General features: G+C 61.7%; 47 protein-coding genes (2 of these 47 running past the window's edge). 29 read left to right on the top strand and 18 right to left on the bottom strand.

From position 1 onward, the window contains the following. Window positions 1-337, top strand: partial view of a TetR/AcrR family transcriptional regulator gene (locus ACN50D_RS09570; RefSeq protein WP_030536123.1) — the 3' portion only. 299 nt of this gene lie to the left of the window's left edge; the window shows 337 of its 636 coding nt (coding positions 300-636); its start codon lies off the left edge, out of view; its stop codon occupies window positions 335-337. Here the strand turns inward: ACN50D_RS09570 and ACN50D_RS09565 are convergent, their stop codons facing one another. Next, window positions 338-1687, bottom strand: coding sequence for an MFS transporter (locus tag ACN50D_RS09565; protein ID WP_211921694.1), 1350 nt, complete (start codon window positions 1685-1687; stop codon window positions 338-340). A 375-nt stretch (window positions 1688-2062) separates the two neighbouring features. On the opposite strand from ACN50D_RS09565, the gene ACN50D_RS09560 reads away from it, so the two are divergent. From ACN50D_RS09560 to ACN50D_RS09545, 4 genes are read left to right on the top strand one after another with little or no spacing between them, the layout of a single operon-like run. After that, window positions 2063-3640: an AMP-binding protein gene (locus ACN50D_RS09560; RefSeq protein ID WP_058038360.1), complete on the top strand. Its 1578-nt coding sequence runs from the start codon at window positions 2063-2065 to the stop codon at window positions 3638-3640. 19 nt (window positions 3641-3659) lie between these two features. Then, window positions 3660-4043, top strand: coding sequence for a Zn-ribbon domain-containing OB-fold protein (locus ACN50D_RS09555; protein ID WP_020971157.1), 384 nt, complete (start codon window positions 3660-3662; stop codon window positions 4041-4043). After that, window positions 4036-5166, top strand: a complete 1131-nt coding sequence (locus ACN50D_RS09550) for a thiolase family protein (protein WP_003942932.1) — start codon at window positions 4036-4038, stop codon at window positions 5164-5166. The genes ACN50D_RS09555 and ACN50D_RS09550 overlap by 8 nt, the downstream gene beginning before the upstream one ends. 55 nt (window positions 5167-5221) lie before the next feature. Then, window positions 5222-6433, top strand: coding sequence for a PucR family transcriptional regulator (locus tag ACN50D_RS09545; RefSeq protein WP_211921692.1), 1212 nt, complete (start codon window positions 5222-5224; stop codon window positions 6431-6433). Here the strand turns inward: ACN50D_RS09545 and ACN50D_RS09540 are convergent, their stop codons facing one another. Next, the gene (locus tag ACN50D_RS09540; protein ID WP_047269379.1) at window positions 6434-7261 is read right to left on the bottom strand and encodes an SDR family oxidoreductase; all 828 of its coding nucleotides are present in this window, start codon (window positions 7259-7261) and stop codon (window positions 6434-6436) included. A 164-nt stretch (window positions 7262-7425) separates the two neighbouring features. Between ACN50D_RS09540 and ACN50D_RS09535 the strand changes: the two genes are divergently transcribed. Next, complete coding sequence (locus ACN50D_RS09535; protein ID WP_136471993.1) at window positions 7426-8658, top strand: PucR family transcriptional regulator; 1233 nt, start codon at window positions 7426-7428, stop codon at window positions 8656-8658. Window positions 8659-8662: 4 nt separating this feature from the next. Here ACN50D_RS09535 and ACN50D_RS09530 read toward each other — a convergent pair whose 3' ends face one another. Beyond that, window positions 8663-9010, bottom strand: coding sequence for a hypothetical protein (locus ACN50D_RS09530; RefSeq protein WP_003943172.1), 348 nt, complete (start codon window positions 9008-9010; stop codon window positions 8663-8665). Window positions 9011-9235: 225 nt separating this feature from the next. Here ACN50D_RS09530 and ACN50D_RS09525 point away from each other — a divergent pair, with 225 nt between their 5' ends. Beyond that, on the top strand, window positions 9236-10321 hold the full coding sequence (locus tag ACN50D_RS09525) for a TerC family protein (RefSeq protein ID WP_211921690.1): 1086 nt from the start codon (window positions 9236-9238) through the stop codon (window positions 10319-10321). A gap of 61 nt (window positions 10322-10382) precedes the next feature. On the opposite strand, the gene ACN50D_RS09520 is transcribed toward ACN50D_RS09525, so the two are convergent. Next, the gene (locus ACN50D_RS09520; RefSeq protein WP_042451682.1) at window positions 10383-11429 is read right to left on the bottom strand and encodes an NADP-dependent oxidoreductase; all 1047 of its coding nucleotides are present in this window, start codon (window positions 11427-11429) and stop codon (window positions 10383-10385) included. A 368-nt stretch (window positions 11430-11797) separates the two neighbouring features. Between ACN50D_RS09520 and ACN50D_RS09515 the strand changes: the two genes are divergently transcribed. Together ACN50D_RS09515 and ACN50D_RS09510 are read left to right on the top strand one after the other, a co-directional pair. After that, window positions 11798-13063 carry a cytochrome P450 gene (locus ACN50D_RS09515; protein ID WP_211921688.1) on the top strand — a complete coding sequence of 422 codons (1266 nt, stop codon included), beginning with the start codon at window positions 11798-11800 and terminating at the stop codon, window positions 13061-13063. Between the two features lie 138 nt (window positions 13064-13201). After that, a complete protein-coding gene (locus ACN50D_RS09510) occupies window positions 13202-13783 on the top strand; it encodes a PadR family transcriptional regulator (protein WP_050656919.1) in 582 nt (193 codons plus the stop codon). Window positions 13784-13865: 82 nt separating this feature from the next. On the opposite strand, the gene ACN50D_RS09505 is transcribed toward ACN50D_RS09510, so the two are convergent. Beyond that, on the bottom strand, window positions 13866-14588 hold the full coding sequence (locus tag ACN50D_RS09505; RefSeq protein WP_007730520.1) for an IclR family transcriptional regulator: 723 nt from the start codon (window positions 14586-14588) through the stop codon (window positions 13866-13868). Window positions 14589-14868: 280 nt separating this feature from the next. Between ACN50D_RS09505 and ACN50D_RS09500 the strand changes: the two genes are divergently transcribed. Beyond that, the gene (locus ACN50D_RS09500) at window positions 14869-15795 is read left to right on the top strand and encodes an alpha/beta hydrolase (protein ID WP_007730522.1); all 927 of its coding nucleotides are present in this window, start codon (window positions 14869-14871) and stop codon (window positions 15793-15795) included. Between the two features lie 5 nt (window positions 15796-15800). On the opposite strand, the gene ACN50D_RS09495 is transcribed toward ACN50D_RS09500, so the two are convergent. Beyond that, on the bottom strand, window positions 15801-16451 hold the full coding sequence (locus tag ACN50D_RS09495) for a Dabb family protein (RefSeq protein WP_211921687.1): 651 nt from the start codon (window positions 16449-16451) through the stop codon (window positions 15801-15803). After that, window positions 16444-16791 (bottom strand): hypothetical protein, encoded by a 348-nt coding sequence (locus ACN50D_RS09490; RefSeq protein WP_007730530.1) that lies wholly within the window; start codon window positions 16789-16791, stop codon window positions 16444-16446. Before ACN50D_RS09490 ends, ACN50D_RS09495 begins: the two co-directional genes overlap by 8 nt. Before the next feature lie 241 nt (window positions 16792-17032). On the opposite strand from ACN50D_RS09490, the gene ACN50D_RS09485 reads away from it, so the two are divergent. Next, window positions 17033-17920: an SDR family NAD(P)-dependent oxidoreductase gene (locus ACN50D_RS09485; protein ID WP_042921616.1), complete on the top strand. Its 888-nt coding sequence runs from the start codon at window positions 17033-17035 to the stop codon at window positions 17918-17920. A 47-nt stretch (window positions 17921-17967) separates the two neighbouring features. Beyond that, window positions 17968-18831: an SDR family NAD(P)-dependent oxidoreductase gene (locus ACN50D_RS09480; RefSeq protein WP_007730535.1), complete on the top strand. Its 864-nt coding sequence runs from the start codon at window positions 17968-17970 to the stop codon at window positions 18829-18831. A 27-nt stretch (window positions 18832-18858) separates the two neighbouring features. On the opposite strand, the gene ACN50D_RS09475 is transcribed toward ACN50D_RS09480, so the two are convergent. The 3 genes from ACN50D_RS09475 to ACN50D_RS09465 form a co-directional block, all read right to left on the bottom strand. After that, window positions 18859-20355: an MFS transporter gene (locus ACN50D_RS09475; RefSeq protein WP_249343022.1), complete on the bottom strand. Its 1497-nt coding sequence runs from the start codon at window positions 20353-20355 to the stop codon at window positions 18859-18861. Window positions 20356-20509: 154 nt separating this feature from the next. After that, entirely contained in the window at window positions 20510-21973 is a 1464-nt protein-coding gene (locus ACN50D_RS09470; protein ID WP_211921685.1) for an aldehyde dehydrogenase family protein, read from the bottom strand. A 93-nt stretch (window positions 21974-22066) separates the two neighbouring features. Next, window positions 22067-22957: a LysR family transcriptional regulator gene (locus tag ACN50D_RS09465; protein WP_003943104.1), complete on the bottom strand. Its 891-nt coding sequence runs from the start codon at window positions 22955-22957 to the stop codon at window positions 22067-22069. Between the two features lie 124 nt (window positions 22958-23081). Here ACN50D_RS09465 and ACN50D_RS09460 point away from each other — a divergent pair, with 124 nt between their 5' ends. From ACN50D_RS09460 to ACN50D_RS09445, 4 genes are all read left to right on the top strand, one after another. Further along, on the top strand, window positions 23082-24449 hold the full coding sequence (locus ACN50D_RS09460; protein WP_003942969.1) for an NAD(P)/FAD-dependent oxidoreductase: 1368 nt from the start codon (window positions 23082-23084) through the stop codon (window positions 24447-24449). Between the two features lie 49 nt (window positions 24450-24498). Beyond that, window positions 24499-25251 carry an IclR family transcriptional regulator gene (locus ACN50D_RS09455; RefSeq protein WP_003943227.1) on the top strand — a complete coding sequence of 251 codons (753 nt, stop codon included), beginning with the start codon at window positions 24499-24501 and terminating at the stop codon, window positions 25249-25251. Window positions 25252-25349: 98 nt separating this feature from the next. After that, window positions 25350-26540 (top strand): 4-hydroxybenzoate 3-monooxygenase, encoded by a 1191-nt coding sequence (locus ACN50D_RS09450; protein ID WP_211921683.1) that lies wholly within the window; start codon window positions 25350-25352, stop codon window positions 26538-26540. A 322-nt stretch (window positions 26541-26862) separates the two neighbouring features. Then, a complete protein-coding gene (locus tag ACN50D_RS09445; protein ID WP_007730547.1) occupies window positions 26863-27732 on the top strand; it encodes a TIGR03619 family F420-dependent LLM class oxidoreductase in 870 nt (289 codons plus the stop codon). Window positions 27733-27776: 44 nt separating this feature from the next. Here ACN50D_RS09445 and ACN50D_RS09440 read toward each other — a convergent pair whose 3' ends face one another. Both ACN50D_RS09440 and ACN50D_RS09435 read right to left on the bottom strand, forming a co-directional pair. Further along, window positions 27777-29099, bottom strand: a complete 1323-nt coding sequence (locus ACN50D_RS09440) for a ClC family H(+)/Cl(-) exchange transporter (protein ID WP_211921682.1) — start codon at window positions 29097-29099, stop codon at window positions 27777-27779. Window positions 29100-29213: 114 nt separating this feature from the next. Further along, the gene (locus tag ACN50D_RS09435; protein WP_042451547.1) at window positions 29214-29834 is read right to left on the bottom strand and encodes a LysE/ArgO family amino acid transporter; all 621 of its coding nucleotides are present in this window, start codon (window positions 29832-29834) and stop codon (window positions 29214-29216) included. Window positions 29835-29909: 75 nt separating this feature from the next. Between ACN50D_RS09435 and ACN50D_RS09430 the strand changes: the two genes are divergently transcribed. The 5 genes from ACN50D_RS09430 to ACN50D_RS09410 all read left to right on the top strand — a co-directional run bounded on the left by ACN50D_RS09430 (window position 29910) and on the right by ACN50D_RS09410 (window position 37112). Beyond that, a complete protein-coding gene (locus ACN50D_RS09430) occupies window positions 29910-30803 on the top strand; it encodes a LysR family transcriptional regulator ArgP (RefSeq protein WP_003943053.1) in 894 nt (297 codons plus the stop codon). A gap of 148 nt (window positions 30804-30951) precedes the next feature. Then, window positions 30952-32424 (top strand): class I adenylate-forming enzyme family protein, encoded by a 1473-nt coding sequence (locus ACN50D_RS09425; RefSeq protein ID WP_054826947.1) that lies wholly within the window; start codon window positions 30952-30954, stop codon window positions 32422-32424. Window positions 32425-32509: 85 nt separating this feature from the next. Continuing rightward, a complete protein-coding gene (locus ACN50D_RS09420; RefSeq protein WP_211921681.1) occupies window positions 32510-34357 on the top strand; it encodes a DUF3556 domain-containing protein in 1848 nt (615 codons plus the stop codon). After that, window positions 34354-35787 (top strand): phytoene desaturase family protein, encoded by a 1434-nt coding sequence (locus ACN50D_RS09415; RefSeq protein WP_064443602.1) that lies wholly within the window; start codon window positions 34354-34356, stop codon window positions 35785-35787. Before ACN50D_RS09420 ends, ACN50D_RS09415 begins: the two co-directional genes overlap by 4 nt. 35 nt (window positions 35788-35822) lie before the next feature. Next, entirely contained in the window at window positions 35823-37112 is a 1290-nt protein-coding gene (locus tag ACN50D_RS09410; protein WP_054187007.1) for a PucR family transcriptional regulator, read from the top strand. A gap of 91 nt (window positions 37113-37203) precedes the next feature. On the opposite strand, the gene ACN50D_RS09405 is transcribed toward ACN50D_RS09410, so the two are convergent. After that, window positions 37204-38514, bottom strand: a complete 1311-nt coding sequence (locus ACN50D_RS09405) for an HNH endonuclease signature motif containing protein (protein ID WP_211921680.1) — start codon at window positions 38512-38514, stop codon at window positions 37204-37206. Window positions 38515-38629: 115 nt separating this feature from the next. On the opposite strand from ACN50D_RS09405, the gene ACN50D_RS09400 reads away from it, so the two are divergent. The 7 genes from ACN50D_RS09400 (at window position 38630) to ACN50D_RS09370 (ending at window position 50121) form a co-directional block, all read left to right on the top strand. Further along, entirely contained in the window at window positions 38630-39937 is a 1308-nt protein-coding gene (locus ACN50D_RS09400) for an SWIM zinc finger family protein (RefSeq protein ID WP_058226863.1), read from the top strand. After that, window positions 39934-41418, top strand: coding sequence for a DUF5691 domain-containing protein (locus ACN50D_RS09395; protein ID WP_054187534.1), 1485 nt, complete (start codon window positions 39934-39936; stop codon window positions 41416-41418). The genes ACN50D_RS09400 and ACN50D_RS09395 overlap by 4 nt, the downstream gene beginning before the upstream one ends. Window positions 41419-41477: 59 nt before the next feature. Continuing rightward, window positions 41478-42548, top strand: coding sequence for an ATP-binding protein (locus ACN50D_RS09390; RefSeq protein WP_050656937.1), 1071 nt, complete (start codon window positions 41478-41480; stop codon window positions 42546-42548). Further along, window positions 42545-44731: a DUF5682 family protein gene (locus ACN50D_RS09385; RefSeq protein ID WP_307850499.1), complete on the top strand. Its 2187-nt coding sequence runs from the start codon at window positions 42545-42547 to the stop codon at window positions 44729-44731. The genes ACN50D_RS09390 and ACN50D_RS09385 overlap by 4 nt, the downstream gene beginning before the upstream one ends. After that, entirely contained in the window at window positions 44728-45891 is a 1164-nt protein-coding gene (locus ACN50D_RS09380) for a VWA domain-containing protein (RefSeq protein WP_047269390.1), read from the top strand. Before ACN50D_RS09385 ends, ACN50D_RS09380 begins: the two co-directional genes overlap by 4 nt. Before the next feature lie 42 nt (window positions 45892-45933). After that, entirely contained in the window at window positions 45934-47556 is a 1623-nt protein-coding gene (locus ACN50D_RS09375) for an MFS transporter (protein WP_042446444.1), read from the top strand. Between the two features lie 237 nt (window positions 47557-47793). After that, a complete protein-coding gene (locus ACN50D_RS09370; protein ID WP_007730571.1) occupies window positions 47794-50121 on the top strand; it encodes a putative bifunctional diguanylate cyclase/phosphodiesterase in 2328 nt (775 codons plus the stop codon). 1 nt (window position 50122) lies between these two features. Here ACN50D_RS09370 and ACN50D_RS09365 read toward each other — a convergent pair whose 3' ends face one another. Then, window positions 50123-51247: a GGDEF domain-containing protein gene (locus ACN50D_RS09365; RefSeq protein WP_249343020.1), complete on the bottom strand. Its 1125-nt coding sequence runs from the start codon at window positions 51245-51247 to the stop codon at window positions 50123-50125. A gap of 121 nt (window positions 51248-51368) precedes the next feature. Beyond that, the gene (locus tag ACN50D_RS09360; protein ID WP_054826907.1) at window positions 51369-52808 is read right to left on the bottom strand and encodes an amino acid permease; all 1440 of its coding nucleotides are present in this window, start codon (window positions 52806-52808) and stop codon (window positions 51369-51371) included. A gap of 178 nt (window positions 52809-52986) precedes the next feature. On the opposite strand from ACN50D_RS09360, the gene ACN50D_RS09355 reads away from it, so the two are divergent. Next, on the top strand, window positions 52987-54519 hold the full coding sequence (locus tag ACN50D_RS09355) for a PucR family transcriptional regulator (RefSeq protein ID WP_249343019.1): 1533 nt from the start codon (window positions 52987-52989) through the stop codon (window positions 54517-54519). On the opposite strand, the gene ACN50D_RS09350 is transcribed toward ACN50D_RS09355, so the two are convergent. The 3 genes from ACN50D_RS09350 to ACN50D_RS09340 all read right to left on the bottom strand — a co-directional run. Then, window positions 54495-55931 carry an aldehyde dehydrogenase family protein gene (locus ACN50D_RS09350; RefSeq protein WP_211921676.1) on the bottom strand — a complete coding sequence of 479 codons (1437 nt, stop codon included), beginning with the start codon at window positions 55929-55931 and terminating at the stop codon, window positions 54495-54497. The genes ACN50D_RS09355 and ACN50D_RS09350 overlap by 25 nt on opposite strands. After that, a complete protein-coding gene (gabT, locus tag ACN50D_RS09345; protein ID WP_419970227.1) occupies window positions 55928-57301 on the bottom strand; it encodes a 4-aminobutyrate--2-oxoglutarate transaminase in 1374 nt (457 codons plus the stop codon). Before gabT ends, ACN50D_RS09350 begins: the two co-directional genes overlap by 4 nt. Window positions 57302-57419: 118 nt before the next feature. After that, a protein-coding gene (locus ACN50D_RS09340; RefSeq protein WP_003942939.1) for an alpha/beta fold hydrolase crosses the window boundary here: on the bottom strand, window positions 57420-57671 show its final stretch. The gene runs 555 nt beyond the window's last position; 252 of the gene's 807 nt are visible here — the last part of the coding sequence; the start codon falls outside the window, past its right edge — the gene reads right to left on this strand; its stop codon occupies window positions 57420-57422.

The following is a 57671-nucleotide window of genomic DNA, read 5'->3' as shown; positions in this document are numbered from 1 at the left end:
CGCGCCGGTGATGTTGCAGTTTCTTCCGCGAGACCTCGTGACTGACATGTTCGAGGCTGCAGCAGATTACCTCGAGGGTTCGGGAGTTCCTGTGCGGCTGCATGTTCAGATCCTCGACGGCCTCGAGAAGCTGACCTTGGGTGTCACGCTCACTGAGGCGGTGAGGCCCGAGGCCAAGCGTTCCGCCGTTTTTGCCAACGTAGATCGAGTTGCCCACCCGGTCCTCGACGCCGCACTGAAGTCCAATCAACGTACGCCCCGGCAGTTGTACGAACAGATGATGCGAAGTTTCCTCTACGGGGTTCTTCACGCCGACCAGGTGGACAACTCGATCTGATCAAGCGGCAGGTACAGATGCCTTTTCGCCGTCGACGGCAAGTGCGACGGATTCCTTGGTATTGCGAATCTGTGCGTATGTGATCGTTGCGGTGGCGAGCAGGGTCGGTACGACGAAGAGGAAGAAGATGGATTCTGTCGTCCAGGAACGGTCGACGAGTAGACCGATCCCCAACGGCGTCACGATACTTCCGATGCGGCCGAGTCCCGCTGCGATTCCGAGAGCGGAGACACGTGCTTCGGGGCGGAAGAGGATCGGCACCATGACATACAGGCCGGTGTAGGCCGCGGTCATACACAGCCCGAGCAGAGCTGACGCCACCAGCGCGGGGCCGAGTTGAGTCGAGACCAGAGCGAGGACGCCGAACAGTAGCGAGCCGGCGAGGATGAAGCCCATCGTGATCCACATCGAGGCGAATCGAAGGGCCAGGCCGGCGAAGACCAGCGTTCCGAGCGCGCCGCCAAGCGAGAACATCAGTCCACCACTGATTCCGGCGTTGTTGGACATGCCGGCAAGCTTGAGAAGTTTCGGTGTCCAGGTATTGCCGAAGAAGTATGCGATGTTGACCAGGCCGAAGACGATGCATGTCGTCGCCAGGGCCCAGGACTTCAGGTGAGCAGATCCGGAGACGTTCGGTGACCGCCGCACGGGTGTCGCGTGATTACCCGTGGCCGGGACTCCGGTCAGTTTCATCTTGGAAATCAGTTCGTCCAGCTTCTTTCGCGACGACTCGGTTCCCTTGGCGGCGAGGAAGTCCGGCGATTCGGGGATTCCGAAATAGGCGACACCCGCCATTATTGCCGTGACGACCGCGCCGAGCAGGAATGCGGAGTGCCAGCCGTACGTCGACATCAGCACCGCTGCTCCGGCGCCGCCGAGTACACCCCCGAGTGGAATGCCGATCGCGAACAGCGCGATGAGCGTCGAGCGCTTGCGTGCAGGTGCGTACTCGCCGACGATGATCGGCGAACTCGGGATGATGCCGCCCATGCCGACGCCGGCCAGCAGACGCGCAAGCGCAAGTTGTGTGACGTCGCCGCTCGCTGCGGACAGTAGAAGACCGACTGTGATGACGACCAGCGAACCGATCAGCAGAGGGCGGCGCCCGTATCGGTCGCCGACCGGTCCCAAGGCGATCGAGCCGACTGCCATGCCGATGAGACCAGCGCTGAAAAGCATGCCGGACTGGGTGCCGGATATTCCCCAGTCGTCCGTGATCGGCAGTATGGCGAGTGACATCGAAAGGATGTCGTATCCCTCGGCCATATTGACCAGCGTGCACAGAAGGACGACCCGTATTTGGAGTCTGCTGAGTGGAGACACATCGATCAGTTCGCGTGCTGAAGCCATCGTGTTCCTTAGTCGGAAGGGGTGGTTGCGGGTGTGACTTGGCTTGTGCGCTCGGGTGTTGTTCACCAGCAGCAGTTTTCGAGTGGGCACCGAGTCGGTGTGCCTCAAGTCACATTCGTCAATCTAACGCAGTTCGGTTAAATGGTCAAAGCATGCGCCGCCGGTAAACCTAATGACGTATGGTTTAGTGTACGAGACGGGATGATTCTGCTGAGTCTGTTCGACCGTTGGCTCTATTCTGTTGTTGTGCAACAGTTTTGCAGTTGTCGATGGTTGACAGGTCGGTCAGGGGAGCCTACGTTTCGGCGAGATGTAAACAGTTACTGACAACTTCCTGGGACGCTGCGGCCCGCAGGAAGGAAGGAATGGTTTCCCATGGCCCTCTCCGATTTCTTCGACCAAGGGTGGAGCGTCGATCCCGCTGCCATCGCATATCGTCACGGCGACGTCGACTGGACGTTCGAAGAAGCGGGTTCGCTGTCCTGTCGTGTCGCGAACGCGTTGCTGCGAGACGGAATGAAGCCGGAAACGAAGATCGGCGTTCTCTCTCCCAATGATCCCGCGGCGTGGTTATGCGTCATCTCTGCCTGGCGTGCCGGTGGAACCTGGGTGCCTCTCAATCCGAACAGTCCGATCACGGACAGCATCGGGTTCATCAACCAGTTCGATTGCGAGATCCTCTTCTATCACCCTGTGCTCGCCGCAGCTGTAGACGAGATTCACGCTGCAGTCGGCGACCGCATCCAGTACATCCGCCTCGAAGGAGAAGCGGACGCCGCCGAGTGTGTTCGTGACTACGCCCGCGCTTTGACGGACTGGCTCGGCGATTCTCCGTCGACGCATCCGAGGGTCGACGTTCCGCAGGATTCCGTGGCGATGATTTCGCCGACCGGCGGTACGACAGGCGCTCCCAAGGGTGTGATGAACACCCACCGCAGCTTCTCGATGTGTGTTGCGCAGCTGATGCTTGCCATGCACTATCGCGCCGACGAGAAGGTGGTCAACCTCGCGGCTGCCCCCATGACGCACTCCGCCGGAATGCTGACCCTGCCGGCAACTGCCCGCGGCGGCGCCGTGGTCGTGTTGAAGCGGCCGGATCCGGAGACCCTGCTCGAGTCGATCGACCGATACAACGTCACCGACCTGTTCCTGCCTCCCACCGTGATCTACCGGTTGATCGAACATCCGGATCTGGCGAAATACGATCTCACGTCGCTGCGGTACTTCCTCTATGGTTCTGCCCCGATGTCGGCCGAGAAGCTGCGCAAGTGCTTGAAGGTTCTGGGTCCGGTGATGATCGAATGCTTCGGCCAGACGGAAGCTCCCGGCTCCATCAGTTTCCTGCGCCCCGAGCAGCACTTTGTCGCCGGCGAGATCGCCGACGACGCCCGATTGCTGTCTTGTGGTCGGCCGTCGCCGTTGATCAGAGTCGAAATCCGCGACGACGAAGACAACGCGCTTCCGAGCGGTGAGCGTGGCGAAATCTGCGTACGCGGAGACCTGGTCATGAAGGGGTACTACAACAACCCCGAGGCGACCGCCGACACCATACGTGACGGTTGGCTTCACACCGGCGACATCGGATACCTCGACAACGAAGGGTTTCTGACGCTCACCGACCGCAAGAAAGACATGATCATCTCGGGCGGATTCAACGTCTTCCCAGCTGAGGTCGAGCAGGTGATTTGGTCGCACCCCGCTGTGCAGGACTGTGCCGTCATCGGCATTCCGGACCCGGAATGGGGCGAGGCCGTCACCGCTGTCGTCGAGCTCAACGAGGGCGCAGAAGTAGGTGCCGACGAGCTGATTGCTCTGTGCCGCAACAAGCTCGGAGGTGTTCGTAGTCCCAAGCGAATCGACTTCGTCGAACGACTCCCGCGCAGCGTCAACGGGAAGGTCCTCAAGAAGGATCTCCGAGAACTCTACTGGGCTGATCAGGCTCGACGAGTCTGAAGAACAGGACTGACGAATAATGCACCCTTCATTCGACGATGCCGCCCTGCGATGTGAAGGCACGAGCATCAGACTGCTGGCTTCGCAGTGCAGTCGGTGCGAGAACATCAGCTTCCCTTGCCGTGAGCGTTGCGCCAAGTGCTACGCCCCGGCGACCCAGATCGAACTGGCCGAGTCCGGTACCGTCTTATCGCATTGCACTGCAGCATTTCCGATTGCCGGAGCGCAACCTCCCGTGACCATCGCGCAGGTGCGTATCGGTGACGCCGACATCGAAATTCTGGGAGTCAGTGCCGATCCCGTTCGAATCGGTGATGTGGTTTCCGTTGTTCCCCGGAGTGCGGGCACGGAAGACTCACTGTTCACGACATACGGTTTCGAAAAGGAGTCGCGCGATGCGTGAGGTATACATCTCGGGCGTCGGAATGACGCCGTTCGTTTCCAAAACGACGACACCGCCACATGTTCAGGGTGGACAGGCGTTGAACGCGGCCCTCGGGGATTCCGGACTGGACTGGGCTGAAGTCGGCCTGCTCGTGGTCGGTGCCGTCGGTACCGGAATGTCGACCGCTCCGCTGGTTCTGCACGAAATGGCGTGGACCGGGATTCCTGCTGTTGCGGTAGAGAACGCATCAGCCACCGGCACAGCGGCTTTCGAGCAGGCCCGCGCTGCTGTGGCATCGGGGCAGGTGGAAACTGCCGCGGTGGTCGGAGTCGGAAGCCTCGGTGCTCTCTTGATGAGCCGCGCTGCCGAAGGGGAACGTGAACCGGACTTGATTTCTGTATCCGGCATGGCAGTTCCTGCTGTTCCGTTTGCGTTGATGAAGCAGGCTCGCATGCATCGACACGGCGAATCGGCCGACGCCAGCCTCCTGGTGGTGGAGAAGAACCTCTTCAATGCAAGCCGAAACCCCATGGCGCAGCGTAACAAAGCATTGACGATGGACGAGTTGAAAGCTGCACCGATGCTGGTGGATCCGCTCCGGCGCGTCGAATCCTGCCCGATCGGTGACGGCGCAGCGGCAGTCGTCATCACCAGCAGAAAACTCGCGAACGCCAGTCGGGCCGTCCGAGTGGCTGCCGCCGTAGCGGAGACGGACAAGTGGCACGGGGCTGCCGCGTTCATGCCTGATCTCGGTGTGACCAAGCGGGTCTCCGCCCGTGCCTACGAGCAAGCTGACATTCGCCCCGACAACGTCGACGTCGTAGAGGTTCACGAGGCTTTCAGCGTCGAAGAACTGCAGTACATCGAGGATCTCGGGTTGGCGGCGGAAGGGAAGGCGTCGTTCGCGATGGCAGACGGCGATTTCCACATCGGAGGCCGTGTCGCGGTCAGCCCCAGCGGTGGACTGATCGGCCGTGGGCATCCCGGTGGAGCTACCGGCCTGTCCCAGTTCGTCGAGATCACGCAGCAGATTCGTGGGCAGTCCGGGGTCCGTCAGCACGACGGTGCGCGGATCGGATTCGCGCAGATGATCGGAGCCGGCGGAGTGAGTTACGCGCACATCCTGGTCGGCGAAGACTAGCGGTTCCGGTACGACAGTCCCCCCGCCTTCGGAACGTGGTGGAAGAATGCGGGGGGTGAACGCAACCGGAGTGCCCACAGAAGTGCTTTCCCGGGTAGCCGCGGCAGGGGCGGACGACGCCGGTGGCCTACCCGTCGAACTGCTGGGTGATTTCCTCGACGTGCTCAGCGACGCTGTCTGTGAAGGGAAACCGCTGCAGCGTCGCCAGCTGCACCGCTTCCGCGCTCGCGGGGAAGAAGCAGCGCAGCAGGGTGTCGCCCTGCGAGCCCTGCTCGATCTGTATCTCTCCTCGGCCTGGCGTCTGTGGCGTGAACTGCCTGCTGTTATTGCGGCACAATCGGATCCGAATGCCGTCGTCGCGGCCGGCGAAGTGATGCTGCGTGCCGTCGACGATGCCGTCGCCGAACTGGCCGAAGGGTTTCAGTTGGCCAGACGTTCTCTGGTCCGCTCGCAGGTATCGGCACGCCGCGAGTTCGTCGACGACTTGTTGACCGGCGGCGCTGACGTCGTCGGATTGTTGGATCGCGCTTCAGGATTCGGTCTCCACCTCAGTGGTCCGCATGCCGTGGCGGTAGTGACCGCCGCCCGTGAGTTCACCGACGACAACCCTTTGGTGCGCGCCGTCGAACGTGCCGTTCTGGGTAGCAAGGGTGACGCCGACGCGTTGGTCGCCAGCAAGAGCGGCAAACTGGTGGTCGTTTTCGCGGCGCCGGATCGCGATGCCGTCGACCACGTGCTGGCAGGGATTCGGTCGGCTCTCGGACCGGGGACCGATGACGTTGGGCGAGTGCAGTTGCAGCGGCGTCCTTTGGACGGCACGTGGCAGATCGCTGTCGGGCGCCCTCGAACCACCGCTTCGGGCGTGGTGGCGTCGTACCGGGAGGCGCTGGACGCACTGGACCTGGCGCAGCGCCTGTCGTTGACCGCACCGATCATCGATGCTCGTGACCTGCTGGTCTACCGGGTTCTGGTCAACGACAGACCGGCGGTCACCGACCTGATCCACACCCTTCTCACACCGCTGCTCGAGGCGCGTGGTGGCGCTGGACCGATGATCGACACACTGCTCGCGTACTTTTCCGCCGGCGGCAATACGGCTAAGACCGCCCGAGACCTGCATTTGTCCGTCCGCGCCGTGACGTACCGGTTGGACCGCATCCGTGAACTCACCGGTCAGAACGTCAACGATCCCAACGACAGCTTCGCGCTCCACGCTGCCGTACTGGGTGCGAAGCTGCTCGACTGGCCGGCCACCGAGCTGACCTGATCAGCTTGCGCGGGCGCGTTCTTCGTAGGCAGCACGTGCCGCGGTGTCGACGTCGCCGAGAAACTGCGTCTCGACGCCGAACAGTCGGCTCAATGCCTCGTACGGCCGCCGGGGGAAGAAGCCCTGTGCCTGCACGAGAAGCCCGGACACCCGCGTAATACGTACGCGTGGCCGTGGTTTGGTGATCAAGCCGACGATGGCTTCGGCGATTTCCTCCGGCTGAACCTCTCGGAATCCCTTCATTCCCGAAGTGCCCGAGGTGAGTTGGGTGTTGGTGAGCGTCGGCAGCACGGACGAGATGTGAACTCCGGTGCCACGAACTTCCTTGCGGACAGAATCGGTGAAGCCCAACACCGCATGCTTGGCGCCGCAGTACGTCGACAAACCCGGGCACGGGAGTTCGCCTGCAAGCGAAGCGATGTTGATGACGTGTCCACGTCCGCGTGGAAGCATCCGTCGCAATGCGAGCTTGGTTCCCGTGATCACGCCGAGGACGTCGATCTCGATGATGCGTCTGGTCACGGAGTCGTCCTCGTCGACGATCCGTCCGACCGGCATGATGCCCGCATTGTTGACCAGCACGTCGATCGGGCCGAGTTCACCTTCGACGGTGTCGAGGAAGTCGAAGAACGAGGCGGGGTCGGTGACGTCGAGGCGCCCGAACGTGCGGATGCCCAAATCCTTGGCTGCTCGCGCGAGAGTGGCTTCGTCGATGTCGCCGATCGCGACGGTCGCACCCAGGCTGATCAGCCGCTTCGCGGTGGCGTATCCGATGCCCCGGGCGCCGCCGGTGATGACCACTACCTGACCGTCGAAAGGTTTGTTCATTTACTCCAGCGTCTCCAAAGATAGGGGTTGGTTGCAGTGAGATGAATCTGCAGTGAGATGTGATTGTGGACCAGTCGAAACCGGGTTGCTAGGGCTTCTTGGCCGAAGTGAGACGATAGATTTGTGACTAAGTCACAATCAGGGTGACAAGTCGGGGAGGCGCCATGGACACATCGGAGTTGGACGGCTGGATTGCAAATCTCGCGCCCATCTATCTCCAGCCGGATGTGATCGACGGTTTCGTTCAACGCATCGACGACGCCATTGCGGTGGCCAATCCTGAAGTGGCGGGTGATCGGGAGCTACGACGCGATGTGGATGCGAGCACTGCGGCGCAGCTTCGCGTCATCGTGGCCGCGATCGCGGGCGGTTCCCAGGAGGTCACGCCGCCGCCGGAGTCGGTTGCGCTTGCACTCACCGTTGCCAGGCGCGGTATGGATCTTCGAGTCCTGCTCAAGATCTACGGTGCCGGACGCCTCGCGATGCTGGGCTTCGTCGACGAGTCGATAGAAGCACTTCCGATCGGTCCGGAACTCAAGCGCGCACTTCTGGTCCGAGTGTGGGGTTCGGCGATGAGATGGCTGGAAGTGACCACCGAATTGTTGGTGGCAACGTATGCGAAGGAGCGTGAGAGCTTGGCGCGCGGCGCTTTTGCGCGTCGGTCCGAGACGGTGCACGCGATTGTCGCAGGCGAAGCACTTCACTCCGATGAGGTGTCGCAGATTCTCGACTACCCGATGCGACGCCACCACACTGCGTTTGTTCTCTGGACGGACGACACCGATCCGGCCGCCGACGTATTGGCCCGATTGGACTCGTATGCGCGTTCCTTTGTGGACGAGTCGAACGCCGAGCGCGTGCTGACGCTGCCTTCGGGGGCGCGCGAGGTGTGGTCGTGGGTCGCGCATTTCGACGGCCATGAGTGGGCGGCGCTCGATCGTGCTCGGAATTCGGATCTTCGTGTCGCGGTGGGGGCCAGCGGTTACGGAATGGAAGGATTCGCGCGCAGTCACCGCGAGGCTCTCGCCGCGCAGCGCATCGCGGTCCGTTCGACGGGTTCGCCGGGGGTCACCGTCTACGAAGATGTTCAGGTTCCCTGTCTGCTCACCGAAGATCTGGACGAACTGCGTGCGTTGGTGGCCCGGGAATTGAAAGGACTCGCCGGCGCGGACGGTGTCACGACGCGTATCCGTGACACCGTTCGGGTCTATTACGAGAACAATTGCACTGCAGCCGCTACCGCCGTGGCGCTCGGTCTGCACAAGAACACCGTGCGGTATCGACTCGATCAGGCCGAAAAGCTGTTAGACCGCAGCGTGGACCAGCGTCGGCTGCCAACAGAGTTGGCGCTCATCGCGCTGGAGAGCTACGGAGCCGCCCTCCTGGCGAACCCGTGACTCGCTACTGCATGTCGTCGAGCCCGGGGAGCGAATAGCCGGAGCTGTCATCCCAATCGGCGGGGGTGTCGTCGAGTGAAACGTCCCAGTCTGCGTCGGGCACCGCTCGCCGGAGTTCGGTCAGAGCGTTGAACCAGTAGACGAGCGAAGGGATTACCTCGGTCGGGTCGCTCGAGATCTTTGTCGAACCGTTGAGCAGAGTGTTGGGGATATCCGACGGATAGAGGTCCAGGACCTCGTAGTCGAACGGAAATTCGTCGTTGTGGACGGCGATGAGTCGGTCGACTTCGGCCTTCTCGTCGTCGGTCAGCGGTGTGGTGCGGACGGCGGAGTAGTACAACGAGGTGCTCATGCTTGCCAGGCTAGAACAAGATGCCGTCCAGCGGCGGTTTCGGACGCAACACCCTCAGATTGCATGGTTTCGGCAACTTCAGGTGTGAAAGTCGTCGATATTTCGACCGGGATGGATAGAAGTCGGCAAGGAACACTGGAGAAGACGGCGAGACGGCCGTCCGAACCCAGTGAAGGAGCTCCCCGTGACCGCAGTCATCAGTGCCATTCGGGTAGGTGGTCAGCGATGAACGTTCCCATGTGGGCGTGGGCCGCGTTCGCCGCAGTCATCGTCGTCATGTTGCTCATCGACCTGCTCGCCCACCGCGGCGCGCACGTCATCGGCTTCAAGGAAGCGGCCTGGTGGAGTGCACTCTGGGTCGGTTTGTCTCTCGTATTCGCGGTGGTCGTCACCCTGACCTTGGGGGTGAACTCGGGCGTCGAATTCACCACGGCCTGGCTGTTGGAGAAGAGCCTCTCCGTCGACAACCTCTTCGTGTTCGCCCTGATCTTCGGTTACTTCAAGGTGCCCCGTGAATACCAGCACCGCGTGTTGTTCTTCGGTGTCATCGGCGCCCTGATCTTCCGCGGTATCTTCCTCGCCGCCGGCGTTGCCGTGGTCAGCAAGTTCACGGCCGTTCTGTTCGTCTTCGCCGCCATCCTGCTCTACAGCGCCTACAAGCTGCTCAAGGACGACGACGAGAACTTCGATCCGGGAACCTCGCTGGCGGTTCGCTTGCTGCGCAAGATCATGCCGGTCCGTGAGGAATACGCAGGAACCAAGTTCTTCGTCAAGGAAGCCGGAAAGCGCGTCGCAACACCACTGTTCGCCGTCGTCGTCGCCATCGAAGCTGCCGACCTCGTGTTCGCAGTCGACAGTGTCCCGGCAGTGCTGGCAGTGAGTGACGATCCATTCATCGTCTACTCCAGCAACGCGTTTGCGATCTTGGGTCTGCGTGCCCTGTACTTCCTGCTCTCGGGCCTGCTCGAGAAGTTCCACTACCTGTCCAAGGGTCTGTCGATCATCCTCGCCTTCATCGGCGTGAAGCTGATCATGCAGGCCAGCCACAAGGTGATCAGCACGTCGATCCCCGAGATTCCCTCACTGGTCAGCCTCGCGGTGATCATCGTGGTGTTGGCAGGCTCGATCATCCTGAGTCTCAAGAAGCCGCTACCGGAAGAGCCTGAGGCCGAAGAGGTTGCGACCTGTGATGCACCGATCGACCTCGAGAAGTCAGGTGCTGACGGCAGCATCGAGAAATCCGGCGTCCAGCTCGCAACCGGCGAGCGCGACGACGATGACGACAAGGTAGATGCTCGGCCCAGAGGCTGACGCCTGATCGGCTGAACGAATCGAAAAGGGAGACCACACAACGACGTGTGGTCTCCCTTTGTCAAATCATCACCAACTGCTTCCCCCGGTTGTGCCCCGAAAGCTGCCCGATCAAGGCCGCTGGGGCATTTTCGATGCCCTCGGTGACATCGTTGCGGTAGCGCAGTCCACCTTCGGCGATTCGAGCGGACGCCCACGCCCGGTACTCCGGGTACCGGTCGTAGTGGTCGTAGCAGATGAACCCTTCGATGCGTAGACGCTTGCGTAGTACAGGGCGTAGGGGAGGCCCGACTTCGCTTTCATCCTGGTTGTATTCGCTGATCATTCCGCACACGACCACCCTTCCGAAATCGGCCATGCGATCGAAAACCGCTCGCGTGATCGAGCCTCCGACGTTGTCGAAATAGACGTCGACGCCCTTCGGACACAATTCGTCCAACTGCTCGCCGATGTTCGCCGTCTTCCTATCTATGCAGGCGTCGAACCCCAATTCCTCCACAACGTATTCGGTCTTCTCACCCCCGGCGATTCCGATCACCCGGGCGCCCGCCAGCTTCGCGATTTGGCCTGCAACCATGCCGACTGCTCCGCCGGCCGCCGAAACCACGACTGTGTCTCGCTCTCGGACGTCGGCGACCAACCGCATTCCGCAGTGTGCGACAAATCCTGGCTGTCCTAGAATTCCGAGTTCATCTCCTAGGGAAGCTCGATTCTCCCTCGGTATGCGGTCCAGGGCAGCGCCTTTGATTGTGTGATAAACCTGCCAGTGCGTGCCGCCTCGAACCAAATCACCTGCCGCAAAGTCAGGATGCCGCGAAGAAATCACTTCGCCGACTGCGATGCCGTCCAAACCGGAGTGCGCAGGCACCACTCCAGCCAAGACGACGTCGCCGATACCGGCAACAGCTCCCAACGGCCCGGGGGCAGAGCTGGTGGACGGTAGGCGTCTTCGTATCGCCGGATCGATCGAAAGATAGTGGGCGCGGAACAGAACTTCGCCGTCCGCGGGCGGCCGGATCGGAACCTCGTCGATCCGAAAATCTTCTACGACAGGCAAGCCGCGGGGAGCTCGAACGACTCGCACAGCGCGGTTCACATATTCGGTCATGCGCAATTTCCAATCTGCTTCGACACCGGTTCGCATCACTTCTCGGGACGATTGCCCGGAATTGATCTCGCCGCCTTACTGATTCACGGCGAAGACGTCTGGGAATTCTGTCCTCGAGCAGCAAGGAGCGCACCTTCCCGCCCGCTCAGTGAGAATGTGGCAACCCGACGTCCGGAGCGCGACTTCATTTCCCATACAGCGGGCGGTTTGTTGGTTGCCTCGTAGTCCGACTGTGAAGCTCTGCGCAGTTCAGTTCAGCGCAGCGCTGACGCTCGTCACCAGTGGTATTCGGCTGTGGATTTTTACGAGGGCGTCAATGATCTGCCAGATCTTGTGTGAGTGATTTTGTCGAGGACGAGAGGTTGACTATGACTTCGCCGGTGGGTTCGGAGCGTGCGGTTCATGACACAACGGATTGGCTCAGAACGGGATTGGTCGATCCAACGGAGCCAGGCTTCCTGTCCGATCCGTACGCGCGGTACGCGATTGCGCGAGAAGTTGCTCCGGTACAACAGCATTCGAATGGCGTATACATGCTTTTCGCCTACGACGACGTGAAACGCGCATTGGCGGACAAGTCGCTGAGTTCGTCGGAACAGTATGCACTCGAGGCACCGCGCAATATGCGGATCAAGGCGGCCGGTGGCAGCGACGCCTACTTGTTGCGCCCATCGTTGTCGAAGCTGGATCCGCCGGACCATCTGGCATTGCGCAAGCTACTGGCGCGCCCGTTCACGCCCAGGGCAATCAAGCGTTACGACGCGCGGGCGAAGGAAATCGTCGACGAGTTGCTTGCCGATCATGGACGGGGCTCCGAGATCGAGCTGGTGACGGAAGTTGCTCATCCGCTACCGATTCGCCTTGTCTGCGAAATTTTCGGTATCCCCGTACCTGCCGACACCGATACGATGTTCGAGTGGACCCGTAAGGGACTCAACCTACTCGATCCGTTTCTGACTGCCGAGCAGACCAGCGACTACATTTCCGCTCAGCGTGATTTCTCGGCACACCTTCAGGACGTTATCGCTTGGAAGCGCAACAATCTTGGCGACGACATCCTGTCGGACTTCATCTCCGCCGGCGACGAAGGCGAGATAATCGGGCTGGATCAAGTTGCCGCTACCGTGCAGACTTTGGTCATCGCCGGACTGGACACCACAGTCAATCAGGTCGGTCTCACCATGAATGCACTTATGGGCCATCGTGATCAGTGGGAACGACTCGTCGACGACAGGGCACTGCTCGATCACGCGGTAGAAGAAGTCCTGCGCTATGAGCCGACGGCGCAGTTGATGATTCGCATTGCTCCCGAGGATTACGCGGTGGGAGATGCGGTGATTCCGGCCGGAAATCACATTGTGACGTGGCTGGCGTCGGCAAACCGCGATGAAACTCGATTCGGTCCGAACGCGGACAGATTGGACTGGTCGAGGTCAAATGTCCGGGACCACATCACGTTCGGTCACGGTGCGCACGCTTGCCTCGGTGCGTGGTTGGCCCGGCTGGAGATCAAGACCATCCTGAATGCGTTGATCGACAAAGCGCCGAAGACCGAGCTCGTCGACGGTGGAGTGACGTGGGGTGGCACGGCCTTTATCCGCGGTGTCTCCGAACTGCGATTGAACCTTTTCTGATTGCACGAGTTCGTGAACAGACCACTCGGTGGGCAAGTCGGTGTCAGATGGTCGACGTCTTGTTAGTCTGGGCCGGTGCCTGATCCCGCAACTGCGTGTTACCCGGCATTGCCCGCGACAAGTTGGGCAGTGCTGGGAATGCTCACATTCGGAGAAGAACTCAGTGGCAGCGATCTGAAAAGCTGGGCCGACTGGAGCATCGGGTTCTATTACTGGAGCCCGTCGGTGAGCCAGGTCTATACCGAGCTCAAAAAGCTGGAAACGCTGGGATTCGTCAGTTCGCGGGAGGTTTCGGAATCGGGTGGGCGTCGTCGACGAGTGTTCACGATAACCGAATCCGGTATCGAGGCTCTCAGATCATGGTCACGCCGATCGGAGATCGAAACCCCCGTTCTCAAACATGGAGTGATGTTGAGACTGTGGGTCGGCCACCTCAACGACCCCGATCAGCTCAAGTCGATAGTGCTCGATCACATCGACAACCTCGAGGCAAAGAAGCTCAAGGCAATCGAACACGCCGATAACTCGGAGAATGAACCCGCCTGGGCATTTACCGAGATGAGTCTGCGATGGATAGGCCGCCATTTTCAGATGGAGATCGACCTCGCCGCTCAGTTGCTCGATGACATCGATGAGGCCGCCGCTCGATTCGCGCAAGGCGACGCCAACGCTCTCGGCTTGCCGCAGCCCGTCAATGCCGGTAGTTGGAAGTTGATCTGAGCGTGCGGAGGTACAACTCTCCAGATTCTGCCCCACGCCAATAGAATTGTGCTGTCGAGGTTTTCGTGCCCAGTCTTCGTGCCTACTGAGCTCGCATGCTTTCGGTGGTCCGGACGCCCGCATTTCGCCACAGGGAAGCGGCTGTTTCCCGAAGAAGCCCGGTGAGAGGCGAGTTCCGCTCGTCGAGCGGCATTTGTCGGAGCGGTCCGCAGATCGACAGCGCGGAGGTCGCGACGCCGATCGGGCCGATCGGAGTGGCGATCGTGCCGAATCCGTCGATCGGCGTGTCACGGCCGTATCCCACGCCGGTTTTTCGGACCTCGTCGGCCGCCTCTCCTCGCTCGTTGTTGAAGGTGTGGAGGACCCTGCCGACGAGAGTTCCGTCTGCGCGCGTGCTGAAACCGATCCGATTCGGAATCATGCTGGCGAAACGACCTGCCATGTGGGCGCGGCACACCACATTTGAGCCGTCGAGAATCGTCATCTCGACGATCAGTCCGGTACGCCGGTGCAATTCGTACAGGTGCGGATGCGCAGCTGAGTGAAGTCTGTCCTGGTACACGGCCAACGAGCCGAGTTCCACGAGCCGCAACCCGAGCGTGTAATCGCGGCCGCTGCGGTGCAGCCACCGAAGTTGGACCAGATGGTCGAGTATGCGGTGGGCTGAAGACCTTGGAAGCCCGGTTCGTCGGACAATCTCGGCGAGGGTGAGACGATCTCGACCGCCGAACGCATCCAGTAGCAGAGAGACTCGGTCGAGGAAGGCGTTCGGCGTTGCGGGATCGACCTCGAGCTGGAGCGACATGTGTTCCCTCTGCTATCCCGTAGTCAAGTTGGACAACTGCCCTGGACAAGGCTATTTCGATTAGGAATGATGACATGTTTTTTCTGCTTTGTGAAGAAGGCCACCCTGTGGATCGGACGCCTCCGGTGCTCGTCGGCGGAAACGGACCACTGATCGGGAGAGCGGGTTCCTTGCTTGGTGGTGGGCGATCTACGTTGACGTGATCACACGCCAAGTGGACAAACGCGGATGCCGGCGCAGACGTAGCGCCACCCGCCGGGCTGAGAGACCAGGAGACGATATGACGATTCAAGCGGAAGTCACCACGATGCTTGCAACCCTCAACGCTGGATTCCCGGATGTCACCAGTGTCCCGCCGTCGGAGCTACGAACTCTGATTCGGAACCGACGTGCGCCGCTGACGGGTCTTCCCGACATGCTTTCAGTCGAGAATCACGTAATCGACGGTCCCGGTGGAGATCTGGCAATTCGCGTCTTTCGTCCGCATGGAACCTCGAACGACGTTCCTCTCGTGGTCTTCGCTCACGGGGGCGGTTTCGTGTTCTGCGATCTGGACAGTCACGACGAATTCTGTCGATCGATGGCGCAGGGAGTCGGCGCAGTAGTGGTTGCCGTCGACTATCGGTTGGCGCCGGAGCATCCGGCACCGGCAGCCCACGACGACGTCTACGCCGCGGTGGCGTGGGCCAGCGAGCATGCTGCCGAATACGGTTCCGACGCAGGTAAAATCGCACTTGTGGGCGACAGTGCGGGAGGGAACCTCGCGGCGACCGTGGCTATTGCCGCTCGGGATCGGGGTGGTCCGGAAATTGCCCTTCAGGTTCTCATCTACCCCGTGATCGACGACGACTTCGAAACCGAGTCGTATCGGCTCTACGGCACGGGTCACTACAACACCACCGCAGCGATGGAATGGTACTGGCAGCAGTACGCGCCTGAAGGTCGCGACGACGCCCGTGTGATTCCTACGCGTGCGGAGACGCTCGCCGGTCTTCCGTCGGCTGTCGTCGTGACAGCCGAACTCGATCCGCCGTGTTCGTCAGGTGACGCGTATGCGCAGATGCTCGCGACGGCTGGCGTTTCGGTGCGCCATCATCGCTTCGAAGGATTGTTCCACGGCTTCCTCACTATCCCGTCTTTGTCACTGACCGAGCCTGCGCGACAGAAGCTTTGGGCAATGACGCGCGAGGCGCTCGGTAGCGAGTAGGCAGATCACTTCACTGTCAGGAGTCTCTCGGTGAGATTGCCGAACGTGTGACAGATTCTGTCGTGGACCACTGCCTCGGGACATTCGGGGTCGAACCACCGGTCCACCACTGCCCAGTGAATCGGATGATCGAGGTACTGGGTCTGCAGTGAGCCGAGGTCGGTGAACTCCTGCTCCCAGACATGAGTCCATGGTGTGTGCCCGGTCGCTGCGTCGACTCGGCTGAGACGCCAGGCGCAGATCGACGAGATATGGGTAGGCATCCTGAGCAGATCCCGTTCGAATTCTTCGAGTACGTCCTGGGGTGTGCTGGGGGATACCCGGATGAACAGCGCTCGGTACACCTGACCGGCGGCTTCGGCGCCGGAACGTCCCGTGGTCCCGGACGAGTACTCGGCGCCGTGGAAGTGGTCGACGGTGGCGCAGCGCAGGCTGTCGTCGACCGCATCTCGGGCTGTCTGCCAAGCCATCTCGTCTTCGAACTGAAGATGGACGATCAGATCTCCGCCGTTGATGACGCCGGGAAGTGTCGTACAGACGAGACGACGTAGCGCGTTCGACGATTCGGCAACTGCGGCAATGTTCTTCACTGCAGCGGCCCACTCGTCGGCGCCCGCCCCGTTGGCGGCGTGCACGACTCTTGTCACGTTATACATTGCTCAGTCCTTCGATGTCCTTTGCTGCGGCGGCCATGGAGCGACTCCGTTCGATTATGAGCGGAGCCATTGCATCCCACCACTGTCTGAGGGTGGAGTCTCTGCGGCCCTGGCGCGTCATCGACCACCAGCCGGCCGTGCCGTCGACCGTCCAGGTGACGGTCAAGGTGTTCGGGTCTTGATCGCACCACAACGGAGGGCTGACGAGTACGTCGGCGAGTGTCATGCCGCGACGCTGTGCACTCGGCAAATACTGGTCGAGTAGCGCGTCGACGAACTGTCGACCGCATCCCGGTTTAGTGACTATCCGATCGATCACGTAGAGCGTTTCATCTGCCATTGGTGAAGATTACTTTCCCCTAACCCGTTGTGATGCTTTCGATCTCACACAGCGGGAGATAGCGGATTTGGTCATGTGCCCGGCATTTCGACACCTCCCGTCAGGCGGGAATCGTTGCTGTGCAACAGAATCGGATGATGCAACATGGCGGACAACGATTGCGTGAAATGCAGTCGAACTCAGGTCGAACACATACGTCATGTGTTCGATGTCGTGAAGTGGAAGAGGCTTGGAGGAGCAGTTGAATCACTCGCTGGTAGGGAAGACCGCGCTGGTGACCGGGAGCAGTCGAGGCATAGGCAGGGCGATCGCCAGGCGACTGGCGGCAGAGGGGGCAACCGTGGTCGTCACCGCACGGTCGACTCGGCCTACCGCGGCAGTCCGTGCCGACAGTAATGTCGTCATCGGCGGTACGTTGTCCGAGACCGTCGAGATGATCGAGTCGCAACACGGTCGTGCACTTGCCATTCCGGCCGATCTCGAGGATTCCGAGGCTCGCGACGGATTGATCGAGAAGGTCGTCTCGCGGACCGGAGGTATCGACATCCTCGTGAACAATGCCGGGTTTGCCGACTACGCGCCGATCGAGAAGATGTCGCTGGCGACGTTCGATCGGACCCTCGACCACTACATTCGCGCGCCGTTCGCCCTGTCGAAGGCAGCCATCCCCTACATGCGAGAGCGCGGCGCAGGCTGGATCGTGAACATCGGTTCCTCGACGGGACTGAATCCGATCAGGCCCTTCCGCGACTACAACAAGACGTCGGGTGACGTGATTTACGCGTCGATGAAGGCAGCACTGCACAGGTTCACACAGGGCCTCGCCGCGGAGGTGCTGGACGACAATATCGCGGTCAACTCGGTGGGGCCTTCCACTGCGATCTCGACTCCCGGCGCCGACGCACTCATTCCGGATGGATACGAAACCGAGCCCGTCGAGTATCTTGCCGAGACGGTACTGGCCATGTGTTCTCTTCCCGCGGCCGAGCGGACCGGCCTTGTAGCCTTCAGTCTTCATTTTCCCTGGTATCAGGATCTGGTCGTGAAGGCGCTCGACGGGCAAGGGCTGATGCCCAGACGTGAGCCACCGACGTGGTGCAATCCCAACATTCTGCCCGAAGGAATCTGAAGTCTTTGTCGAGCAATAGTTTCGGCGACACAACCCGAGGAGTGGAGATGTCCCACGCTGAACGCCGGTTCGGTACCGGCACGGCCGTCGTGACCGGTGCGGGGGCCGGTATCGGTGCAGGGTTCGCCCGTCACCTTGCGCGGCTGGGAATGACGGTGGTCGTTGCCGACATCGACGAGGAGCGTGCGTCGCTCGTCGCCGAGGACATTCGCGCGGCCGGTGGGAGAGCTGACGTCCATGGGGTGGACGTAGCGGATGCCGATGCCGTGAAGAGGATGGCGGACAATGTGTTCGATCGTCACGGCAGCGTCGAGTTGCTGGTCAACAATGCCGGAGTGGAGACGGCCGGGTTGCTGTGGGAAGTCAGTGGTGCGCGGTGGAGACGGTTGATGGAGATCAACGTCGACGGCGTCTTCTATTGCCTTCGTGCTTTCGTGCCATTGATGTTGAAGGTGGGTAAGCCGGCGTGTGTGGCTAATCTGTCTTCTGTCGGCGGGATCAACAGCGCCGCGGTGCAAGGACCGTACATCGTCAGTAAGTTCGCGGTGCTGGCGATGACCGAGAGCTTGCACCAAGATCTGTCGTTGGTCGACTCTCCGATTCAGGTCAGTGCTGTTGTTCCACACTCGATCCGGAGTGAGATCTTTCGTGCGGCCCAGCGTGACGCGCCGACTACGAACGTCACGGCAAACGCTGTCTTCGATGCAATGCAACAGGCGAACGTCGAATCCGGACTCGACCCGCTCGATGCCGCCGAGCACATGACCGAAGCAATAGCGCGTGGGGACTTCTGGGTGTTCTCCGACGACGACGCGTGTCGGCAGTTCACCGACCGCCGAGCCGCTCAGCTTCGAGACCTGCTACCTCCCGCCGATCCTCGCACAATGCTCACACGCATGGGCATCTCGTGAATGCGGAGCTGTTCGGAGCAGGCCTGTTCACGTGCTGCCGTTGACAGACGTCGACGCACTCTTGGGGAGGCCTGACCAACCCACCAGGCCGACCAGAGCGAAAGCTACGGCGGCAGTGACGAAGGTGACGGTGAAGGCGGATTCGCTGGGCAGAGCGGATACGCCCTCTGGCAGGTTCGCGATGGTCATCGAGGCGAGAATCGTAGTCACCACTGCACTGCCCATGGCGCTGCCGGTGGAACGGGAGATCGAGTTGATGCCGTTGGCTATTCCACTCTGGTGTCGCGGAACGCTCGACATGATGATCGCGGGCATGGCCGCGTAGCCCAGGCTCACGGCGGCGCCGATCACGATGCCGGCACCGATGACCGACGCGGTGTGCGTGTGGTCGTACGCGAGCCAGGCGAACGGCACCGCACCACAGATGGCGGTGAGTCCCAGGACGAAGCGTGGCCCACGCACTCTGATGAGCCGCCCACCGATCGGTGCTGCGATCAGCGAGGCAATCGCACCCGGCAGCAGGAATTCCACCGACGCACGCAGAATGCTGGCGTCGAATCCGTATCCCGTGAGGGCGTGGGGAAGCTGCACGAGATAGGAGATGCCCAGGAAGTTGGCGAACATTCCGAAGCCCAGCATGACCCCCGCCAGATTCGCCATCATCACGGGCCGGTGGACGAACATTCGCATGTCGACCAGTGGTTCGTCGACGATCTTCTCGATCCAGACCCAGACTGCGAACATCACGATCGAGCCCAGGAAAACACCGATGGTCACGGGTGAGAACCAACCCCATTGGTGGCCTTGCGAAATCGACAACAGGAGCAGAAGGAGTGCAGCGCCCAGGCTCAGCGCGCCGATGACGTCGACGCGCCCGCCGCTCTTGTGCTTGGTTGCCGGAACCAGCGTGATGACGGCGACGAGGGCAAGCAACGCGAACCCGGTGGCCATCCAGAAGGCGTTGCGGTAGTCGGCATCCGGAGCCGATGTGAGAAGTCCGGTGGCTACGAGGGCGAGCCCGCTGCCGAATGCGAGAGTTCCGCTGACCAATGCCATCGCGCCGGGAAGCTTGTGTGGGCGGACCTCTTCGCGCAGGACCGACAGAGCCAGCGGGAAGATGGCGGTGGCGGTCCCCTGGAGGACGCGTCCGAGGATGAGAAGTGGCAGATTGTGTGCCAGTGCGGCGACGATCGAACCGATGACCATGACGACCAGAACGCCGACCAGCGTGCGCTTCTTGCCGTGCTGATCGCCGTAGCGGCCCAACAGGGGAGTGAAAACGGCGGCCGACAGCAACGTCGCCGTCGTCACCCAACTGATGCCGGCCGCGGATGCGCCCAGATCGGACTGAATACGCCCCAAAATCGGGACGGGCAGTGTCTGCATCATCGAGACGATCATCGCGGCCAGGCTGAGCGCCCCGATGATGACGGCCTCGCGGCGCGGCGATGTTACGACGGATACATCCGGGGTGTCGTGGACCGTTGGCTGCGCAGCGCTGTCGGTCGTCACTGAATTCGTCAAGTGGGTCCTTCTCGGGAATTACAAGAGAAATTGCTTAATGTGCCGAAGTAATTTTCTCTGGATGGTAAGTCCGCGAGATCGATCCCGTCAATGCTGGTCAGTGAGCCCCTGGGGTCAGTTCGGTGTATTCAGGACCAACTCGGCGTGTTCCGGACTAGAAGGGGTAGACCGGGAGTGCGCTCTGCGCAGTCACCCACTGCGTTTCGGTGAAGGCGTCGAGGTTTGCGCCGATACCGCCGACGCGGCCACCGTTACCCGAAGACGCCATACCGCCGAACGGGATGACTGCTTCGTCGCCGACGGTCTGATCGTTGATGTGTACGAGGCCGGTGGGGATTTGTTGGGCGAGCTCGAGCCCTCGCATGGCGTCGGAGGTCAGAATGCCCAGTGACAGTCCGTACTCGGAATCGTTGGCCATGGCGACGGCCTGTTCGACGGTGGCGAAGGAGGTGACCGGTGCGACTGGCCCGAAGACTTCGTCGGCGAATGCCGGCGCGGTGAGTGGGGTGTCGGCCAGCACGGTGGGCCGGTAGAAGAGATCCTCGTAGGTGCCGCCGGCCGCCAGTTTTGCTCCGGCCGCGATGCTTCCGGTGACCAGGGAGTGGATGTGGTCGCGTTGTCCGGCGTCGATGATGGGTCCGAGTGCGACCTGACCGGTGAACGGGTCGCCTACCGGAAGCTTGTCGGCGTGTTCGGCAAGGAGTGCGGTGTAGTCGGCGGCGATACTTTCGTGGACGAGTTGGCGGCCGGTGGTCATGCAGATCTGCCCCTGGTGCATGAAGGATCCGAAAGCGCCTACAGATGCGGCCTTTTCGAGGTTGACGTCGTCCATGACGATCAGTGCGTTGTTTCCCCCGAGCTCGAGGTGTGCTCGTTTGAGATGGCGGCCCGCCAGTTCACCGACAGCGCGTCCTGCCCGGGTCGACCCGGTGAATGCGATGACGCGAACGCTCGGATGAACCACGATTGCCTCACCGGCGTCAGCGCCACCCGGCAGCATGCCGAACACTCCGGCAGGCAGACCGGCTTCTTCGAAGATGCGGGCAAGAACCACACCGCCACAGATCGCCGTGCGCGGATCAGGCTTGAGGATCACCGAATTGCCCAGTGCCAGTGCGGGAGCGACTGCACGGATCGACAGAATGATCGGGAAGTTGAACGGTGCGATGACACCGACGGTGCCGACGGGGACGCGACGAGAGAAGCTCAGCCGCGGTTGCTCCGAGCGCAGCACCTCGCCGACGGGGTGTGCGGCCAAAGCTGCTGCGTTGTAGCACTCTTCGGCAGCGGTGTGGGTTTCCAGTCCGGCTTTGGCGGGAATGCTGCCGGCCTCGCGGATTACCCATTCGCCGATTTCGTCGGCGTACTGCTCGAACAGTTGACCGGCGCGGCGTAGAACGGCGGCTCGTTCGGTGTACGGCCTTGCTGCCCAATCCTTCTGAGCTGCAGCAGCTTTTGTTGCAGCGGCTGCCACGTCGTCTGGTGTTGCCATGCCGACCGTCGTCAACTGCTTGCCGGTGGCCGGCTCGACGACAATACGATCGTCGGCGCTACCGCGAACCCATTCGCCGTCGAAGATCTTCGATTCCCACACAGGTTCGCTCAGCAAACGCGTCATGGCCGCTCCTCGGTAAAGGGATGCAACCGCGCGCCGCATCACATGGTTGTGCACCACGTTGCTCCGTGAGGGGAGTCGATCGCCATCGCACTTTCACTCAGTGAAAGACGGATTCATGGCGTCCTTGAGCGCTTGGATCAGATCGGCGAACTCGGTCGAGTGGGTGGCGCCGCTTCGGGTCACTCCCGAGACGGGAATTCGCAAGCGGCCGTGCGATTCTCGCATGAAGCTGATGCCGGCGCGTGGAGATTCGCCTGCGGTGATCGAATACAGGAGGGTCCAGGCGCGCGGGTTGGTGATCACGTCCAGCGTGGCTGTGTGATCGCTCGGAATTGCAGGGCCCAGTTGGACGCGTCGATCTATCTCGCGGAACGCGTCCTCGACCACCTTGTGAATGAGCACCTGGCTTTGGCGCGGCGGCAGGAGCAGGGGGTATGCGGCCAGATCATTGAGGTCGACGCTTTGCTGGCCGGCCAGGGGGTGCCGGCTCGACATGACGACCAGGAGATCTTCGACGCCGAGGTCCAAGGGTTCGAGTCCGGGGCGGTCGACGCCGCCGCGAATCAGCGCGATGTCGGCGTCACCGGAGGCCACGGCGTCCATGCGGTGGGCAAAGCTCTTGATGACGAACTCGACGTCCAGGTCCGGATGAAGTTCGCGCACGTGTGCGATGGCGTCCAGCGTCTGAGCGGCGAAGCTCATGTTTCCGGTGATCCGGATCCGGGCTCGTGGGTCGCGTGCGACGGAGTAGGCCATCGTTTCGAGGCTGAGGACCTGCTGCGCGATGGGCACGAGTCGCGATCCTGCCGGGGCAAGGCGAACGGCTCGGGTCGAGCGTTCGAAGAGTGTCGCGCCAAGCTCCTTCTCCAGTCGGGCGACCTGATGGCTGATCGCCGACTGCGAGATGAAGCAGCGCTCGGCAGCGCGACTGAAGCTCAGTTCCTCGCTCACGACGAGGAAGTACTTGAGTTGGCGGAAGTCCATGAGGACAGCTTACTTATGAGCAATCGAGATAACAGTCTTGCGAATACTCCAGCTAGCTGGACCCGACCCATGATCAGTCCATACCGTAATAGTCATACTTTCAATTTGGTTGAGGAGATTTGTTGTGGATAGAACAGCTGCGGGTCGCGCTGACATCGACGCGACTGGACACGAGCAGACTCAGGTAGTCATCGTCGGTTCGGGATTCGGAGCCCTCGCCGCGGCCAAGACTCTCGCGAAGTCCAAGACGCCGTTCGTCCTCATCTCCGCCACCACCGAGCACCTCTTCCAGCCGCTGCTCTACCAGGTGGCGACGGGCGTTCTGTCGGCAGGCGAAGTTGCTCCGCCCATCCGCACGATCCTGCAGAAGTACCCCAACGCCGACGTGCGTCTCGGTCGCGTCGTCGAGGTCAACGCCGAAGAGAACACCGTCGTCTACGAGGCTTCGGGCACCCGCCACACTCTCGGATACCGCTCGCTCATCGCAGCAACCGGTGCCACCCAGGCGTACTTCGGTCATGACGAGTTCGAAAAGGTCACCTACAAGCTCAAGACCGTCGAGGATGCCGAGGTCCTGCGTAAGCAGATCCTGCGTTGCTTCGAAGAGGCTCACACCACCAACGACGCGCTGGTTCGCCGCAACCTGCTCAGCTTCGTTGTCGTCGGTGCAGGCGCGACCGGCGTCGAGCTCGCCGGACAGATCAAGGAACTGGCGCGTCGCTACTTCGCCAAGTCCATCAACAACATCAGCGCCGACGAGGTCACGGTCACCATGGTCGAGGGCGCGGGCGTTGCGCTTCCGGCCTTCGGCGGCAAGCTCAGTGAGTACACACAGGCCTCGCTCGAGAAGTCGGGTGTCGAGGTTGTTCTCAACACTATGGTCACCGCCATCGACGAGCACGGTGTCACCGTCTCTTCGGCAAAGACCAAGGAAGAGAAGCGCATCGACGCCGAGACCGTCATCTGGTCGGCCGGTGTTCGCGCCAACGACTTCGCAGCAGTGCTCGGCGAGGCGACCGGTTGTGAGAGTGACCGTGCAGGTCGTCTGCTCATCAATCCGGACTTGACCGTCGGCGGGTTCGCCAACGTCTTTGCCATCGGCGACATGACTTCGCTGAACGGTCTGCCGGGTCAGTCGCCCGTTGCAATGCAGGGTGGCCGTCATGCAGCGAAGACTGTGAACGGAAAGGTCAAGGCCGGAACGCCTTTCAAATACTTCGACAAGGGCAGCATGTCGATCATCAGCCGATTCAGCGCTGTGTGTCGCGTCCGCAAGGTCGAGTTCAAGGGCACGATCGCCTGGTTCATGTGGCTGGCCGTGCACGTGATGTATCTGGTGGGCTTCCGCAACCGGTATGTCGCTGTGATGTCGTGGTTCGGTTCGTTCATCGGTCACCGTCGTCCGCACTTCCACTACGCGCAGGAGCCGATGAAGATCGAGGCCACGCCGCCGGTGACCGAACGCGAACCGGAATTGGCGCACTCCGCGTAGCTTCGCACCGCCTGAACACGTTTCGCCTGATGTCAGTCACACTGTGTGAATGGCATCAGGCGAGCGTTCGTTGATCGGCCGGGCATTTATCGTGCTCGGTGCCTTCGACGCGAAATCGCCGCGGTTGACGCAGTCGGAGATCAGTCGTCGCAGCGGTTTGCCTCTGCCCACCGTCCATAGACTGTGTGGGCAGTTGGTGGCTGAGGGCGCACTCGAGCGTCGGAGTGACGGCAAGTACCAGGTCGGAGTCCGGTTGTGGGAGATCGGCGCTCTCGCTCCCGGCGCTCACGGCCTACGGCAGGTGGCGTTGCCGTTCCTCGAAGACCTGTACGAGGTCACCCGAGAGAACGTGCAGTTGGTCGTTCGTGAGGGCACCGAGGCTCTGTACCTCGAGCGCTTGTCCTCGCGTAGCGCCGTCACCGTGGTCGGCCGTGCCGGCGGAAGATTGCCGTTGCATGCGTCCAGCGGTGGATTGATTCTCCTCGCGCACGGCGGAACCGAGCTTCTCGACGACGTCCTTCGCGCCGGCCTCGAGTCGTTCACTCCCAAAACCATTACTTCCGAGCGGATTTTGCGAGCAACTCTCGACGAGATCAGGCGCGCCGGATTCGTGGTCTGTCGTGAGTATCTGAACGTCGGAACCCTTGCCGTCGCCGCTCCTGTCCGCGAAGCCGGGGGCAGTGTCGTGGCAGCGGTCTCGACAGTTGTTCCGGTGGAGCAGGATCCGGCTCCTTTACTGCCCGCGTTGGTCGCGGCCGCCCGTGGAATATCACGCGGGCTTGGTAGCGGTGGGTTTCGATAGCTCGTTTCGGTCTTTCACTGAGTGAAATTGCAGCTGTTCAGAGGAGTGATCGTGGTCGAGGGTGGTCTCAATCGTCACTCACCTCAGGAGCTCTCTGTATGTCTTCTTCACGCACCCAGGTCGGAATCGTCGGTGGTGGTCCCGCCGGGTTGATGCTCTCGCATCTGTTGCATCTGAAGGGAATCGATTCGGTTGTCCTGGAATGCCGCACCCGCGAAGAGGTAGAAGGCACCATTCGTGCCGGCGTGCTCGAACAGAACACGGTTGATCTCATGGTCGAGACCGGACTCGGTGATCGACTGAGGCGGGAGGGCCTCGAACATCACGGAATCGAGTTGCGATTCGGTGGACGAGGGCACCGAATCGCGTTCGACGAACTGACCGACGGGCGAGCAGTCACGGTGTATCCGCAACACGAGGTGCTCAAGGATCTGATCGCGCGGCGTCTCGCTGACGGCGGGGACATTCGATTCGGAGTGTCCGGCGCGCAAGTACACGATCACGAATCGGATCGCCCGAGTATCAAATTTGTCGACTCGGACGGAAATGATCAGAAGCTCGAGTGCGCCCTGGTGGCCGGTTGCGACGGTTCACGCACCGGAACGCGAAAGCTGATTCCCGAACCGTCGATCCGAACGGATCATTTCCGCCAGTATCCCTTCGCGTGGTTCGGCATCCTGGCCGAGGCGCCGCCGTCGTCCGAAGAACTGATCTATGCCAACCATGAGCGCGGGTTTGCACTGATCAGCACACGGACGCCCGAGGTACAGCGTCATTACCTTCAGGTCGATCCGGACGACTCCGTGGACAACTGGTCCGACGATCGAATCTGGGACGAGCTGCACATGCGCGTCGACGGTGAGGGGGCGGAGATCAAGGACGGCAGGATCTTTCAGAAGTCGATCCTCCAGTTCCGCAGCTTCGTGTGTGAGCCGATGCAGCACGGCAACCTGTTTCTTGCAGGGGATGCGGCGCACACCGTGCCGCCGACCGGCGCGAAGGGAATGAATCTCGCGATCGCCGACGTCTACGCACTGGCGAAGGCAATGGACGGTTTCTTCACCTCGTCCGACCGAAAGATGCTGGACGGGTACACCGAAACGGTGTTGCCGCGTGTGTGGCGGACGCAGCACTTCTCGTGGTGGATGTCGTCGATGCTCCATCGCTTGCCAGACGACAGCGGTTTCGGGCATCGCCGACAGTTGGCCGAGTTGGACATGGTCACGCGTTCGGTGGCCGGACGAACGCTGATCGCCGAGAACTACGTCGGAACTCCCTTGCATCAGTAGGCCGATTCGCAGGTTGCACGGTGCGAAATCAGGGGGAGTGGGGTGCCAGGTGTCACCAGGACCCCGAAGTTCTTGGTATGTGTCCGCCTGGCGGGAAGCCGCCGAGCCGAAGTAGCGGGAGCTTTGTAACCTCGAACACGTCCTTGTCCAACCGAGGGTGGCTGATGCTTCGACCGCACTGCGGGGGAGTTGTCGTATGACTGAGCGTTGCAAGAAGTGACTGTTCAGGATCCACTGTCTCCCAAGCCGATCGGTGCGAACCGACTTCGAGCTCATCGAGGCACTTCAGTCGCTCCGGTCAACTGAACAGAGGGATCTTCCGATGAAGTTCAGCCTCGCCGTGGCGATGATTCCCCTCTCTCAACTCGTTGCACTTGCGAAAGTGGCCGAAGAATGCGGCTTTTCTTCGATCACGATGCCCGACTCACTGTTCTTTCCCGAGCGGGGCGCTACCGGGTATCCGTATACCGCTGACGGTGTGCGGATGTGGGACGCGAAGACACCATTTGTAGACCCCATGATTGCCGCGGCCTTCATGGGACCCGGAACGTCGAAGATTCGCTTTTATCCGCAGGTGCTCGAGCTCAGCTCACGCAATCCTCTGCTGCTGGCAAGCCAGGTGGGGTCGGTCGCGAATCTGACAGGAGGCCGCTTCGGTCTCGGGGTCGGTGTGGGCTGGGCGCCAGAGGAATTCGAGTGGTGCGGCGCTTCCCCCAAGGATCGAGGCCCACGAGTCGACGAGATGCTCGAGGTACTGCGACTGGTTCTAGGCGGCGGTATGGTCGAACATCACGGCAAGTTCTTCGACTTCGACAGGCTGCAGATGAGCCCGGCGCCGATCGATCCCGTCCCCATCTACATCGGAGGACATTCCGCGGCCGCATTGCGCCGTGCAGCGCGAGTGGGTGACGGTTGGACCTCGGCTACAGTCTCTTTCGCTGATCTGCAAGCTCTCATCGCGAGGATCGGCGTCCTGCGGGTCGAGTACGGGCGCGCCGAGTCCCCGTTCGAAATTCAGGCCGTCTGCGCCGATCGCTTCGGTCTCGACGGCTCCCTGGAACTGGCCGATAGCGGAGTGACGGAATCGATCGTCATTCCTTGGGCCATGTACGGCCTCGGGTTCGACTGCGACCTGGAAGCGAAGAAAGATGCGGTACGCAGGTTCTCCGAGGAAGTCATCTGCAAATTCTGAAATTCACGTAGCGCACCCGTGCTGCAATGACCCGTGTGCGGGGATCAATCCGTATGCGGGCGTTGCGGCTCCAACATCCGTTCGCGCAGACTGTCGTAGATAGGTGCCGACCCTGCCGACGTGGTGACGAATACCGCTGCCGCAGTGGCAGCGAGCATCGGGACCAGCGTCGACGTCACCGCGGTCATTTCGACCACGATCACGATGCCGGTGAACGGTGCGCGTACTACGGCGCCGAAGAAGGCCGCCATACCGACGGTGACCATGGTGACCGTGAGCCCGGCGTCCACTCCGGGCACGAAGCTCGACAGTCCGGTGAAGATCGACCCCCAGAGCGCGCCGAGAGCGAGTAAGGGAGCGAACAGTCCGCCGGGAGTTCCAGCGGCATACGAGAGCGGGCCGGTGAAGAACCGAACCACCAAGTACAGCAGCAGGATCGGCAGTACGAAGGTCCTTCCGCCGACGATCATCTGTGCAAGAACGTCGCCGCCCCCACTGGCCAACGGGTCGAGGAACAGCGTCAGGCCGATGACGGCGCCGATCGTTGCGCCGATGACAGTCGGCGGGATCTTGTCGAGCCGTGCCACGATGTCGAGTAGTCCCAGAATCAGGCGGTTGTACGCAATACCCAGTAGCCCCGTGAGGATTCCGAAGACGACGAACAGTGGCAAGAATGTGAGTTGAGGGGTCGGGACGGTGCCGACCTCGAAATCGGGTTGATCACCGATGACGATCCGTGCACAGCCCACCGCCACTGAAACACCGAAAAGCGTTGGCAGCACGGTGCGCAGCCGGAACGAGTGCGTCACCTCCTCGCAGACGAACAGTGCCCCCGCGATCGGCGCGTTGAATGCGACAGCGAGTCCTGCTCCGGCCGTGGATGTTTGCAGCATGGCGACGTCGGGTTCGGTGAGGCGGGCTCGCCGTCCCGCTTCTGCTCCGATCGCCGCACCCATGTGTACGGTGGGGCCTTCACGACCGAGAACCAGACCGGAGCCGATCGCCAAGAGGCCGCCGATGAATCTGGCGGGCACGAGATTGATTCCCGGCGGTTTCGCTTCACCGCGGGACACCGCCTCGACGTGCTGGATGCCGCTTCCCTTTGCGAGGGGCACTCGTCTGACGATCAGTACGGCAAGTACGGTGCACAGGGCCACCAGGAGGACCGGCACGAGCCACCCGACGTACGGAACGTGATGCGCCCAGTTCACGATCGCCTGACGAAGTTCGTCGGCCCTGATCAGACACCAACGGAACGCGCCGCCGACAAATCCGACCCCGACGCCGGCGACCGCAGCGAGTAGACACAGCAAACCCAGTCCGCGGTTGGAGTCACGCGGTTCGGTGCCGCCATCGTCCTCGGTCATCGTGATCAGCCCTACCTGATGGTCACAACTCGCGACAGGTGAATTGAGCTTCCTCACCTTGGACGGTAACCCATCGCGCTACCCGCAGGGTCGGATCGAGGTTGTGCAGCCTGGTCACAATTCGACAAGCAGGCTGATTCCGAGAACCGCCATCATCACGGCGATCAGAGCATCGAGAACCCGCCAGGCGTTGGGTTTCGCAAAAAGCGGCGTCAGCAGACGTGCGCCGTAACCGAGGGCGCCGAACCAGACCACACTTGCCGTGATGGCACCGGCTGCAAACCACCAACGTCCGATCTCGCCGCGACCGTTGGCGATAGAACCCATGAGCACCACGGTGTCGAGGTACACGTGTGGATTGAGCCAGGTGAGAGCCAATGCCATCGTGACGGCGGCAAGCCTCGACCCGTTGCCATGTCGATCCGGCGCCAACGTCTGGGGGTGAAGTGCCCGCTTGGCGGCGAAGAGCGCATAGCTGAGGAGGAAAACGGCGCCGGCGATACGAACGAACGTGATCATCGACGGTGCGTGTTCGAGGAGGGTCCCGATTCCGCTGACGCCCGCGAGGATCAGAATTGCGTCTGACAACGCGCACACTGCGACGATCGGGAGTACGTGTGATCGCGTCAGGCCTTGACGAAGAACAAACGCATTCTGGGCGCCGATTGCGACGATCAAAGACAGTCCGACCCCGAAACCGACGAGGGCCGACGCAGGGTCGTTGGTGCTGAGCATGTCGTCGAGCCTGCCGCTCGGATTTTAGTCAGTCCAGCTAATGATTCTTAGGATGCATCAGAGTAGCTTCAGATTATGTTGGATTTCGAGCAACTGAGGGCATTGCACGCCGCGGTCGACGAGGGAACCTTCGAGGCGGCGGCGCGGAAGTTACACATCACGCCTTCGGCGGTCAGCCAACGAATCAAAGGTCTCGAGACCTCGGTTGGCCGGATCCTGGTGCAGCGCACCAAACCCATCCGGGTCACCGATTCGGGGAGAGAAGTCCTGCGTCTTGCCCGTCAGATAGACGCACTGTCGCGTGACACCGTGCGAGAACTCGGCCTTGAAAATGGTTCAGGGATGTTTGCACGCGTCTCGATCGCGGTCAATGCCGATTCGCTGTCCACCTGGGTTCTCGGGGCCCTCGCGGAGTTCACGCAAGAAGTCGGTTTCGATTTTCATCTCGACGATCAAGACCACACCACCGAACTACTGCGCGACGGTTCGGTCATGGCTGCCGTCACCTCTGTTGCGTCACCGATTCAAGGGTGTACCTCCAGCCGTTTGGGCATCATGCGGTATCGGCCGATGGCGAGTGCGGAGTTCTGCCGTCGTTGGTTCGCAGACGGTGTCACGGCCGAATCCCTTTCGGAGGCACCGCTGGTTGTGTTCAATCGCAAGGATCTACTGCAGGATCGCTACCTCGATCAAAAGGTCGGCCACCCCGCCGATCCGCCCCGTCATCTTGTTCCTTCATCGGCAGACTTCGCGGACGCCGTCAGGCGGGGATACGGCTGGGGATTGATACCGGACCTGCAGCGCGGCGACGACGATCGCTCCGGCGTGCTGATCGGATTCGATCCGGACTTCGTGGACGATGTTCCGCTGTACTGGCAGCAGTGGAAACTGTCGTCACCTGTCTTGCGCCGGATCTCCGAGGTGGTGACCAGACGCGCCCACGAGGTGTTGCATCAGCCGTCGAGCTGATGTGCACCGCACGTGCGGTGTTGTGCTCGGGCGGTGTTGTGCTCAGGGAACAAAGAACCTGGACAAGTTGATCCCCTGGGACCGTTTCTTCGGCCGCAGGACGCCGATAGTGTTTTGAGTCACACACGAATGAAAGGTGCTGACTCTCGTGGCGAACATCGGATATCTGGCTTGGGATCTTGCAGAGAAGTACGGGCAGAAGCCGTGCTTGCGGGACGACCACGTCGAACTCACGTATGAAGAGTTCGCAGATCGCACGGAAGCTGTTGCCGCGCAATTGGCTGGACTCGGAATCGGCCTCGGTGACGTGGTGGCGATCATGCTGCCCAATCGCGTCGAGTTGCTGATCGCGATCATGGCTGCCTGGCGCATCGGTGCTGCCGCTACACCCATCAATCCGATGTTCACCGCGAACGAAGCGGACTACCAGATCGCGGACTCCGGGGCCGAGTTGGTCATCACCGCCACTGCCGACGCACCCTCGGGCGGCCGCGCAGTGTTGGCTGTCGAGGATCTGGCGACAGTGCCGCCGACCGATCCCCGACCCGGAATCGATGTTGCAGCAGACGATCTGGCGTTGCTCATCTACACCAGCGGCTCCACCGGACGGCCCAAGGGAGTGATGCTGACTCATGCCAACCTGCAGTTCATGGCTTCGTCGATGGGCAAGAACATCGGTGTTACCGGCGCGGATCACTGCCTGCTGATTCTGCCGCTGTTCCATGTCAACGCGATCTGCGTCAGCGTCTTGACGCCCTTACTTGTCGGCGGACAGGTGAGTGTCACCGGGAAGTTCTCGGTTTCGAGATTCTTCGACGACGTCGCGCGGCTTCGCCCCACGTATTTCTCGGCGGTGCCGGCAATCTACGCGATGCTGACCTCACAGCCGGAAGACCCTTCGATCGACACGTCGTCCTTGAGGTTTGCCGTGTGCGGTGCGGCGCCGATCAGCAAGGAACTCCTCGAACGCGCTGAGCAGCGTTTCGGTTTCGTGATCGTGGAAGGTTACGGACTCACCGAGGGGACCTGTGCATCGGCCTGCAATCCTGTGGACGGCGTGCGCAAACTCGGTACGGTCGGCCCGGCGTTGCCCGGCCAGCAGATTTCCATTCTTGCCGAGGACGGAACCTTTGCGCCCGCCGGGACTGCCGGAGAGGTGGTCATCAAGGGTGGCAACGTGATGCGTGGCTATCTGGGTAAGCCGGAGGAAACTGCGAAGACCGTCAAGGATGGTTGGTTGCATACCGGTGACGTCGGAGTCCTCGACGAGGACGGCTACCTGACCCTGGTCGATCGCATCAAGGACATGATCATCCGTGGGGGAGAGAACATCTACCCCAAGGAGATCGAAAACTCGCTCGCTACACACCCTTCCGTGCTCGAGGCAGCCGTCATCGGCGCTCCGCACCAGGTCTACGGAGAGGTGCCAGTTGCCTATGTTGTCGCCTACCCCGATGCGCCCGTCACCGAAGACGAACTGCTCGAACATGTCACGGCCTTGCTCACCCGAGTAAAGGTGCCAGTGGCGATCTACGTCGTCGATGCGCTTCCCCGAAACCCGGTGGGCAAGATCGACAAACCTGGAATGAGACGAGCTCTGAGCGCAACTCCCGCTCACTAGTCACTTCCCCGTAGTACCAGCACAACTCGACGACGTCCGTCGAGTCGATCCGTCATGCCCACATTCCGTATTTCAGGAGCAAATCATGGGATTCAAAGAAGGAAACTTCCCTCCCGTCGATCCGGCAACGTTCATGGACAAGCCGTTTCTCGAGCGTCTGCGTGACATGTCCACGCACTGGGTGGATTACGGCTTCGGTACGCCGAAGATGGTCCACACCGTCTACATCATGAAACTGTTGTTCCTCTACCTGGCAGCTGGAACAGCCGTTGCCACTTTGACTTCCGGCCTCTCGTGGTTCGACATCGGATCGTGGTGGAACCAGCCGATCGTCTACCAGAAACTCATCATCTGGACGATGATGCTCGAGATGCTGGGCTTGGCAGGATCCTGGGGACCGCTCGCCGGCCACTTCAAGCCGATGACCGGTGGAGTTCTCTACTGGCTCCGCCCCGGCACGATTCGTCTGCCACCGTGGCCGGGCAAAGTGCCGCTCACCTCGGGTGACACCCGCACGGTGTTCGACGTCTTCATCTATGCCGCCGCAGTCGCCAATCTCCTTGTTGCCGCTGTTCTCCCCGGTGTTCACACCACAGGAATCGATTCGGCAATCGCTGACAATGCCGGACTGGTGCGCCCGACGGTCTTGTACTCCTTCCTGGTACTCATGGTGATTCTCGGGTTGCGGGACAAGGTGCCCTTCATCGCTGCCCGTAGTGAGCAGTACCTGCCGGCGATCTTCTTCTTCACATTCCTGCCGTTCGTCGACATGATCCTGGCGCTCAAACTGCTGATCGTCATGGTGTGGATCGGTGCCGGTGTCTCGAAGTTCGGTCGCCATTTCTCGCTGGTGGTTCCTCCGATGCTCAGCAATACCCCGTGGATCCCGTCAAAGAAGATCAAGCGCGCCCACTACCGGAATTTCCCGGAGGATCTGCGGCCTTCACACCTGGGCGGCGGCGTCGCACACGTGGCCGGAACGATGGTCGAAATCGTCACCCCGTTGCTACTGCTGTTCTCGACCAACAAGACCCTCACGATCCTCGCCGTGATCCTCATGGTCGGATTCCATCTGTTCATCGCGTCGACCTTCCCGCTTGCCGTCCCACTCGAATGGAATCTTCTGTTCGCCTACGCCTCGGTCTTCCTGTTCCTGGGATTCCCGGCATGGGACGGCTACGGACTCGGCGCCATGTCCTCACCGTGGATCACCGCGGGAATTGTTGCAGCCCTTGCCTTCTTTCCCATTCTCGGAAACCTTCGACCGGATCTGGTGTCCTTCCTGCCGTCGATGCGCCAGTACGCCGGCAACTGGGCATCCGCGACGTGGGCATTCGCGCCGGGCGCTGAAGCCAAGATCGACCAGTTCATCAAGCGTCCGTCGCCGGATACGCGCAATCAGTTGATGACGATGTACCCCGAAGATGTGTCCGATGTCGTTCTGCATCAGCTGTTGGGCTGGCGTTCCATGCACAGCCAGGGGCGTGCGCTGTTCTCTCTGATGATCAGGCACCTCGGCGACGACATCAACACGTACTCACTGCGGGAAGCAGAGTTCATGTGCAACTCCATCGTCGCCTTCAACTTCGGTGACGGGCACCTGCACGACGCGAAGTTGATCGCAGCCATTCAGCGTCGCTGCAATTTCGCACCCGGTGAGTTCCTGGTGACCTGGATCGAATCGCAGCCCATCCACAAGGGAACGCAGGAGTACCAGGTGATCGATGCCGCTCTCGGTGTCATCGAACGAGGTACTTTCAAGGTCGCCGACGCAGTCGCCGAACAGCCGTGGTTGCCGAACGGGCCCATTCCGTTCGACGTTCAGTGGACACTGGACGTACGGGCCGACCGCGCGGCAACGGATCCGCAGGTTGTCTCCGAACCGAAGATGCGTACGAGGGTCAGCGGTAGCGAGCAAGAGGTGAGTAAGTGACAAAGGCCGTAGTCGTCGGCAGCGGGCCCAATGGGCTCGCTGCCGCGGTACACCTCGCACGTAGCGGTGTGGACGTGCAGGTGCTCGAGGCTGCCGACCAGATCGGCGGAGGCACCCGCTCCGGTCCGATCGACGTGCCGGGGTTGATCCATGATCACTGCTCGGCGTTTCACCCGATGGGTATCGGCTCGCCGTACCTGTCCAAGCTGGACCTCGAGCGATACGGGCTGATCTGGAGATGGGCAGAGGTGGACTGCGCGCATCCGCTCGACAACGGGGACGCCGGGGTTCTGTACCGCTCGCTGGAGCAGACGGCTGCGGGACTCGGCGCTGACGGGCCTCGATGGCAACGCATGTTCGGTGACTTGTCGACTGGGTTCGATGCGCTGGCGTCCGATCTGATGCGCCCGATCGTCAATGTTCCGCACCATCCGCTGCGGCTCGCAGCTTTCGGTCCGCGAGCGCTGCTTCCGGCAACGGTGACCGCGAAGTTGTGGAAGACGGACAAGGGGAAGGCGCTGTTCGGCGGGGTTGCCGCACACGCCTTCTATCCACTCAACCGTCCGGCCACCTCGGCGGTGGGATTGATGATCACTGCTGCTGGTCACCGCTACGGTTGGCCGGTTGCCGAGGGAGGTTCGCGGTCGATCACCGACGCGATGGCTGCGATGCTCCTCGATCACGGCGGCAAGATCGACACCAGCGTTCGGGTTCGTACGGTCTCCGAGATTCCGGACGCCGATGTTGTTCTGCTGGATGTCAATCCGGGGGGTGCGCTCGAAATTCTGGGCGATCGACTCCCTGGTCGAGTGGCGAGGGCCTATCGAAAGTTCAAGCAGGCTCCCGGAGCATTCAAGGTCGATTTTGCGATCGAAGGTCATGTGCCGTGGACCAATCCGGACTGTGGTCGGGCCGGAACTGTGCATCTGGCAGGTGGTTTCGACGAAATCGTGGCCGCTGAGCGTGAGACGAATTCAGGCCGTATGCCGGACCGGCCGTTCGTGCTCCTAGGTCAGCAATACCTGGCTGATCCCACCCGATCTGCCGGGAACGTTCATCCGCTGTATGCCTATGCGCACGTGCCTCACGGTTACGCCGGCGACGCTACGGAGGCGATCATCCGTCAGATCGAGAGGTTTGCGCCAGGATTCCGGGAGCAGATTGTCGCGACGTCGAGCAGTGGTACAGCTGACCTGGCAGAGGACAATCCGAATCAGGTAGGCGGCGACATCATCGGAGGTGCCAACACCGAACTGCAGGTTGTCTTGCGTCCGCGCGTCGCAGTCGATCCGTACAGCACGGGGATCGCGGGCACTTACCTGTGCTCGGCCTCGACCCCGCCGGGTGCCGGAGCACATGGAATGTGCGGGTACAACGCAGCCGAATCGGCTCTGAAGTACCTGCGACGAAAGGGTGCGGAAGTTCTGTGAGTAGTCCATCGCACAAGGAGCGAGGCGCCGGTGCGATGCGGCGCCTCGCCCGAGTGCCTGCAGCCGCGGAGCCGGAAGTGCTTGCGGTGGTTGCCGAGTTGGCACGACGACTCGACGAGCGCAGCGCCGACATCGCGCGTGAGATGGCCTTCATGATGGCTCACGAAATCGACCAATTGGATGCAGACGCCAAATTGCTCGAAATGCTCGAGGCCAGCGTGCAGGGAAACATCACGACGATCATCCACGTATTGGCCAACGACATTCCGATCGATCATCTCCAACCCACCACTGCTGCAGTGGAATACGCTCTGCGTCTGGCGCAGCGGGATGTCCCGTCCAACTCCCTTGTCCGGGCCTATCACATGGGCCAAGGCGATCTGATGCGGATCTGCCACGACGAGATCAGCACACTGGATATTCCGGCGCGACTCACTTTGGCTGTCCTGAAACACACTTCGGACGTGGTCTACAGCTACATCGACTGGATCACGCTCTACGTCTTCGACGCGTACGAGCGGGAACGCAGTCGATGGATGGCAGCGCAGGGAAACCTCCATTCGGCCGCAATCCACGCCCTCCTGTCCGGCGCCAACGCAGATACCGCTGCTTTCGAAGCGGAGACCGGGTACCGCCTCGGTCAGAACCACGTCGCCCTGGTGGTCTGGTCGACGTGGGATGCCGACGTCATGGGCATCAATACGCTGGACCGACTCGTACGTGATCTCGGCGCAGCGGCGGGAGCGGACAAGCCGCCGATCATCACCGCCATCGATCGGCGCACGGTGTGGGCGTGGCTGCCGTTCGGTCGCCGGGTGCCTGCGCCGGATCCGGAGGTTCTCGCGGCGGCAGTGCCGTTGGACGGCGGGGCGCGGGTGGCAATCGGACTGCCGGGGTCAGGGGTCGACGGTTTCAAACGGTCCCACGAACAGGCAACCGCCGCCTATTCGGTTGCTGCCGTCCCGGATACACCGCAGCGACCTGTGGTGAGCTTCGGAGACCGCGGCGTCGCTGTGGTTTCACTTCTGTCCGAGAACATCGATTCGACGAAGTCATGGGTCTGGGAGGTGCTTGGCCCGTTGGCGGAAGATACGCCCTCTGCTGCATCCTTGCGGACGACGTTGAGTGTGTACTTTGCACATGGTGAAAGTCATCTGCACACTGCCAATCACATGAATCTGCACCGGAATACGGTGAAGTATCGCATCAACAAGGCGCTCGGCGATCCAGTTGCTGCCGGCCGAGACAAGTTGGATCTTGCTCTGGCCCTGCAGGTTTGTGAGTTGTTGGGCAGATCGGTCTTGCGCCCGGCCAAATCGTCGTGAGTCGTGGATGCGACACGGCCTGTGGGCTCCGTATCGGGGTTTGATGTCCGATGCGGAGCCTGGCCGTGTTCTGTTGTGCCTGAGGTTCTTCTCAGGTTTTGAAGGTGGTGTTCGCCGGCCGCGGGTGCTGCTGCGGGTCGATCGAGGGTGGCGGGATGAACCAGGGTTTGTTGTCGGCGCCGATGCGGATCGCCCATTTCCCGACGAACCCTGATTTGCGGTGCATCAGTCGGTGGTGTGAACGGCACAGCAGGACCAGGTTGTTCATCACCGTCGGGCCGCCGTTCGCCCAGTGCCGGATATGGTGCGCATCCGTCCAGGCAGGCACACATGAACACCCCGGGAACGCGCAGCCGCTGTCTCGGGCGATCAACGCCACTCGCTGTTCGGGGGTGACCAATCGTTTTCCGGGTTTCGCATCGAGCGGTGCGCCGTGATCGTCGAGCAGGACGGTGGAGAGGAAGCAGTCGCAGCCGAGGAGTCTGGTCTGTGACACGGACAGTGGTCCGAGCCAGGGCATGTGCCCGACATCAAGATCGGCCAGGTCCAGAGAGTCGTCATCACCCGAATCCGAAGACTGTGCGGCACAATCCCGATGCTCCGCCAGATCCCGAGCATTGATGTGCACGTTCACATGCGGACGCTGACCACCATCGGTACCGGTTTTCGCGCAGTCCAGATACCGGCGGATCAGTTCGGTGAACCCGTCCGCGGTGCGTTTCGCCGCCGACCGGGCATCCGGCGTCCCATCCGGTGCTGGGGTCGGCATCGTCAGACTCGACAACGCCGACAGCAACATCTCACCGGTGAGAGCGTCGAAATCACCACGCACCACCACTCGACCGTTCAAGGTCGACGCGATCCGCAACTCGTTGAGATCGACATCCTCGGCGGGCGGAATCTCATCCGATTCGAACAACCGCTCCAAGGTCGCGATCACGTTCCGCACCTTCGTCGTCGTCGCCTCCACACCCGACGCAGCAGCCAACAACAAATCGATGCACTTCGGGAGCGCCTCCTCCGGCATCCCCTTCGGCGGTGACTCGCAGAACGCCACGATCAACACAGCATGCTCGAACGAACAGTCCCCGCCATCGAACCGAGCCGCCACCGCCGGAAACGGCCGCAAAGCCGCACCCAACGCGGCGATCTTCTTCCCGTCCCGAACCTGCAACATCGTGTTGGCCGCCAACCAGGACCCCACACCGCGGCTGGCAATCACCTGATCATCCGGGCGCAACGACAACTCGTCGACCACAGCCACTCGAACGGCTTCCAGGCGCAGAATCTCCGCGCTCGCCGACACCGCAGCCGCACGTAACTCAGAAGCAGGTAACTGCCACAGAGGTCCGCGTAACCCCACCGCAGAACCAGACACCACGTCCGACAACAAGACACTCATTGAATCCCCCGATCCCCTCCCCAAATCATATTCGAATATGTGTTCGAGTCAAGGGGTAATTCCCAACGAATCGGCCTGACTCTGTGATGTCAGCGGGTTGTCATACTGTGGTCGAGTGACTTCGCCGTGGACAGCTGGGCAGGTGGCGTCGGTAGCTCCGGACGCCGCATCGCTAGCCGCTGCGCGCAAGTTGGCTGGTTCGTGGAGCCATGCCGGCAACAGGGGGCTCGCGCTCTGGGGGCTGTGTCAGGGCAGCGGCTCGAAGCCGTATCAAGCAGTGGTCGACCTGCGGGGCCCTGCATACAAGTGCTCGTGCCCCAGTCGAAAGTTTCCGTGCAAACATGCTCTGGGGCTGTTGGTGGAATGGTCGGAAGGGCGTGTGCCGTCGGCGGACGAGCCCGCCGACTTCGCGGCAGAGTGGTTGTTGCGCCGCGAGGAGAAGGCCGAGACCCGCGGCGAAAGGGCTGAGACCGGCGACGAGGCTCCCAAGAGGGCTCCCGACCCGGCGACAGCGCAGAAGCGCGCCGACCGCGTTGCGAGCGGGCTCGTCGAATTGGACCTGTGGATCACCGATCAGATCCGCAGTGGTCTGGCAGCGATGGACACATCCTGGGCGGGCTTCGACGCAGTAGCTGCTCGAATGGTGGATGCTCAGGCGCCTGGTGTCGCAGGCACACTTCGAGCCTTGGCGGGCACCGTTGCGTCTACCGAGAACTGGCCCGAGAAAGTCCTCGACGAGTTGGCTCGGTTGCACCTGCTGGTTGCTGCGCATCAGAAGCTGTCCGAGTTGCCGGAAGATCTTGCCCATTCGGTGAAAGCACACGTCGGCTATCCGGTCTCAACCGAGAGTGTGATGGAATCGATTCCGGTGAAAGAGAACTGGATGATTCTCGGTTCCGGGATCACCGAGGAGAAGCGACTGTTCACCCGAACGGTGTGGATGCTCGGCAGGAATTCGAAGCGGTGGGCCATGCTGCTCGACTTCTCCCACGGGTCACCCAATTTTGCCACCGAAACGCCGCCAGTCGGGTTTCTGCTCAACGCCGATGTTCATTTCTATCCCGGTGCCGCGGCATTGCGGGCGCGGATAGGGGTCACGCACGGAGAACCGGAGCCCTTCACAATCATGCCGTTCGGAAGCATCGACACTGCGTTGCAGCAGTTTACCGATGCCCTCGCCGCGGATCCATGGTTGCGCTCGTGGCCGGCAGTGATCAGTTCGGTGGTCCCGTCGTTCGTCGACGGATCATGGTTTGTCGTCGACGAATCGGGCACAGCGCTTCGGGCAGAGGGTGATTCGGATCTTCTGTGGAAGTTGCTCGGCATTTCCGGCGGTTACCCGGTCACAGTCTGCGGAACGTGGAACGCGCTGGCTCTTACTCCGATCTCGGTTTTCACGGGAGGGCAGGTGATCGTGCTGTGAGTACATTGATCTCAGCGGCGCTCCTTGGGACAGCCAGAACAGCAACAACATTCGAGGAGCTGCCGGCTGAAGTGCGTGGCTACGCTCGCGAACTCGACGGCGATCCTGCCGAGATGCTTCTCGCAGGAGCAGCGTTGGAGAGGGCGTACCGCCGTGGCGGTGCGGGCTCCACCACGGCGGCGGTGCCGACACCTGCGCCAGACGATGTTCGATTCACGCTGCCGGAATCCTCATCGGCGCATCTGCTGTCGATGCTCGCGGCCAAGGCGACCTTGCTCGACGAATGGTTCGCAGTCGCGTTGGAGCACAATTACCGTGCGCCTGATCATCTGGTCGCCGAGTTGCTTTCTTTTGCACGTGCAAGTGAAGCTCACCGGGAGAGCATCCTGCAGATTGTCGGCGAGCGTGGTCGATGGCTTGCCGCGCAAAACCCCGAGTGGAGCAAACTCGTCCGAACCAGGGATGCCAACCCGGACGTGTGGCGTCACGGAAGTTCGTCGCAGCGCACACAGTGGCTGATAGACACTCGTCGAACAGATCCCGCGCTGGCGCTGGCCGAACTCCGAAAGTCCTGGGCCACCGAGCGGGGCGAACAGAAGGCTGCCTTCGTCGCGGCGCTGGCAAACGGACTGAGCGCGGATGATCAACCATTGTTGGAGGAAGCCCTCGACGACCGTCGCAAGGACGTGCGACGCGCGGCAGTGGAAGTACTCGGACAACTCCCCGAATCGGAGTTCGGGGAGAGAATGGCTGCTCGGGTTCGGAAATGGGTGCGGGTGGAACGGAAACTCGTTCGGTCCACGCTCGTCATCGTCCCGCCTGAGGAAGTCGATTCAGCGGCGAGGCGAGACGGCATCGAAGACCGGCCGAATCCACACACCGACTATCGTGCCGAGTATGTGCGGCAGGCGATCAGTTCTGCGCCGTTGTCTCTGTGGAACAACATGATCGGTGGACCAGGCAAGGTCTTGGGGATGGGCGTTGACGAAAGCTGGGAGCCGATCCTTCACGACGCGTGGTCCACCGCCGCAGTCGCGCAGAACAATACGGAATGGGCGCTGGAACTCTTTCGTATGCGCGGCACCGCAACCGATCGACGCGTGCTCCCGTTGGTGCAGGCCAAGGCGCTGGCTGATCTGTTGAGGTCCGGAAACGGCGACGCCAATGTTCTGCACCCGGGCCGGGCAGCGATCTACGACGCTCTGCGAGGTCCATGGCCCGAGGACATCACCCGGGCAGTGGTAGCCCAGTGGGAACGAGTTGCGGCTAGACGTGCCGACGGAGGCGCCAAGGCCGGCGAATTCTCACGCTACAAGTACGTCGCATCGCTGCGCCTGGCCGAGACTCGATTTCCTTACAGCGCAGTAACTTTGCTGGAGCGTGCGGCGGAGCGTGCTCGTGACCCCGACTGGCGGCAAACCTTCGCCAGAACTGCCAGTGCCATCACCCACCGCAAGACTCTGCTCGAGGAGCTCAAGTGACTGACAGCGTAACCGTGCCCACCACGGAACCGGAAAAGCTCGCGCAACCGGGAAAGCTGATGCGGCCCCACGCAGAGCAGGAGTACGCGCTCGAACTCGAAGCACTGGCCGCGCAGGATGCTCGTCCGCGTCCACCGTCGTGGAACTTGTCGCCCTGGGCCGTCGTGACGTATCTGTTGGGTGGCACTCTCGACGACGGAACCGTCATTTCACCGAAGTACGTCGGTCCACGGCGGTTGATGGAAGTGGCCGTCGCAACTCTTGCCACCGACCGGGCGCTACTGCTGTTGGGGGTTCCCGGTACGGCCAAGACCTGGGTCTCCGAACACCTTTCGGCCGCAATCTCGGGTGCGTCGACGCTCCTGGTTCAAGGCACGTCGGGTACGCCCGAGGAAGCTATCCGCTACGGCTGGAACTACGCACGTCTTCTCTCCGAGGGGCCGACCGCCGGTGCGCTGGTGCCTTCTCCCGTGATGACGGCGATGGAAACCGGGAAGATCGCCCGCGTCGAAGAGTTGACGCGTATTCCGGCCGACGTGCAGGACGCCCTCATCACCATTCTCTCCGAGAAGACGTTGCCGGTGCCGGAGCTGGGCATCGAGGTGCAGGCAGCCAAGGGCTTCAACCTGATCGCTACCGCCAACGATCGCGATCGCGGTGTCAACGATCTGTCGTCCGCACTGCGTCGACGGTTCAATACTGTAGTCCTCCCTTTGCCGGCCAGCGAGGAAGACGAGGTGGCCATCGTGGCACGTCGAGTCGAACAGCTGGGCGCAGCACTGGAATTGCCGACAACCCCCGCAGCAGCCGAGGAAATTCGCCGGGTCGTCACCGTGTTCCGGGAACTGCGATCAGGCACGACCACCGACGGCCGCACCAAGTTGAAGTCCCCGTCCGGAACTCTGTCGACGGCGGAGGCGATCTCGGTGGTCACCAACGGTTTGGCGTTGTCTGCGCATTTCGGGGACGGCGTACTGCGGGCATCCGACGTCGCTGCCGGAATCCTGGGTTCGGTGATCAAGGATCCGGTCGCAGACAAGGTGGTGTGGAACGAGTACCTCGAGGCAGTAGTGCGTGAACGCGGCGAGTGGTCCGACTTCTACCGGGCGTGCCGCGAGGTCACCGGGTGACCATCGTGATTCCGGACCTGCGTGTCCGGGTCTTCGGTATCCGTCACCACGGCCCGGGATCTGCTCGTTCGGTTCGGCAGGGCCTGGAAGAGTTCTCGCCTGACGTCGTCCTGATAGAAGGGCCTTCGGACGCAGACCCGTTGGTGATGCTGGCGGCGTCGGAATCGATGGAACCACCGATTGCGTTGCTCGCGTACGCCACTGGCGAACCGTCGAAGGCGGCATTCTGGCCGTTTGCGGTGTTCTCACCCGAATGGCAAGCGCTGCAGTGGGCTGCGAAGAACGGTGTGCAGGCACGGTTCTGCGATCTGCCCGCCTTCAACGTGTTGGCGGATCAGGGGATTCGTACTGTCCGCGAGGGCGATCCTCTGTCGGAACTGGCCGCGGCCGCGGGTTTCGACGACACCGAACGCTGGTGGGATTCGGTGATCGAATCGAGCTCGGGCGCAGATTCTTTCGATGCGATCACCGAGGCGATGGGGGCGCTGCGTGAGACAGTGCCGATCGACGAGGAGACAGCGCATCGCGAAGCGTACATGCGTCAGGTGCTGCGAAAGACGTTGAAAGATGGCGCTGAGCGGGTAGCGGTCGTCTGCGGAGCCTGGCACGCGCCGGCGTTGGTCGGAGCCTTGGGGCCGGCGGCACCCGATGCTCGCATCCTCAAAGGAATGTCCAAGGTCAAGACCTCGCTGACGTGGGTTCCCTGGACTCACTCACGTCTGGCATCGGCATCGGGTTACGGCGCCGGAATCACCTCGCCGGGCTGGTATCACCACCTGTTCACCGCGAACGACAAGACGATCACGCGGTGGCTCACCAAAGTTGCGCGGGTGCTCAGGGACGAGGACCTTCCGATCTCGAGTGCTCACGTCATCGAAGCTGTCCGTTTGGCAGATACGTTGGCGGCACTGCGTTCTCGACCCTTGGCGGGATTGTCGGAGGTCACCGAGGCAACGAGGTCGGTGATGTGCGACGGGAACGACGTTCTTCTGGATCTGATCACGCGAAGATTGGTTGTGGGCGAAGCGCTGGGCGCGGTGCCCGAGGAAACTCCGACAGTCCCACTCGAAGCAGACCTGCGCGCACGCTCGAAGACCTTGCGGCTCAGACAACAAGCGGGAGCAAAGACTCTCGATCTGGACCTGCGACGCGACATCGACGTCGAGCGTTCCCAGTTCCTGCACCGACTGGGGATCCTCGAGATCGATTGGGGAACCCCGGCCGACAGTGAGGTCCGTTCCACCGGAACGTTCCGGGAGACTTGGGCGCTGCAATGGAAGCCCGAATTCTCGGTCTCGGTGATCGAGGCGTCGCTGTGGGGCACGACGGTGGCTGCAGCGGCAACATCACGTGTCGTCTCGAAGATCAACGAGCCGGACATCTCCCTCGCGTCACTGATCGGACTACTGGAGAACTCGCTCCTGGCAAACCTGCCGGCAGCGTTGTCCGCTGTGCTGGAAAGTGTGAAAACGGTTGCGGCACTAGATCATGACGTGTCGCACCTGATGGCGGCGCTGCCCACGCTGACGCGAACGCTGCGGTACGGCGATGTGCGCGGAACCGACGTGTCGGCATTGATCGACGTCGCCGACAGCCTGTTGATCCGCATTTGCACCGGCCTCGCAGTCGCCGTCACGGGCCTGGACGATCCCAGTGCCGAGGAGTTTCGCGAACACCTCGACAAGGTTCACTCGGCAGTCATGGTTCGTGACGATCGCGATGCGAGCGCACGGTGGATGCAGGCCATGGCCGGCGTGATCGACCGTGACGACGTCAACGGATTACTCGTCGGCCGGATGGTGCGGCTACAGCGCGACAGCGGTTCGATCACGGAAACCGCTGCAGCCCAGCGCTTGTCTCGGGCCCTGTCCGTGGGAAGCACGCCGACCGCCAAAGCCGGGTGGGTCGACGGGTTTCTCGGTGGAGGAGGGCTTGTGCTCGTTCACGATCGAGCGTTGCTCACGCTGATCGACACGTGGGTTCGCCAACTTCGTGAGCAGGACTTCATCGACACGCTTCCACTGCTTCGACGTACGTTCGGAGCGTTCGAGGCGGGGGAGCGTCGAGCGATCGGTCAGGCGGTCAGAGGCGGCCGACGCGTCGAAACGACAGTGGAGACCGATGTTCGACGCGGCAGAGCGGCAATGGCGGTCGTTGCGGACATCTTGGGGGTGGGCGCATGAGCGACGACGATCAGCGCCTTCGACGCTGGAGACTGATGCTCGGGGAATCCGCCGAAGAGTCGACGGGTGGGCTGGGCCAACCGGGCGAGCGTCGAATGGATGCAGCTCTTGCCGCACTCTACGATTCGTCCGGCCCGACCAAGGGGCGACGCCGCTCAGCCGGATTGGGGGCGTCGGCTCCGTCCGTCGCCAGATGGCTCGGCGATATCCGGACGTACTTTCCCAGCACGGTGGTGCAGGTGATGCAGAAGGACGCGATCGACCGACTGGGTTTGGCGCAGTTGCTGCTCGAACCGGAACTGCTCGATGCCGTCGAGCCCGATGTGCATCTGGTCGGGACGCTGCTGAGCCTCAACCAGGTCATGCCGGAGGCCAGCAAGGCCACTGCTCGAATGGTCGTCGGCAAGGTGGTTCGGGAAGTCGAAGAGCGAATCGCGCAGAAAACGAAGGCCGCGGTGACCGGGGCTCTCAATCGTTCGGCCAGAACGTCGAATCCGAAGTTGCGTGACATCGACTGGGACCGAACCATCCGAGCAAATCTGTCGCACTACCTTCCGGAGTATCGAACCGTCGTCCCCGAGCGGCTCGTCGGATACGGCCGCAAGTCGAAATCCGTGCAGCGCGACGTAGTCCTGGCGATCGACCAATCGGGTTCGATGGCGTCCAGCGTCGTCTACGCATCCGTGTTCGGCGCGGTATTGGCGTCGATGCAGGCGCTGAAGACTTCGCTCGTGGTTTTCGACACTGCCGTCGTCGACCTGACGGACAAACTGTCCGACCCAGTCGACGTCCTTTTCGGGACCCAACTTGGTGGGGGCACGGACATCAACCGCGCAATCGCGTACAGCCAGTCACTGATCTCGCGTCCTGCCGAGTCGATGTTCGTTCTGATCTCGGACCTCTACGAGGGCGGTATTCGCAACGAGATGTTGCGCCGCATGGCCGCCATGAAGAACTCCGGCGTTCAAGTCGTGGTTCTACTGGCACTCTCGGACGACGGGGCACCGTCGTTCGATCACGACAATGCAGCGTCGCTGAGTGCCCTCGGGATTCCCGCGTTTGCGTGCACGCCGGACAAGTTTCCGGAACTGCTGGCGGTGGCTCTGGAACGCGGGGACGTGTCGGCTTGGGCGGATCAGCTCAGCCTCGAACAGCACTGACCGGTCTGCTTCGAGGACCTGAACACCGGGTACACCCGCACGATGGGTGACGGACAGGTTGCTGGTTCGACGACGCAAGCGGGTTCAGGACTGGTTCTCACGGTGTTGGCATCCAGCCAATTCCTGATGACCTTGGACAGTTCGGTCATGAACGTTTCGATGGCAACCGTCGCCGAGGACGTCGGCACGAGCATCACCGGTATTCAAACCGCGATCACGCTGTACACCCTGGTCATGGCGACGCTGATGATCACGGGCAGCAAGCTGGGGTCGATGATGGGTCGTCGCCGGGCCTTCGCGCTCGGCTTGATCATCTACGGCGCAGGTTCTCTGACAACGGCGCTCGCTCCCAATCTTGCGGTCCTGCTGATCGGATGGTCGTTCCTCGAAGGCGTCGGTGCGGCACTCATCATGCCCGCGATCGTCGCGCTCGTCGCCACCAACTTTCCGGCTCAGAAGCGCCCGGCTGCCTACGGTCTGGTCGCTGCCGCCGGCGCGATGGCCGTGGCGGTCGGGCCGCTGATCGGCGGCGCCGCGACGACATTTGCGTCATGGCGTTACGTGTTCGTCGGCGAAGTCGTGATCGTTGTCCTGATCTTGCTGGTGCTCAGCAAGGTGGTCGACGTCCCACCGTCGAAGTCGCGCCTCGACTACGTCGGATCGATCTTGTCCGTGGTGGGACTGGGCATGATCGTCTTCGGTGTACTGCGCTCGAGCGAGTGGGGTTGGGTGCAGGCCAAACCCGACGGACCGCAGTTGGTCGGGCTTTCCCCGGTGGTGTGGCTGCTGATCGCCGGGCTCCTGGTCGTGTACGGATTCCTGCGCTGGGAGGGACGCCTGGCCGCTGCGGGGAAGGAGCCGTTGCTTGATCCGGCGATGCTGCGAAACCGCGAGCTCAGTGGCGGACTTTCCATGTTCTTCGCGCAGTTTCTGGTCCAGGCGGGCGTGTTCTTCGCGGTCCCGTTGTTCTTGTCCGTAGTTCTGGAGCTCAGTGCCCTGGAGACGGGAGTTCGCATCCTGCCGTTGTCGGCGGCGCTCGTCGTGGCGGCGATCGGTATTCCGAAGCTACGGCCTACCGCGAACCCGCGACGCGTGGTCCGAGTCGGATTGTTGGTCATGGTCGTCGGCATTCTGATGCTCGTTGCAGGCATGGACCCCGGCGCCAATGCGGCGATCGTGATGATTCCCATGCTGTTCATGGGTTTCGGCTTGGGGTGCCTGTCTTCGCAGCTCGGAGCCGTCACGGTGTCCTCGGTCCCGGACGAGCGCAGCACCGAGGTCGGCGGGTTGCAGAACACCGCCACCAACCTCGGCGCTTCCTTGGGAACTGCCCTGATCGGATCGGTTCTCATTGCCACTCTCACGACGTCGGCGATCGCCGGAATCGAAGACAATCCGGCGGTTCCGACATCGGTGCAGCAGCAAGCGAGCACCGACATGGCCTCGGGCGTGCCGTTCCTGTCGACGACGCAACTCCGATCCGCTCTCGATGACGCCGGCGTCGCCGAGTCCACGGCGGATGCGATCGTGGACGTGAACGAAGAAGCCAGGCTGGACGCGTTGCGTGTCGCTTTTGCCGTGGCAGCGCTGCTCGCAATCGCCGCGTTGTTCCCGACCGCTCGAATCCCCCGCGTCGCGGTCGGCGACAAACGTGGTTCGAGCTAAGAATCAGCAATCGCGGATCGACCTGGACGATCGACGGAGCGACCTCTGGATATAGTGATCTGCGCACAATCGATTCGTCAGATGGCTACCGTTGTGAAGGAAACAAGCAGCGAGTCTGAAACACTGACGTTTCACCGGATAAGGGTTCGGTGGGGAGCCAGGGGAGGTTCGGATGGCCAGGCGAGCGGATTCGACGCCCGCTGATGGCGCCTGCGCAGATGTCGGGATGCCTCGCTGATGAGCCGTCCGAGTCGATTGGGCAGGCAAGATCCTGCTTCGGAGGCCGACTGCAACAGCCTGTTTCGCCGTCAGATAGACGAAGCTGCAGCCGTCGCGCCGTTCGCCAATCTTGCGTACATGGCGAGTTTGGTCGTGATTCTGACCTACACCGTCCCGCCCGGACGTCAGACGCTCAGGTGGTTGGGTGGCGCCCTCATCTTTCTCGTCCTCGCGAATTCGATCCGAGTATGGATTCCCCTTCGCTGGCGGCCGTCGAAGCACACCCCGCGCTACGACTACGTGGGTCTGCTCGTCGAAGTGATCGTGGTCGCGACCCTCGACGTCACACTTTTCGCTCTGCTCTTTCACGACATGGACGTCTTCCGCGACTTGGTTCTGATCGCGACGATGGCCGGGATCATGGGCGCCGGGACCGTGACGTTCTCGAGTCTGAGGTCGGTGAGCCTGACCTGGATCTACATTCACGGCCTCGGCGTCTTCACTGTTCTCGTCGTCCACGCCGAACCACACTTTCGCATACTTGCGATTCAGTTGTGCATCTACATGTTTGCGCTCACCGTAGGGGCGGTCTATCTGTCGGCCTCTTTCCAGAGACGTTGTCTCGCAGAGTTTCAGGCGGAATCCGAGCGTCAGACTGTGGCGTTGTTGCTCGACGGTTTCGAGGGCGGTTCCCGCGACTGGCTGTGGGAATGCGACACCAACGGCCGGTTCTCCCACACCTCGGCACGTCTCGCCGAGGTCGCAGGTATGACGGTGGACGAGTTGCAGCAACTCACCTTCGGACAACTCCTCACCAGACTCCAGATCGCATCGAGTCCGGAGGGGCGTGCGGCCGCGGCCCAGATGATCGACAAACTCGAATCGAGTGCTCCCTTCCGGGACACTGTCGTGCCGGTGCATGTCGACGGTAGGCGACGCTGGTGGTCTCTTTCCGGCAATCCACGGGTCCTCGAATCCGGCGTGATTCTGGGTTGGCGCGGTGTCGGTTCCGACATCACGGAGAGGTATGTCCACGAGCAGGAGATCCTTCGCCTTGCGGCCACCGACTCGTTGACCGGGTTACCGAACCGTCGTGCGTTCGGAGTGGCGCTCGAGGAAGCGATCGATTCCCGCGTGCCGGAGAAGCAGGTTCTCGTCGGGATTCTCGACCTCGACAACTTCAAATCGGTGAACGACACCCTTGGCCATCCGATCGGGGACCAATTACTTCTCGAAGTCACGAAACGCCTTCGCGACGTGATCGGTTCGGACATGTGCTCGCGGATGGGCGGTGACGAATTCGGGCTGATCGTCTGCACCTCTTCGCGCGACGATCCCGGTGTGATCTTCGATCGGTACCTGGAAGTGCTGCACGAACCATTCTTCGTCGAAGGCAATCGGATCGAAGTGCGGGCCACGATCGGTTACTCGAGCGCGCCCGAGGATTCGACGGACGCCGACGGATTGGTGATGCTGGCGGATCTGGCTCTGTACGAAGCGAAGTCGACGGGGCGCAATCGAGTGGGCAAGTTCTCGCCGCTGCTGCGGGCGAGGGCATCGGCGCGGGCGACTGCGTTGCACGAGCTGGACAGAGGGATCGAGGAAGGGCAGTTCGATCTCCACTATCAGCCTCAAGTCGACACTCAGACCGGTGAAGTGGTGGCCTTCGAGGCTCTTCTTCGGTGGAACCATCCCAGCCGCGGCCTCATCGGGCCCAGCCAGTTCATCTCGGTGGCGGAGGAAACCGGAATGATCATTCCCCTCGGCGCGCAGGCAATGGCGATGGCGACCGCCGCTGCTGCGGGGTGGCCGACCGGAATCGGCGTCTCGGTCAATGTTTCACCAGTGCAGTTGGTGTCGCGAGAGTTCGGTGCGATGGTGAAGAAAGCCCTGACGGATTCGGGCTTGCCTCCGCAACTGCTGCAGCTCGAAATCACCGAGACAGGAGTTGTGGACGATCGCGCGATCCGGGATCTCTACAAGCTGCGTGAGCTCGGGGTTACCGTCGCACTCGACGATTTCGGCACCGGCTATTCGTCCTTCGCCACGCTCCAGAGACTTCCAATCGACGTTCTCAAGATCGATCGCATGCTGGTCACCGACTCGGACGATCCGAAGATGTCCGTGGTGAAGTCCATTGTCGAATTGGCCGCGGCCCTCGGTATGAAATCGTTGGCCGAGGGCGTGGAGACCATCGAGCAGTTCCGCCGCGTCCAGTGGGTCGGGTGTGACCTGGTCCAGGGTTACCACATCAGCAAGGCTCTGACCGCTGAGCGCGTCGATGTGTATCTCGCCGCGACGGACACTGAAACCGGGCGCAGCGTCCACCCACTTACGTGGCTGTGAATCAGATCTGAGCCGAGCGGATCGTATTACCGCCTGCCGCTTTCGCTTGATACATCATCGAATCCGCGACATTTGTCGCCGCCAGGATTGCGGAAGCACCGCCGCTCCACGCCTTCGATTCGGCGGTCATCATCACAGATCCGACGCTCACCGTTGTGGGGATCGCGTCGGAACAATCCGACAGCGCCGCGTTTATCCCTTCGATCAACAGGGTTGTCGATTCGGGATCGCCGGCGATGACGGCCAGGTATTCTTCCCCGCCGGTTCGAGCGATGACTCCGCGTTCGCAGAGATGCGTGCTCAATCGGTTCGCGGTTCTCCTGATGACATGATCGCCTTCGGCATGACCGTGAAGATCATTCACCGTTTTGAATTTGTCGATATCGACGACGATGAAGGCGAGAGATGAAGAATCGTCTCGGGCGCTCTCGAAGAGATCGCCGACTGCCCCTTCCAGTCCCCGACGGTTGAACAGTCCAGTGAGGGGATCCCGGTCCGAATACTGGGCATCGCGGTAGAGAGTGCGCCAAGTCAGGTGCGCAAAAATGGGAACGAGTGTGACAGCTCCGAAAAGAACGGTGCCGCGGGCCAGAAGCGTCGTGATATCGACGTCGCCTTCCAGATATGCAAGAACGAAAACGGTAGTCGTGACGGTCGTCGACCAAACGACATGAGCGACAAGCCACTTTGCGCTGACAAAAAGCGTCGCAAAGGTTCCGGTGACCGCGAAGACGATGCAACCGAACGTCCCGGACGAGCGATCCGGCACCAGGAGGACGGCAGCCGCGATCCCGAGATCTGCGAATATTCCGAATGCAAGCAACCCCCGGCGTCCGGGAAACGGTTGTGTGAACCAGCATGCGGCGATTCCCACACACGTACAGATCATGAAAATCGAAAGAGCTTTGCCGGGGGTGGTCGGCGGCGTATCCGGACCGATCAATTTGTAGAAAGCGGACAGTCCGAAGATGATCGTCATCATTCCGAGCAAGGTTCGGAAGATCGGAATGATTGCCCGGCCGGATCTCTGGTGCTTTATCCACTCGTAGTCGTGTGGTTCGTTGAACCATTCGTGAAGTGTTCGCCAAGAACTGTGCCCCTCGGAGGCGATGACAGGGCTCGGCATGCTGTCCATTTTGCCTTGAATTTAGGTAAAGAGAAAATCTATGTTCGACCGCTTCCATTGGATCGGCTCTTTTCGGGGAAGAGGTTCAATTATCGAGTCGAGCGCTTACTCGATGCTTGTTTCAAGCCTTCTTCGAATTGCTGTGTGCGTTGTTCGAGGCGGTCGCGAACGATCCGACTTTTCGCGTACGAGACTTTCTCACGCCGTAAGCGGCGAGGATGACCCCCAGCGCGACCAGGCTTTGGACGAATTCCGCGCGCGTGGGTTCGTTGAGACCCATTCCCACCAGGATCACGAGAATCAGACCAGTGACCACTATCGGCAGGCCGGGATACAACCAGACACGGAATTTCAGAATCTCGGGGCTTTCGCGTTCCCATCGGCGTCGGAGGCGTAGTTCGGATACACAGATCAGGATGTAAACGAACAAGCAGATTGCGCCCGACGAATTCACGAGGAACAAGAAAATCGTATCCGGCCAGATGTAGCCGGCCGCGATACAGAAGTACCCGGCCACGGTGCAGGCGAGTACGCCCTTCACCGGCACGCCGCGGCTGTTGGTCCGTGTCATCCAGGCCGGCGCGTCGTTGTAGACGGAGAGTGCGAAGAGCATCCGTGACGCCGTGTACAGGCCGGAATTGAGGCAGGACAGCACCGCGACCAGAACCACGAGATTGAGAATGTCGGCGGCGCCGGGAATTCCGAGCAGGTCGAGTGCGGAGATGAACGGAGAATCGCCGACGACGAACGAATCCCACGGCAGCATCGTCACGAGGAGGAAGGTGGCGACAACGAAGAAGGCGAGAATGCGGAAGACGACCGTGTTCGTGGCCCGCCTGATCGCTCCGGCGGGTTCGGCGGATTCCGCTGCGGCGATCGTGACAAGCTCGGCTCCGGTCATGGAGAAGATCACGGCGACAACGCCCACCAGTACGGGGGTGAAGCCGTTCGGCAGAAATCCTCCGTGGCCGGTCAGATTGCTGAAATCGACTTCACTGCCGGGCCAGATGCCGAAGACGAACAGACTGCCGAGCACGATGAAGCCGATGATGACGGCGACCTTGATACCCGCAAACCAGTACTCGGCCTCGCCGAAGTTGCTGACGGAGAGAAGATTGACCCCGGTCATCACCAACAGGAGTACCGCTGACATGAGCCAGAGCGGGACACCATGGATCCACCGGGAGAGCAAGGTTGCTCCGACGACGGATTCGATGCCGACGACGATCACCCAGAAATACCAGTAGAGCCAGCCAGTGGTGAAACCCGCCCAGTCGCCCAACGCCATGCGGGCGTATTCGGTGAACGATCCCGTACACGGCTTGGCCACGGCCATTTCGCCGAGCATGCGCATCACCAGGAACACGATGATGCCGCAGATCGCGCACGTGATGACTGCGCCGGGGCCGGCCTGGTTGATGATTCCGCTCAGCCCGACGAAGAAACCGGCGCCGATGACGCCGCCCATGGAAAGCATGGTCAGGTGGCGCTTCTTCAAGCCTGTTTTGAGTGTCGAATGAACGCTGGCGGCTTCGGCTGTTTCGGTGCTGCTGTCGGGCATCTGGGCTCAGCTCCTATTGCATGACGCGATCAGTTCTTTCGGAGAGACGCTAAGCTCATCGTGTGATCCAGAACATGGACTTGATGTACAAATCTGAACTTGAAACTGTCAGTTCTGTCCACTGCCCATTTATCCACTGCCTTTCTATTCACTGCCCTCGGAGGTTCCGGTAATGCCGATGACTGTCCGGCGCCTGGCGGCCACCACCTCGCTCGGCCTCACGATCGTTGCCGGTCACGACGACGTGGATCTGTCGATCAGCTGGGCGCACGCAATCGAATTGCAGGATCCGACCCGTTGGCTCGCCGGTGGCGAGCTTGTCATGACGACGGGGCTGCATCTACCGCGTTCGGCGACAAAGCAATACGAGTACGTCGAGCGCATCGCGCAGACCGGTGCGGTGGCACTGGCGTTCGACACCGGCACCGTGCACGAGAGGGTGCCGGACGCGATCATCAGGGCCGGCGACGAACTGGGTTTTGCCGTGCTTTCCGTCGCCAAGGAGACGCCGTTCATCGCCATTTCGCGGGCCGTGATCGACGAACTGACCGCCGACCAGATACGAACGGTGCAGGCGGTGGTCGACGCGCAGGAGAAGTTGGCGCGTGCCCTGCTCGACGGGGTGCCGGCTCTGATCACTGCCCTGGGTCGAGCCGTTCACGCAGCAGTCTGTGTTCTCGATCGGGACGGCGCGGTGCTGGCTCTGACGGAAGGTGCGAGTTCGTCTCTGCCCGAACGCATCAGGGAGCGATCAGGTAAGGAGCGCAGCCGGATCGTGGTGGACGACGACGGTCACCTGGCCATTCACCGCCTTGCTGTGAGCGGCACGCTGGCCGTGGCGTCCGAGGCCGCCTTGGATCAGTCCGAGCGATTGTTGGTGGGCCACACGGTGTCGCTGTTGACCATCGAGCTTGCCAAGCCGTTGCGGGTTGTCGATGCCGAACAGCGGCTGAGGTTGGCCGTTACGACGATGGTGCGCCAGGCCGGCGGTGACGTCGACGAAAGTCTGTTGCGGTACTTCGGATTCGAATCCGAAACCACGGTGGTGGCAACCGCCTTGACCGATGTCGGACCTTTGCTTGCGGCCACCGACATCACTTCAGCGGCCCTGGAAGAAGAGTCGGTGCCGTACCTGTTGGCCCCGCTGACTGACGGAACCGGTGTGTGGTTCGTCGTGAAAAGTGAAGTTGCGGAGAAGGTCACACGCAGTGTGTACGCGAGAGTGCGGGAGAATTCACGCCGGAGTATCAACGGTGGAATCGGTGGCGTCCGGCCGATGAGCGGTGTTGCGGCCAGTCTGCGCGAGGCCGTCTCTGCTGCCAAAGTGGGGCAGGTCGAAGGACACACGCTCGTTCCGTTCTCGGAGCTCGGGACTTTCAGTCTCTTGTTGAGTGTGCAGTCGAGCGAAGTTCTGCAGTCGATCGCGGCCGGTGGTCTCGGTGTGCTGGAAGGCTACGACGCCGAGAACGGTTCCCGTCTGGTGGACTCGATCGAAGCGTTCCTGCACCACAATGGTCAATGGGAATCCGCTGCAGCGCAATTGGGTGTTCACCGGCACACGCTGCGTAACCGCATGGACAAGGCTGCCGAGTTGATCGGCCGAGATCTCGATTCCGCCCACGCCCGGTCCGAGTTGTGGATCGCACTCAAAGCTCGTGAACTGCTGCAGGCGGAATCGAATTCAGATCACGCTCGGCCGCCCCTGAGATAGACGGTGGTGGTGTGAGTGAAGAACTCTCGTGCCGCGTCGCCTTGTTCCTTGGGCCCGTATCCACTCCTCTTCGCACCGCCGAAAGGTACGTGGGGATCAGCGCCCGCCGATTCCGAATTGACGTGCAGGATCCCCACGTCCAGATCGTCGACACCGGCAAGTGCACTGGTCAGGTCTTGCGTGAACAATGCTGCGGACAAACCGAATTCGCCCTCGTTCGCCAAGCGGAATGCGTCTGCGGTTGTTGCTGCCCGCTGCACCGCCAGTACCGGGCCGAAGAGTTCCTCGAACCACAGTTCGGTGCTCGACGGTAGTTCCAGCACTGTCGGTTGGACGTAGTAGCCCGACTGCGGCGCTTCGGCGGTGGCCACAACCCTGGCGCCGCCGTCGACGGCTCGATTGATCCCCTCGATGATCGACTGCTGCGCGTATGCGCTGACCACGGGACCTGTCGTGACGTCGGGATCGAGTGGATCTCCGACTCTCAGTTGCTTGACTTCAGCGGTCAGCCTGGCCAGGAATTCCTCGGCGATGGATTCATGGAGCACCAGACGTGAAGTGGCCGTGCATTTCTGGCCGGTTGACCGAAATGCGCCCAGCATGACCTGCTCGACCGCAAGCTCGAGATCTGCGTCGGCAAGTACGACGGCTGCGTTCTTTCCGCCCATTTCCGCCTGTACCGGAACTCCGCGCGCCGCAGCAGATCCCGCGATCTTTCGGCCGACGCCGGTGGAACCGGTGAAGGTGACGGCGTCGAGGTCCGGGTGATCGACCAGCGCTTCACCGGCCGCGCTGTCGGCGAGGATCATGTTCAGGACTCCGTCGGGTAGGCCCGCTTCGGTCAGTGCCTGCGCGAGACGGAAGGCCAGAAGGGGCACCGCGGCAGCCGGTTTCCAGACGACGGTGTTTCCGTACACCAAGGCAGGCGCAATCTTCCATGCCGGGATCGCGATCGGGAAGTTGAACGGCGTGACGACGCCTACCACTCCGAGAGGTTTGCGAGTGACGAGAATCTGCTCGCTGCTACGTGGGGAGGAATACACCGTTCCGGTCTCGCGGTCGGCGGCGTTGCCGTAGTAACGCAGAATCTGCGCTGCGCGGCGCACCTCTCCGATACCCTCGGCCAGCGTTTTCCCTTCTTCGCGGGTGAGTTCTTCGCCCCAGGCCTCAGCGTTGGATTCTATGATTTCCGCTGCGCGAGTGAGGTATGCGCCGCGTGCGGACATCGGCAGGCGGGCCCAGTCGTTCGCGGCGATGCGGGCGACGCGAACACCGGTCGCCATTTCGGAGGCACCGGCGCGGCCTCCGGTGGCGACAACCTCGTCGGGACGGGCCGGGTTGGTGTCCGTCAGTGTGCCGTCGCTGCCCGTGACCCAAGCTCCGCCGATCAAGCTGCGCACTGCGACGCTCATCGGACTGCGGCCACAGCGTCGCGAAGAATACCGAGTCCTTCGGTCAGCAACTCGTCGGAGATGCTCAGCGGTGGGAGGAAACGGACGACGTTTCCATAGGTGCCGGCGGTGAGCAGAAGGAGACCGTGCGCGTGGGCGTAGCTGACGATCTGGGCGACGGCCTCGCGATTCGGAGCCTTGTCCTCGTCGTGGACGAGTTCGATTGCAATCATGGCGCCGCGTCCGCGAATGTCGCCGATTATGTCTGTGTCCGAAGCGATTTCGGACAAACCTGTGGTCAGAATGTCGCCGATGTCCTTGGCGCGGTCGAGGAGCCCTTCCATCTCGATCGTCTCGAAAACTGCCAGGGCGGCCTCGCAGGCAACGGGATTGCCGCTGTACGTACCGCCGATACCACCGGGATGCGCGGCGTCCATGACGTCGGCACGGCCGGTCACGGCGGCGAGTGGCATTCCGCCGGCGAGACCTTTTGCGGTTGTGATGATGTCGGGGACGAAGTCCTCACTCTCGCTGGCGAACCAGGCTCCGGTTCGTGCGATACCGGTCTGGACCTCGTCCGCGACGACGAGAATGCCGCGCTCACGGCAGAATTCCGAGATTCGCTTCAGGAATCCCGGAGCGGGAACGATGAAACCGCCCTCACCCTGAATCGGTTCCACGACCACAGCGGCTACCGATTCGGCGCCGATCTGAGTGTCGATCGCAAGACGGAACTGGGCGAATGCTTCGTCGGCCGCGTTTTCGGGGCCGCTCGGCCAACGGTAGGGGTATGCCATCGGAACCCGGTAGACCTCTGATGCGAACGGGCCGAATGTGGCCTTGTACGGCTGGTTCTTGGCTGTCATCGTCATGGTCATCAACGTGCGACCGTGGAATGCGTGGTCGAAGACGACAACTGCCGGGCGACCGGTGGCGGCACGTGCGTATTTCACGGCGTTCTCGAGCGCTTCGCTGCCGGTGTTGAACAGCGCTGTTCGCTTCTCGTGATCTCCCGGGGTCAGGCGGTTGAGCGCTTCGCAGACCTCGAGGTACCCCTCGTAGGGGTTTGCGAGGAAACACGTATGGGTGAACTGACCGAGCTGGCGCGTGGTGCGTTCGACCACGCGCGGCGCACTGTTTCCGACGGTGGTCACGGCGATGCCGCTGCCGAAGTCGATGAACGAGTTGTCGTCGCCGTCGACGACAACTCCTCCACCCGCTGCGGCAACGTAAATGCTGGATCCGCTGGTCAGCCCGGCCGGCAGTGCGGCGCTCCGGCGCTTTGCCAAAGCGCGCGAGTTGGGGCCGGGCACTTCGGTGACGAGGCGTCGTATCTGGGGAAGGGTCGGTCCACCGATGCACGTTTCCGTGCCGTGCTCGAGAATGGTCATCGCAGTGCCTCCAGTCGTTTTCCGAACTGTAGGACGGCGATGAATGATCCGGACATGGCCGGATTGTCGAGTGGCTTCTATCTCATAGGACGCCGCGTCCAGCAGGTTGTCCAGCAGGTTACTGTGCGAAACTGCCGAGGAATCGTTGCAACAGTGGGTTGTACACCTCAGGGGCTTCCCAGAACGCTGCATGCCCCACACCGGGAATCACGTGATACGTGCCCTCCCAGAGATTCGCGAAGGTCAACGACGCGACATACGACGTGTTCACGAACGGGTCCTCGGCGCCGTCGATCACCGCGAGAGGCACAGACGCCGTTGCAACCAGAGCCTTCTGATCCGATTCGCGGCCGGCGCCGAATGCGTCGAA

It is taken from the genome of Rhodococcus sp. SB1D, assembly GCF_048573875.1.
In the GTDB taxonomy this organism is placed as follows: Bacteria; Actinomycetota; Actinomycetes; order Mycobacteriales; family Mycobacteriaceae; genus Rhodococcus_F; species Rhodococcus_F qingshengii.
Note: the sequence above shows the minus strand (reverse complement) of the source record. Positions and strands in the feature narration are given on the sequence as shown.

Bases quoted from the DNA above. Each gene is read 5' to 3' on its own strand.
- ACN50D_RS09565 (WP_211921694.1), bottom strand. From the start codon at position 1,687: ATGGCTTCAGCACGCGAACTGATCGATGTGTCTCCACTCAGCAGACTC.
- ACN50D_RS09560 (WP_058038360.1), top strand. From the start codon at position 2,063: ATGGCCCTCTCCGATTTCTTCGACCAAGGGTGGAGCGTCGATCCCGCT.
- ACN50D_RS09555 (WP_020971157.1), top strand. From the start codon at position 3,660: ATGCACCCTTCATTCGACGATGCCGCCCTGCGATGTGAAGGCACGAGC.
- ACN50D_RS09550 (WP_003942932.1), top strand. From the start codon at position 4,036: ATGCGTGAGGTATACATCTCGGGCGTCGGAATGACGCCGTTCGTTTCC.
- ACN50D_RS09540 (WP_047269379.1), bottom strand. From the start codon at position 7,261: ATGAACAAACCTTTCGACGGTCAGGTAGTGGTCATCACCGGCGGCGCC.
- ACN50D_RS09535 (WP_136471993.1), top strand. From the start codon at position 7,426: ATGGACACATCGGAGTTGGACGGCTGGATTGCAAATCTCGCGCCCATC.
- ACN50D_RS09530 (WP_003943172.1), bottom strand. From the start codon at position 9,010: ATGAGCACCTCGTTGTACTACTCCGCCGTCCGCACCACACCGCTGACC.
- ACN50D_RS09525 (WP_211921690.1), top strand. From the start codon at position 9,236: ATGAACGTTCCCATGTGGGCGTGGGCCGCGTTCGCCGCAGTCATCGTC.
- ACN50D_RS09520 (WP_042451682.1), bottom strand. From the start codon at position 11,429: ATGACCGAATATGTGAACCGCGCTGTGCGAGTCGTTCGAGCTCCCCGC.
- ACN50D_RS09515 (WP_211921688.1), top strand. From the start codon at position 11,798: ATGACTTCGCCGGTGGGTTCGGAGCGTGCGGTTCATGACACAACGGAT.
- ACN50D_RS09510 (WP_050656919.1), top strand. From the start codon at position 13,202: ATGCTCACATTCGGAGAAGAACTCAGTGGCAGCGATCTGAAAAGCTGG.
- ACN50D_RS09505 (WP_007730520.1), bottom strand. From the start codon at position 14,588: ATGTCGCTCCAGCTCGAGGTCGATCCCGCAACGCCGAACGCCTTCCTC.
- ACN50D_RS09500 (WP_007730522.1), top strand. From the start codon at position 14,869: ATGACGATTCAAGCGGAAGTCACCACGATGCTTGCAACCCTCAACGCT.
- ACN50D_RS09495 (WP_211921687.1), bottom strand. From the start codon at position 16,451: ATGTATAACGTGACAAGAGTCGTGCACGCCGCCAACGGGGCGGGCGCC.
- ACN50D_RS09490 (WP_007730530.1), bottom strand. From the start codon at position 16,791: ATGGCAGATGAAACGCTCTACGTGATCGATCGGATAGTCACTAAACCG.
- ACN50D_RS09480 (WP_007730535.1), top strand. From the start codon at position 17,968: ATGTCCCACGCTGAACGCCGGTTCGGTACCGGCACGGCCGTCGTGACC.
- ACN50D_RS09470 (WP_211921685.1), bottom strand. From the start codon at position 21,973: ATGACGCGTTTGCTGAGCGAACCTGTGTGGGAATCGAAGATCTTCGAC.
- ACN50D_RS09465 (WP_003943104.1), bottom strand. From the start codon at position 22,957: ATGGACTTCCGCCAACTCAAGTACTTCCTCGTCGTGAGCGAGGAACTG.
- ACN50D_RS09455 (WP_003943227.1), top strand. From the start codon at position 24,499: ATGGCATCAGGCGAGCGTTCGTTGATCGGCCGGGCATTTATCGTGCTC.
- ACN50D_RS09450 (WP_211921683.1), top strand. From the start codon at position 25,350: ATGTCTTCTTCACGCACCCAGGTCGGAATCGTCGGTGGTGGTCCCGCC.
- ACN50D_RS09445 (WP_007730547.1), top strand. From the start codon at position 26,863: ATGAAGTTCAGCCTCGCCGTGGCGATGATTCCCCTCTCTCAACTCGTT.
- ACN50D_RS09440 (WP_211921682.1), bottom strand. From the start codon at position 29,099: ATGACCGAGGACGATGGCGGCACCGAACCGCGTGACTCCAACCGCGGA.
- ACN50D_RS09435 (WP_042451547.1), bottom strand. From the start codon at position 29,834: ATGCTCAGCACCAACGACCCTGCGTCGGCCCTCGTCGGTTTCGGGGTC.
- ACN50D_RS09430 (WP_003943053.1), top strand. From the start codon at position 29,910: ATGTTGGATTTCGAGCAACTGAGGGCATTGCACGCCGCGGTCGACGAG.
- ACN50D_RS09420 (WP_211921681.1), top strand. From the start codon at position 32,510: ATGGGATTCAAAGAAGGAAACTTCCCTCCCGTCGATCCGGCAACGTTC.
- ACN50D_RS09410 (WP_054187007.1), top strand. From the start codon at position 35,823: ATGCGGCGCCTCGCCCGAGTGCCTGCAGCCGCGGAGCCGGAAGTGCTT.
- ACN50D_RS09405 (WP_211921680.1), bottom strand. From the start codon at position 38,514: ATGAGTGTCTTGTTGTCGGACGTGGTGTCTGGTTCTGCGGTGGGGTTA.
- ACN50D_RS09390 (WP_050656937.1), top strand. From the start codon at position 41,478: ATGCGGCCCCACGCAGAGCAGGAGTACGCGCTCGAACTCGAAGCACTG.
- ACN50D_RS09380 (WP_047269390.1), top strand. From the start codon at position 44,728: ATGAGCGACGACGATCAGCGCCTTCGACGCTGGAGACTGATGCTCGGG.
- ACN50D_RS09375 (WP_042446444.1), top strand. From the start codon at position 45,934: ATGGGTGACGGACAGGTTGCTGGTTCGACGACGCAAGCGGGTTCAGGA.
- ACN50D_RS09370 (WP_007730571.1), top strand. From the start codon at position 47,794: ATGAGCCGTCCGAGTCGATTGGGCAGGCAAGATCCTGCTTCGGAGGCC.
- ACN50D_RS09365 (WP_249343020.1), bottom strand. From the start codon at position 51,247: ATGCCGAGCCCTGTCATCGCCTCCGAGGGGCACAGTTCTTGGCGAACA.
- ACN50D_RS09360 (WP_054826907.1), bottom strand. From the start codon at position 52,808: ATGCCCGACAGCAGCACCGAAACAGCCGAAGCCGCCAGCGTTCATTCG.
- ACN50D_RS09355 (WP_249343019.1), top strand. From the start codon at position 52,987: ATGACTGTCCGGCGCCTGGCGGCCACCACCTCGCTCGGCCTCACGATC.
- ACN50D_RS09350 (WP_211921676.1), bottom strand. From the start codon at position 55,931: ATGAGCGTCGCAGTGCGCAGCTTGATCGGCGGAGCTTGGGTCACGGGC.
- gabT (WP_419970227.1), bottom strand. From the start codon at position 57,301: ATGACCATTCTCGAGCACGGCACGGAAACGTGCATCGGTGGACCGACC.